Here is a 57,671-nt window from a genome sequence, read left to right on the forward strand (position 1 = left end):
AGGAGCCGTCGCTGCGCCCGTACGCGGCCACCCACCTGAGCCAGCTGCAGGTGGAGGGCGCGCCGCAGCCGACGCAGGACGACACCTACTGGCTCATCCTCGACATGTGGACGATCTCCGCCGGGCTGGGCAAGGCGGAGTTCCTGGGCAGCCTGCGCGACATCGACCCGGAGATGATGAACGGCCTGCTCGACGTGGTGTGGAAGATCCCGCACGCGCACGTCGAGGAGCTGCTCGACCGGATCTCCCAGGTCCACCCCGACAAGCAGGTGGCCAAGGCGGCCCGCCGGGCGCTGTTCCGGGCCCGTTCCGGCAAGTCGTGAGAACGGACCCGGGCGGGCGCTCGGCCCGCCCGGGTCGCTGAAGAAACGAAAAGACCCGGTCCGCAGACCGGGTCTTTTCCTCCGAGTAGTCCCGACCGGATTCGAACCGGCGTTACCGCCTTGAGAGGGCGGCGTCCTAGGCCACTAGACGACGGGACCATGTCGTTGCTTGCGTCAGTGGTAGTCCCGACCGGATTCGAACCGGCGCTACCGCCTTGAGAGGGCGGCGTCCTGGGCCACTAGACGACGGGACCCTGTGCGCAAGCAGTGTGCCGGGGGACCCCCGGCGACGGCAGTAACTCTACCGCACGCCCAGGAGCACTCCAAACCACTTCGGCCTCGCCCGCCCGGCCGCAACCCCGCCGCAGCAGGTCAATCCAGCAGATCGGGCCGGTGACGGCGCTTCCCTATCGACCCGTACTCCCAAAACGGATCTCGCTGACTCCGAGCGGGCCGTCGTCGCGTCGCAGACCGGTGCACGACTCGACCCCCACCCGAGTCAGGTGAGCGCGCCTCCAGCCGGAGATGCACGACGGCACCTCATGCTCGCCCCAGCGGACGCTCGGCACGGCTCCCGCGTGCACCCGGACGCATCCGGAACGCCTGAGACCGCGCAGGCCGATCGCAAGGCTCCTGGTGACGTCCTCTGGCCCGCTTCCGCCGGAGCCGGCGGTGGCGGGCCGACCATCAGGCACGAGATCACAGAAGAGGCGAAAGCACGGAAGGCCGGGAAGTGCGGCGAGTGCGGAAACTCTCTGGAAAAACAGAAAACGGATGTCTGTATCAGACATCCGTCACAGTGCTGGGGTACCAGGACTCGAACCTAGACTAACTGAACCAGAATCAGTCGTGCTGCCAATTACACCATACCCCACCGCCTGCGAACTCCTCCGGAGCGCGCTTGGCGACGTCCGAAAGAATAGCCCAGGCGAGGGGCTTAGGCCAAAACGAATCCGCGGCACCCCGGAGGTCATGCCAAGCTGAGGGGGACGAACCACCACGTGGAGGAGCCTCAGCGTTGGCCGAGAACCCGTTCTTCGCCCCGAGCAGCCTGCCCTACCGGCTGCCGCCGTTCGACGAGATCCGCGAGGAGCACTACCTGCCCGCGTTCGAGCGGGGGATGGCGGAGCACCTGGCCGAGGTGGAGGCGATCGCCGGCAGCGACGAGCCGCCCACCTTCGACAACACGGTCGCCGCTCTGGAGCGCTCCGGCCGGATTCTCGACCGTACGGCCGCGGTCTTCTTCAGCGTGGCCGCGTCCAACACCTCCGACGCGATCATGGAGATCGAGAAGCGCGTCTCCCCCGAGCTGACCCGGCACGCCGACGCGATCCGGCTCAACCGGGCGCTGTGGGCCCGCATCAAGCGGGTGACCACGGACGACCCGGAGGAGGCGTGGCTGCTGGAGAAGTACCGCGAGGACTTCATCCGGGCGGGCGCCGACCTGAGCGAGCCGGAGCAGGAGCGGCTGCGGCAGCTCAACGAGGAGCTGTCGCGGCTGTCGACGGAGTTCTCGCAGAACCTGCTCAAGGCCACCACCGACTCGGCGCTGGTGGTCGAGGACGCGAAGGAGCTCGACGGGCTGGACGAGGCCACGATCCGGTCGCTGGAGCAGGACGGCCGCTACGTGCTGCCGCTGCTCAACTTCACCAACCAGCCCGCGCTGGCCCAGCTCACCGACCGCGACGTGCGCAGGAGGCTGTTCGAGCTGAGCGTGGGCCGCGCCCCGGCCAACTTCGCGCTCGCCGTCCGCATGGCCACGCTCCGCGCCGAGCGCGCCGCGCTGCTCGGCTTCCCGAACCATGCCTCGTACGTGGTCGCGGACCAGACGGCGAAGACCGTGGAGGCGGTCGAGGAGATGCTGGGCCAGCTCGTGGGCCCGGCGGTGCGCAACGCCGAGGCGGAGGCGGAGGCCCTGGCCGAGCAGGCGGGGTTCCCGATCGAGCCGTGGGACTGGTCCTTCTACGCGGAGAAGGTGCGGCGGGCCCGCTACGACTTCGACGCCGACGCCATGCGCCCCTACTTCGAGCTGGACCGGGTCATCCGCGACGGGGTGTTCGAGGCGGCGACGCGGCTGTACGGGGTGACGTTCGCCGAGCGGCCCGACCTGAAGGGCTACCACGAGGACGTGCGGGTCTTCGAGGTGTTCGACGAGGACGGCTCGGCTCTCGGCCTGTTCCTGCTCGACCCGTACGCCCGGCCGAACAAGCGCGGCGGGGCGTGGATGAACAGCCTGGTCGGCCAGTCGTTCCTGTTCGGCGAGAAGCCGGTGGTGATGAACAACCTCAACATCACCAAGCCGGCCGAGGGCCCGACGCTGCTCTCGTACGACGAGGTGAACACGGCCTTCCACGAGTTCGGGCACGCGCTGCACGGGCTGTTCAGCGCGGTGCGCTTCCCCCGGGTGTCGGGCACGAAGGTGCCGCGCGACTTCGTGGAGTACCCGTCGCAGGTCAACGAGATGTGGGTGACCTGGCCGGAGATCCTGGCGAACTACGCGCGTCACCACGAGACCGGCGAGCCGATGCCGGCCGAACTGGTGGAGAAGCTGAAGGCGGCGGAGAAGTTCAACCAGGGCTTCAAGACGGTCGAGTATCTGGCGGCGACGCTGCTCGACTGGGCCTGGCACAAGCTGGAGCCGGGCCAGGAGGTGGCGGACGCCGAGGCGTTCGAGCAGGAGGCGCTGAAGGCCGCCGGGATCGCGTTCCCGCCGGTCCCGCCGCGCTACCGGACCAACTACTTCATGCACATCTTCGCGGGCGGCTACAGCGCCGGCTACTACTCCTACATCTGGAGCGAGGTGCTGGACGCCGAGAGCGTGGAGTGGTTCAAGGAGAACGGCGGGCTGACGCGGGCCAACGGCGACCACTTCCGGCGGGAGCTGCTGTCGCGGGGCGGCAGCGTGGACCCGCTGGAGTCCTTCCGCGCCTTCCGCGGCCGTGAGGCGAGCATCCGCCCGCTGCTGGAGCGGCGCGGGCTGCTCTAACAGGCTCTGGGGGCTGGTCAGAGGAACGCCTCGGCGTGCTCGGCCGCCCACTGCGCGAACGTGCGCGGCGGGCGGCCGGTGACCGCCTCGACGGTCCCGCTGACCTGGTAGGCGCCGTCGGGCACGTCGAACGCCTCGATCTGGAAGGCGATCAGCTCCTCCGGCACGCCCTGCGCGCGGTGGCGCTCGCGCATCTCGCCGGCGCTCAGTTCGGTGTACGTGAGGTCACGCCCGATGGCCTCGGCCAGGATGCGCACCTTGGCGGGCATGTCCAGCAGCTCGAGCCCGGTGAGCCCGTAGGAGTGGCCGGTGTGCCCGTCGCCGGTGAGCACGGTCGCGATGACCGCGCCGATGTCGGCTTCGTGCACCATCGCGGTCTTGGTCGCCCCGAACGGCTCCTCCACGACTCCCCTGGCCCGGACCGACGGGGCCCAGGCCAGGGCGTTGACCATGAACTCGGTGGGCTGCACGTACGTCCAGTCGAGGTCGCTCTCGGTCACCGCGGCCTCCAGGGTGCCGGTGGCCCAGCCGCTGAGCAGGGTGACCTTGCGCACGCCGGCCCGCCGGATCAGCTCCACGATCTCCCGCCCGTTCGGCAGCGGCGCGTAGCCGGGCCCGCCGACGTCGATGAGGTGCACGCCGGTCACCCCGCGCAGGGCCGGGGCCAGCGTCTCCGGCCGGGTCAGGTCGCCGCGGACGATCTGGGCGCCCTCGGGCAGGTCCGCGGCGGCGGGGTCGCGGGTGAGCGCCCGCACGGGCGCCCCCGCCCTGACCAGCTCGTCGACGACGTGGCGGCCGACGGAGCCGGTGGCTCCGGTGATGAGGAACGTCATACGGGAACCGTACGGATCATCGCGGAACGGAGAGTTCCGCGATGACCTCAGCTTCCCAGGCGGGCCAGGGCGGCGCGGAGGCGCTCCTTGGTGCGCTCGCGGCCGAGCACCTCGATCGACTCGAACAGCGGCAGGCCGACCGTCCGGCCGGTGACCGCGACCCGCACCGGGGCCTGCGCCTTGCCCAGCTTGAGCCCATGGGCCGCGCCGACCTCCTCCAGCGCCGTCTTGAGGGAGTCGGTGTCCCAGCTCACGGTGTCGAGCCGCTCCAGGTAGCCGGTGAGGATCTCCACCGGGGAGTTCTTCATCCCCTTGTCCCAGGAGGCCTGGTCGAAGACCGGCTCGTCCAGGAAGAGGAAGTCGACGTTCTGCCGGATCTCCGACAGCACCGCGACCCGGGTCTGCGCCAGCGGGGCGACCTTGCTGAACAGCTCCATGTCCCAGGACGGATCCAGGTAGGGCCGGCAGCGCTCCTCGAACGTCTCCAGCGGCAGCGCCCGGATGTACTCGCCGTTGAAGGCGCGCAGCTTCTTCTCGTCGAAGAACGCGCTGGAGGAGTTGACGTCCTCCAGCCGGAACAGCGGCACCATCTCCGACCACGGCATGATCTCGCGGTCGTCGCCGGGACCCCAGCCGAGCAGCATGAGGTAGTTGACCATCGCCTCGGGCAGGTAGCCCTCGTCGCGGTAGGCCTCCAGGGCGACCTTGTCGCGGCGCTTGGACAGCTTCTTGCGCTGCTCGTTGACGATCACCGGCAGGTGGGCCCAGACCGGCGGGGTGGCGCCCAGCGCCGGCCAGAGCAGCTCCTGCTTGGCGGCGTTGCCGAGGTGTTCCTCGCCGCGCACCACGTGGGTGATGGACTGGGTGATGTCGTCGACCGCGTTGGCCAGCACGTAGAGAGGCGAGCCGTCGGTGCGGGCGATGACGAAGTCCTCCTGCGCGTCGTTGGGGAACTCCACCTCGCCCCGGATGACGTCGCGGACCACGGTCACGCCCTCGTCGGGGGTGCGGAAGCGCACCGCGCCCGCCGTCAGGCCGCGCTCGCGGCAGTGGCCGTCGTAGCCGCGGTGCTCGGAGCCGGTACGGGCGACCAGGGCGTCACGGGTGCAGTCGCAGTAGTAGGCCTTGCCGTCGGCCAGCAGCTTCGCGACGGCCTCGCGGTGCTGCGGCTCGAACGACGACTGGAAGTAGGGGCCCTCGAACGCCGGATGGCTGCCGTTGATGCCGATCCAGTCGAGGGCGGAGATGATGCCCTCGGTCCACTCGGGCCGGTTGCGCGAGGCGTCGGTGTCTTCGATGCGCAGCACGAACCGGCCGCCGGACTGTTCGGCGAGCGCCCAGTTGAACAGGGCCGTGCGGGCGCCGCCCACGTGGAACATGCCGGTCGGGGACGGGGCGAAGCGCACCCGTAGATCAGTCACGTGCAACCACCTTGTTCGTCAGAGTGCCGATGCCTTCGATGCCGACGCTGACCTCGTCGCCGATCTCCAGCGGGCCCACGCCCGCGGGCGTGCCGGTCAGGATCACGTCGCCGGGGATCAGCGTCATGACGGCGCTGACGTAGGCGACCAGTGCGGGGATGTCGTGGACGAGCTGGCTGGTGCGGGCGCTCTGCCGGATCTCGCCGTTGACCGAGGTGGTCAGCGCCAGGTCGGCCGGGTCGAGGTCGGTCTCGATCCACGGCCCGAGCGGGCAGAAGGTGTCGAAGCCCTTGGCCCGGGTGAACTGCACGTCCTTCTTCTGCAGGTCGCGGGCGGTGACGTCGTTGGCGCAGGTGTAGCCGAAGACGACGTCCTTGACCCGTTCGACCGGCACGTCGCGGCAGAGCCTGCCGATCACCACGGCCAGTTCGCCCTCGTAGTCGACGCGGTGCGACAGCGACGTCGGGTAGGCGATCGCGTCGCGGTGGCCGATCACCGAGGTGGACGGCTTGATGAAGATCAGCGGCTCGTCGGGCACCTCGTTGCCCATCTCCCGGGCGTGGTCGGCGTAGTTGCGGCCGATCGCCACGACCTTGCTCGGCAGCATCGGGGCGAGCAGCTTCACCTGCGACAGCGGGAACCGCTCGCCGGTGAACTGGACCTGGTTGAACGGGTGACCGGCGACGGCGGAGACGACCTCTTCGCCCGGGCCGCCCTCGACCACGCCGAACGCCACACTGTCGCCTGCGGAGAACCTCGCTATACGCACCTGACTAGGCTATCGCCGACACCGGCGGGGTCTGCCCGGTGAGCGGGCCGCCGCCGTGATTTGCTTGTCGGGCAAGCGCCGGAACGTCCTGGAGGAACGCCCGTGTCCGTGGTGAAGATCAACGTGCTGACGGTCCCCGCCGAGATGCGCGAGACGCTGGAGAAGCGGTTCTCGAACCGGGCGGGGCTGGTGGAGTCGGCTGACGGATTCGAGTGGTTCGAGCTGCTCCGCCCGGTCGAGGGCACCGACCGCTACCTCGTCTACACCCGCTGGCGCAGCGAGGAGGACTTCCAGCGCTGGCAGGAGAGCCAGTCCTTCCGCCAGGGCCACGCCGAGGCGGCGGCGGAGGCCGGGCGCGGCGAGGGCCAGGGGCACGGCCACGGGCAGGGCCCGGCCGCGTCCGGCTCCGAGCTGTGGACGTTCGAGGTGGTCCAGAACGCCGCGCCGGCCTCCTGAGGTCCCGCGTTAGAGGCGGTCCAGCGGGTTGGCGGCGATCCGGTCGAGCGCGCCGGCCCGCAGGAACGCTCCGGCGGCGCTCGACGGCTTCCGCGTGCCCTGCTCGGTCATGCAGTCGGCGAACTCCTTGGGCAGTTCGAGCCGCGGGTGCCGGCGGAGCACCTCGTCGCGCACGTCCGGCGGGAGGTCGTCGACGCCCCGGCCGGTGATGTCCATCGCGGTCGACAGCTCCAGCAGGTGGCCCTCCGGGTCGCGGTCCACCGGCACCTCGTCCCGCATGTGGCGGACGATCACCTCGGCGGCGCGGGCCCGCCGCTCCTGCGGCCATCCGGCGCCCGCCGTGACCGCCCAGGCCAGATGGCCGCCCGCCTCCTCGAAGGGCACGCTGTGGCTGTCGAACTCCGGCGTCAGGCCCATGTCGTGCAGGATCGCGGCCACGTACAGCAGTTCCGCGTCGAACGCGATGCCGTTCGCCTGCCCGTGGGCGGCGGCGAACAGATACGACCTGATCGAGTGGTTCATCAGCGCGGGCGTCAGGTAGCGGGCGGCCACCTCGCGGGCGGCGTGGCAGACGGGCGTGTCAGGCAGCACGATGTCGTCATATTTCATGACCACCAGCATGTCCGGCCCTGGTAACGATCGAGCGCCCGACTTGACCGTCTGATCGGGATTCGGCCAGCATGATTGCCCCCCACACCTTTTGCCTGGACTTTGCGTTGAAAGGAACCGGCGTGCGCCGCCTCGCGATCCCCCTTGCTCTCACGCTCGCCCTCGGCGTGGCGGGGAGCCCGGCGCAGGCGGAGCCCGCCGAGCGCACCGTCAAGCGGACCGCCGAGTGCCAGGGCGACTGGCTGCCCGGCTCGCCGACCGCCGACGAGGTGATGCGCGGCGAGATCTCCCTGGTCGGCCTGCCCGCCTACAAGCTGGGCAAGAAGATCAACTGGAACGCGAGCCCGTACAAGAACAGGTCGTGGGAGTACGTCTTCCACTCGCTGCGCTGGATGGGCACGCTCGTCGTCGAGTACGAGAACACCGGCGAGCGGCGCTACCTGGACCGGGCCAAGGAGATCACCAAGGACTGGGCGGCCAGGAACAAGTACGGCGCCCGCGGCACCAAGCCCTACGTCTGGAACGACCACCCGGTCTCGCTCCGCACCCAGGCCCTGATCTGCCTGAGCAAGCACGCCAACGAGAGCTGGCTGCGGCAGAGCCTGACCACCCACGCCAAGCTGCTGTCGAACCCCCGGCTCTACAAGAAGGGCCACAACCACGGCATCGACCAGGACATCGCGCTCATGGCCATCGGCTGCCGCTACAAGCGCAAGGACTGGTCCGACCTGGCCTCCAGGCGGCTGACCGGCACCGTGAAGCTGGACGTCGACTCCCAGGGCGCGCTGATGGAGCAGGCGCCGCGCTACGCCGTCTACGTGTACGGGCGACTCCAGGTGGCGATGACCAACATGCGCGCGTGCGGCCGCAAGGTGCCCGGTGAGATCAGCCGGCGGGCCGAGGCGCTGAAGGACTTCATCGCCCACTCCACCCAGCCGAACGGCTTCATGGTGCCCATCGGCGACGGCAGCGCCGAGACCGAGCCCAAGATGGACACGGGCACGCCGAAGCAGAAGGTCCGCACGTACAAGGCCGGATACGTCTACGGCCGCACCGACTGGGACAAGCGCGACTCGGCGTACTACTCGATCCGGTACGGCCCCGGCATGAAGTTCCACGGCCACGAGGACCACCTGGGCGTCACCTACTACGCCCAGGGCCGCGACATCCTGGTCGACACCGGCTTCCACTCCTACGAGAAGAACGCCTACCGCTACTGGACGCTCTCCCCCGAGGCGCACAACGTGCCGACCGTGGTGGGCCAGCGGTTCCGGCCGCGCACCGCCAGCAGGCTGGACAAGACCCGGTACGGCAAGAACCGGCAGGCGTTCAGGCTGTCCGACAAGGCCTACGGCGTCACCCGCACCCGGTCGGTGCTGGTCAACCACGGCGACGACGTGATGGCCGTGCTCGACACCGCCTCGGGCGGGAAGAAGATCCGCAACCTGTGGCGGTTCGCCGACGACCTGAAGCTGATCTCGAACAAGGGCGGCCGGGTGGTGCTCGGCAACGGCTCGTTCAAGGTCACGCTGGTGCAGCTCTCCTCCTGCAAGCCGGTGCGCGGGCAGAAGGTGGAGCGGGGCGGCAAGCTCGGCTGGGTGTCGCCGACCTACCTGTCGAAGAAGCCCACCAACGTCGTGGTTTCGCCGGCGGCGAAGTCGCTGCTGACGATCGTGGTGCCGGGCACCGACAACCCGAAGGTGTCGTGCTCGGGCGGGAAGGTCACGGTCGACGGCGTGACCTTCCCGACCAACCTGATCTAGTCGAGCTGGTGCCCGGCGCGGAGCAGGCCGTACGTGACCGCCTGCTCCAGCGCCTGCCAGGACGCGTCGATGACGTTCTGGCCGACGCCGACCGTGGACCACTCGGCGGCCTCGTCGCTGGAGGTGATGAGCACGCGGGTGACGGCGCCGGTGCCGTGCGTGCCCTCCAGGATGCGGACCTTGTAGTCGGTCAGCTCGACCTTGGCCAGGTCGGGGTAGAGCTTCTCCAGCGCCAGCCGGACCGCCTTGTCGAGGGCGTTGACCGGGCCGTTGCCCTCGCCGGTGGCGACGATCCGCTCGCCCTTGGCGTGCAGCTTGACCGTGGCCTCGCTGACCAGCTCGCCGCCCTTGGTGTGCTCGACGATGACCCGCCAGGACTCGACCTCGAAGTGGCGCCTGCGCTCGCCGCGGACGGTGTCGCGCAGCAGCAGCTCGAACGAGGCGTCGGCGGCCTCGAAGGTGAAGCCCCGGGACTCCAGCTCCTTGACCCGGTCGACCAGGGTCTTGGTGTTGTCGCGCGTGAGCTCGTAGCCCAGCTCGCGGCCCTTCAGCTCGACCGACGCCCGCCCGGCCATGTCGGAGACCAGCATGCGCATGTCGTTGCCGACCGCGGCCGGGTCGATGTGCTGGTAGAGGTTCGGGTCGACCTTGATGGCGCTGGCGTGCAGGCCGGCCTTGTGGGCGAAGGCCGAGGCGCCGACGTACGGGGCGTGCGAGTTGGGGGTGACGTTGGTGACCTCGGTGATCGCGTGCGCGATGCGGGTCATGTCGGCCAGCGCCTCCGGCGGCACCAGGTCGTAGCCGCGCTTGAGCTGCAGGTTGGCGACCACGGTGAAGAGGTTGGCGTTGCCGGAGCGCTCGCCGTAGCCGTTGGCGCAGCCCTGCACGTGGGTGGCGCCCGCCTTGACGGCGGCCAGCGTGTTGGCGACCGCGCAGCCGGTGTCGTCGTGGCAGTGGATGCCCACCCGGGCGCTGGTCTGGACGGCCTCGTGGACGATGTCGGCCAGTTCGTCGGGGAGCATGCCGCCGTTGGTGTCGCACAGGGCGATCACGTCGGCGCCGGCTTCGGCGGCGGTCCGCACGACCTCCAGCGCGTAGTCTGGGTTGGACTTGTAGCCGTCGAAGAAGTGCTCGGCGTCGAGGAAGACACGCTGACCCTCCGCACGAAGGTGAGAGACCGTGTCGCGGATCATCGCGAGGTTCTCCTGGAGAGTCGTGCGGAGGGCCAGCTCCACGTGCCGGTCGTGACTCTTGGCGACAAGGGTCACGACCGGCGCGCCGGATTCGCGCAGTGCTGCGACCAGGGGGTCGTCGGCCGCCTTCACGCCTGCCCGGCGGGTCGCGCCGAACGCGGCGAGCTGCGCGTGCCTCAGGTCGAGCTCTGTTCGAGCGCGCCTGAAGAACTCGGTGTCCTTGGGGTTGGCTCCCGGCCAGCCTCCCTCGATGAAGCCGACGCCCAGGTCGTCCAGGTGGCGCGCGACAGCGAGCTTGTCGGCCACCGTGAGGTTGAGGCCTTCCTGCTGTGCGCCGTCACGCAGGGTCGTGTCGTAGACGTGGAACCGGTCGTCGGCCATGGTTTCTCTTTCTGAGGAGTGGCGGGAAAACAAAAAGACCCCTCACGGACGTGAGAGGTCTGCGCGCTGGCGGTGTCCCTGCGTCAGCCAGCGCGCCTGCTGATAATGAGCAGACCGTAGAACATGGTGCTACCGAGTCTGCCACATGAATTCAGTGCTCGGGACATCGGTCTCAGAGTACGGACGACTTTTGGTCAGACGGTTACCCCGTCACCGCCCGTGATCGCCTGCTCCAGCGCGACCGGGTCGAACGCCTCGTTGCCCAGCACCCGGCCGTCGAGCACCACGGTCGGGGTGCCCTCGATGGTGATGCCGGCGGTGTCGCGCAGGTGCGCCTCCGCGTACGCCTGGGAGGCGACGCACGACTCGGCGGAGGGAGCGCCGGCCTTCTTCACCGCGGCCACCAGGTCCTCCACGGCGAACCCGGTCACGCCGTGCGGCTCGGGCTGCATCGCGTACAGCTCGTCCCGGAAGGCCAGCCAGCTCGACTCGGGCACGCAGCGGGCGGCCGCGGCGGCCCGGATGGAGTTCGACCGGGACGGCTCCTGCTGGAAGATCGTGACCGGGTGGTAGACGACCTTGACCCTGCCCTCCCTGGCCAGGCGCTCGATCGTGGCGTCGACCCGGGCGTGCAGCTCCTTGCAGACGGGGCACTCGTAGTCCTCGTACAACTCCAGCACCGGCGCGCGCCCGCCCCGGTCGGCCAGCACCATGGACCCGTCGGCCTGGCGCATCAGCCGGACGCCTTCCGACGAGGGCCCCTGCTGGACCAGCGTCACGATCGCCATCACGGCCAGCGCCGCCACGGCGGCCACCACGGCCGCCACCCTCTTGTTCATCCCCGACCCGCTCTCGAACGCCGAACGCCGCGACCCTACCGGAACTAGGAACAAGGGTGTTATTCGCCTGCTCTCGGCCAGAATCGTCATATGAAGGCATTTGTTCTCGCTCCGGACGTGGCCCGGTACATCCTCGACCACTCCACCCCGCCCGACCCGCTGCTGGAGGAGCTGGCCGCGGAGACCGTGGCGGTCACCGGCGACCGGGCGGGCATGCAGATCTCCGCCGACCAGGGCACGCTGCTCACGATGATCACGCAGCTGGTGGCGCCCGACGTGGCCGTGGAGGTGGGCACCTTCACCGGGTACTCCTCGCTCTGCATCGCCCGCGGGCTGTCCGGCGGCACCCTGCACTGCTTCGACGTGAGCGAGGAGTGGACGGCCGTCGCCCGCCGGTACTGGGAGAAGGGCGGGGTCGCCGACCGGATCACGCTGACGCTCGGCCCCGCCCTGGAGTCGCTGCGCGACTTCGACGAGCCGATCGACCTGGCCTTCCTGGACGCCGACAAACCGCAGTATCCCGCGTACTACGAGCTGCTGATCGGCAAGCTGCGGCCGGGCGGCCTGCTCATGGTGGACAACACCCTGTGGAGCGGGCACGTCGCCGACCCCGCCAAGAACGACCCCGCGACGGTCAACATGCGCGAGTTCAACGACCTCGTACGGGAGGACCCGCGCGTCACCGTCGTCATGCTGCCGGTCGCGGACGGGCTGACCCTGATCCGCAAGCGGGTCCCGCAGCCCTGAGAAAGTCGTGCCGCCGTCGTGTCCATTCAGGCCGGTCCCGTTCGTGGACATGACGTGAGCACGACAGAAGGAGCGAGAACCGTGAAGTACATGCTGCTGATCAACAGTGCCGGGACCGAGGAGGCCGAGCAGGCCTGCGAGGCCTCGGCCGAGGACTGGATGGCCTACGACAAGGCCGTGCGGGAGGCCGGGATCTACGTGGACGCGCACTCCCTGGCCGACCTGACCACCGCCACGACCGTACGGGTGAACGCCGGCGGCGAGCGGGTCGTCACCGACGGGCCGTTCGCCGAGACGCGTGAGGTCCTCGGCGGCTACTACGTGATCGACGTCCCCGACCTCGACGTGGCGCTCGACTGGGCGGCCCGCTGCCCGGGCGCGACCGGCGGCGGCTCGGTGGTGGTGCGGCCGATCGCCGAGTTCGAGGTCTGACATGACCGGCGCTTCCGCCGAGGACGTGGCGGCGGTCTTCCGCGAGGAGCGCGGAAGGCTGCTCGCCGCTCTCGTGCGCCGCTTCGGCGACCTGGACCTGGCCGAGGAGGTCACCTCCGAGGCCGTCGAGGCGGCGCTGGTGCGCTGGCCCGCCGACGGCGTGCCGCCCAAGCCGGGCGCGTGGCTGATGACCACCGCCCGGCGCCGGGCGGTCGACCGGCTCCGGCGGGACAAGGCGTACGCCGCCCGGCTGGCCCTCCTGCAGGTGGAGGCCGACCGGGCGGCGCCCGCCGCCGGGGGCGGCGAGCTGCCCGACGAGCGGCTGCAGCTCTTCTTCACCTGCGCCCACCCGGCGCTGAACGCCGACGACCGGGTGGCGCTGACGCTGCGCTGCCTGGCCGGGCTGGCCACCCCGCAGGTCGCGCGCGCCTTCCTGGTGCCGGAGGCGACGATGGCCAAGCGGATCGTACGGGCGAAGAAGAAGATCCGTGAGGCCCGCGTCCCGTTCCGCGCACCGGACCCGGAGGAGCTGCCCGCACGGCTCCCCGGCGTGCTCCAGGTCATCTACTCGATCTTCACCGAGGGGTACGCGGCCAGCGCCGGGCCGGACCTGCAGCGGCCCGGCCTCGCAGAGGAGGCGATCCGGCTGGCCCGGATCCTGCGCCGGCTGCTGCCCGCCGAGCGCGAAGTGGCGGGCCTGCTCGGGCTGATGCTCCTGATCCACGCCCGGCGCGACGCCCGCACCGGGCCGGACGGCACGCCGATCCTGCTGGACGAGCAGGACCGCTCCCGCTGGGACCGCACGATGATCGAGGAGGGCCTGCGGCTGGTGCCCGTCGCGCTGACCGGCGGCCCGCCCGGCCCGTACGGCGTGCAGGCCGCGATCGCCGCGCTGCACGACGAGGCCGCCGACGTCGCCACCACCGACTGGCCGCAGATCGTCGCGCTCTACGACGTGCTGCTCGCGCTCGCGCCCTCACCGATCGTGGAGCTGAACCGCGCCGTGGCGGTGGCCCTGCGCGACGGCCCGGAGGCGGGCCTGGCGCTGCTCGACGCCCTGGCCGGCGAGCCCCGGCTGCGCGGCTACGCGCCCTACCCGGCCGCCCGGGGCGACCTGCTGCGGCGGCTCGGCAGGCTCCCCGGGGCGGCGGCCGCCTACCGCGAGGCGCTCGCCTGGGCCGGCACCGAACCGGAGCGCGCCCACCTGCGGCGACGCCTGGCCGACCTCACTTGCCCCTTCACCGTTCCGGCGCCGAGGGCTGGGGAGAACACCCTCGATCAGAAGCCGGCCGACCTCATTTGACCTGCCCTTCACCGTTTTCGCCGCCGCCGGAGGCTGGGAAGAATACCCTCGGTCAGGAGGCGATCATCCAGAGGCGAGGGCGGGACATGGTCAGGCCAGTCGAAGAGCGCTACCGCGCCGTACGCGATCTCTTCCCGGAGCTCCGCATCGAGCTGGTCAACGGCCGCATCGTGGTCAACGAACCCGGCACCTGGCAGCACAACACCATCATCGCCCAGCTGCTCGCCCAGCTCGCGCCGCTGGTCGCCGAGCGGGGCTGGGAGATCTGGCCGAACATCACCGTCCACCTGGACGAGGAGACCGACCGTTACGTGCCCGACCTGACGATCGTGCCGCGGGAGCCGGCCATGGCGACCGACCAGGCCGTCCGCGGCACCAGCACCCTCCTCCTGGTGGACGTGGTCTCGGCGGGCAACGCCTACGACGACCACGTGGTCAAGCCGATGGGGTACGCCCCGGCCGGGGTGCCGCTCTACCTGGTGGTCGACCCGTTCCAGCAGCTGCTCAAGCTCCACAGCGAGCCGGAGCCGAGCGGGTACGCGCGCGAGACGGTGGAGCCGGTGGGCGCCCCGCTCCCCCTCCCGGACCCGTGGGACTGCCTGATCGACACCAGCGGGCTGCTGAGAATCTGACCGCTCCGGGCGCCGGGGGACCGGCGCCCGCCGGCCACTAGGCGATCTTGTGGACCCAGTCGCGGGTGTCGGGGCGCGACCCGTACTGGATGCCGATGAGCTCATCGCGGACGCGCATCGTCACCGGGCCCGCGCTGCCGTCGCCGACGGTCCAGGCGCGGTCGGCGCCCTTGACCGAGCCGACCGGGGTGACCACCGCGGCCGTCCCGCAGGCGAACACCTCCGTCAGCTCGCCGGACTCGCACCCGGCCTGCCACTCGTCGACCGTGATCGACCGCTCCTCCGCCTCCAGGCCCAGGTCGGCGGCGAGGGCGAGGATGGAGTCGCGGGTGATGCCGGGCAGCAGGGTGCCGGTCAGCGCCGGGGTGACGAGCTTGTCGCCGAAGACGAAGAACAGGTTCATCCCGCCCATCTCCTCGACGTACCGGTGCTCGGCGGCGTCCAGCCAGACCACCTGGTCGCAGCCGTTCTCGACGGCCTGGCGCTGGGCGACGAACGCGGCCGCGTAGTTGCCGCCGCACTTGGCGAAGCCGGTGCCGCCGGGGGCGGCGCGGGTGTACTCGGTGGACAGCCAGACGGAGACGGGCTGGATGCCGCCGGAGAAGTAGGACGCCGCGGGCGAGGCGATCGCCAGGTAGCGGTAGGTCTTGGAGGGGTAGTTGACGCCCAGCCCGACCTGGGTGGCGATCATGAAGGGCCGCAGGTAGAGGCTGTGGCCCTCGGTGGTCGGCACCCACTCCTTGTCGGTCTGGACGAGGAGTTCGAGCGACTCGACGAACGTCTCCTCGGGGAGCGCGGGCATGGCCATCCGCTCGGCCGAGCGGTTGAACCGCGCGGCGTTGGCGTACGGCCGGAACATCACGATCGAGCCGTTGACCTGGCGGTAGGCCTTGAGGCCCTCGAAGAGCTCCTGGGCGTAGTGGAAGACGGACGTTGCCGGGTCGAGCGTGAGCGGCCCGTACGGTTCGAGCCGGGCGTCGTGCCAGCCCCTGCCCTCGGTGTAGTCGATCGAGATCATGTGGTCGGTGAAGACCTGCCCGAATCCGGGATTCGCCAGTACCTGCTCGCGCTCGGCCGCGGTGCGAGCGTGGCCGGAGAGCTGCACGTCGAAGCTGAGCTTCTGAGCGATGGTCATGACGCGGGTCCTTCTCTCTGCGATTCCGGGCGGCACTGCCGCGAAGCGGGGCAGTCCGTCCTTCCTATTGTCTCGCTATTTGGAATGGCAAGGGGTTGGCGGAAGCGGACAGGAAAAAGCGCCCGGGGTCTCCTCTGACGGGACCGCCGGGCGCTGCACGGGAGCCAGGGCGGCCCTAGCTCGATACTCGCTCGGTGATGTCGTCGCCGATCTCGCGGGTGGTGCGGCTGGTCCAGCCGGTCAGCCGCTCGACGATGTCGTCGGCGACGGCCTGCTCGACCTTGGCCGCCTCGTCGGTCAGGCCGAGGTGGTCGAGCATCATGGCGACGGACAGGATGGTCGCGGTGGGGTCGGCCTTGCCCTGCCCGGCGATGTCGGGGGCGCTGCCGTGGACCGGCTCGAACATGCTCGGCGCGGTGCCCTCGGGGTTGATGTTGCCGCTCGCGGCCAGGCCGATGCCGCCGGCGATGGCGGCGCCGAGGTCGGTGATGATGTCGCCGAAGAGGTTGTCGGTGACGACCACGTCGAACCGCTCGGGCTGGCTGACGAAGAACATCGAGGCCGCGTCGATGTGGCTGTAGTCGGTCGTGACGTCGGAGTACTCCTCCGCTACGCGGTCGACGGTGCGCTGCCACAGGTCGCCCGCGTACGTGAGCACGTTGGTCTTGTGGACCAGGGTGAGCTTCTTGCGCGGGCGCGAGCGGGCCTTCTCGAACGCGTAGCGGACCACCCGCTCGACCCCGTAGGCGGTGTTGAGCGACTCCTGGGTGGCGATCTCGTACGGGGTGCCGCGGCGCATGGCGCCACCGGTGCCGGCGTAGAGGCCCTCGGTGCCCTCGCGGACCACGACCATGTCGATGTCCTCGGCGGGGGTGTCGGCCAGCGGCGTCGCCACGCCCGGGAAGAGCTTGACCGGGCGCAGGTTCACGTAGTGGTCGAACGCGAAGCGGATCTTGAGCAGCAGGTCGCGCTCCAGCACGCCCGGCGGGACGCTCGGGTCGCCGACGGCGCCGAGCAGGATCGCGTCGTAGCCGCGCAGCTCCTCCAGCACGGAATCGGGCAGGGTCTCGCCCGTGCGGTGATAGCGGGCGGCGCCCAGGTCGTAGTGGGTGGCATCAATCTTGGTGCCGACGGCCTCGAGGACCTTCAGGCCTTCGGCCACCACCTCGGTGCCGATGCCGTCTCCAGGGATGACGGCCAGGCGGATGTTGCGCGACTCCATGGGCGTACCTTACCGGCTCGTCTCGGCTGACGAACACTTGATCTCATTAGGTGGACACAGGGGTGCTGCTCAACCCAAATCTTTCATACCTCGGGCGCCCTATGGTGCCACCCGTGCCGAGCAGGCACGTAACGGGTCTCTAGCGGCCGGAGTTCTGCGGCGCGCCGCCGTTGTCGCGGCGGTCCAGAGCGATCTGCAGGGCCTCGGCGGCCTCGTCGCGGTGGTCGTCGGCGTTCTTGCTGTGCTCGCGCATGGGAGATCTCATTTCGCGTGGACGTGTCGTGAAGGGAATCGGAACCCCGGTCGCGGACCCGACCGGGACCTGCCTCTCGCCGTTCCGGGTCACGGACGGCGACGGGACTTACCGGCCGGCGCGACGCCGCTCACCGCGGCGGGTCGCCGACCTGCCCTAACAGGCCCCGCCGCGGCAGGCGATGAGTACGAGCACCTGACGCATCACGACCAGATTACCGGAGCATCTCGTTGGATGTCCTAGCATCTCGCATGCTGAGACGACGAAACGGCCGCCGCCGGAACCCCGGCGGCGGCCGTCCCCCCCTGGTCCGCGTCAGTCCTCCAGGTCGACCGAGCGCCCGGTGACGGCGCCGATCTCCTGGCCGATCTGCTCGACCACCTCGGCCGGGATGGCCGTGTCGACGGTGAGCGCCATGAGCGCCTTGCCGCCCTTGGCGTGCCGGGAGACCTGCATCGAGGCGATGTTGATGCCCCGCTCGCCGAGGATGCGGCCGACCACGCCGACGATGCCCGGCCGGTCGGTGTAGGTGAAGAACGACAGGTGAGCGGTCGGCTCGATCTCCATCTGGTAGCCGTTCACCTCGACGATCTTGGTGATCTGCCGGGGGCCGGACAGCGTGCCGGAGACCGAGATCTGGCGGCCGTCGGCCAGCACGCCGCGCACGGTCACCACGTTGCGCCAGTCGGGGCTGTCGGAGCTGGTGACCAGGTCGACGGTGACGCCCCGGTCCTTGGCCAGCAGCGGCGCGTTCACGTACGTCACCTGCTCCTCGACCACGTCGCCGAAGACGCCCTTGAGCGCGGCCAGCTCGATGACCCGCACGTCCTGCGAGGCGATCTCGCCGCGCACCTCGATGTCGAGCTTGGTGGCCACCTCACCGGCCAGGGCGGTGAAGACCCGGCCCAGCTTCTCGGCCAGGGGCAGGCCCGGCTTGACGTCCTCGGCGACCACGCCGCCCTGGACGTTGACCGCGTCGGGCACGAACTCGCCGGCCAGCGCCAGCTTCACGCTCCTGGCGACCTGCGTGCCGGCCTTCTCCTGGGCCTCGTGGGTGGAGGCGCCCAGGTGAGGCGTGACGACGACCTGGTCGAGCTCGAAGAGCGGGCTGTCGGTGCACGGCTCCTTGGCGAACACGTCGAGGCCGGCGCCGGCGACCCGGCCCTCCTTGATCGCGGCGTAGAGCGCGGCCTCGTCGACGATGCCGCCGCGGGCCACGTTGACGATGCGGACCGAGGGCTTGACCTGGTGGAGCTCGCGGTCGCCGATGAGGCCGACGGTCTCCTTGGTCTTGGGCAGGTGGACGGTGATGAAGTCGGCCTGCTTGAGCACCTCGTCGAGGGTGAGGAGCTTCACGCCCATCTGCGCGGCGCGGGCCGGCGGCAGGTAGGGGTCGTAGGCGACCAGCTGGACGCCGAACGGCTGCAGCCGCTGCGCCACGAGCTGGCCGATCTTGCCAAGCCCAAGGATGCCGACGACCTTGCCGTCGAGCTCGACGCCGGTGTACTTGGACCGCTTCCACTCGCCGTTCTTGAGCGCGGCGTGGGCCTGCGCGGTGTTGCGTGCGGTGGCCAGGATGAGCGCGATGGTCTGCTCGGCGGCGCTGGTGATGTTGGACGTGGGCGCGTTGACCACCATGACGCCGGCCTTGGTGGCCGCCTCTACGTCGACGTTGTCGAGTCCGACACCGGCACGGGCCACCACGCGCAGCTTGCGCGCCGCGGCGATCGCCTCGGCGTCCACCTTGGTGGCGGACCGGACGATGAGCGCGTCCACGTCGGCGAGGGCGGGCAGCAGCTTGGACCGGTCGGCGCCGTCCGTGTGGCGGACCTCGAAATCGGCGCCGAGCACGGCGAGGCCGGCCTCGGACAGCTCCTCTGCGACCAGTACGACGGGCTTGTTCACGAGCGTGAGTCCTTAGTAGCGTGCGGCGGGCGTCAAGGGACACGGCTATGGGTCCCCCGGTTTCCTTGAGAGTGTATCGGGCGCTTGTGAACGCTTTCACGAGAGTTCGGCTTCTGAGACTGTGACGCCGGGTACCCCCGCGGGCGCCGGCTCATCCATACCTGAGCCATCTTTATCTTGATCGGGAGAATTATTCGGCATTAGCCTGATAAGCCGTGGCCGACTACCTATGGTTCGTCATATGAGCATCGGGAATCCTGCGCTTGCCGACGTGCTCGCCCAGCACGGTGCCCCGCACCGGTTGCTGGCGGCTCTCGCCGACGGTGGAGTCCTGGTGGCCGTGCGACCAGATCGCTCAGTCGTCCTGGGCACGACCCAGGCCGGCGACCGGGTGCTGCTCGGATACACCAGTGCGGCGACCTATGCCAGGCACCACGGCAGCCACTCGCTGTCGGCGTGCGACGCCAACACGATCCTCGACATCGAGCGCGTCACCGGCGTGCGGGAGATCGTGATCGACGCCGCGGGTCCGGCTGCGGCGGCCGTCCCCATCGACGATCTCCAGCGTTTCCTCGCCTCCACGCGGAGCGGGGCCACGCCCGTCCTGTCCGGGGCCGCTCCGGCGGCGTACGCGACGGGCGCGATGGCCACGGTGTCGCGGAGCGGCACGATAGCCCCGGCCGCGCCACACTCCCCCGAGGCGCCCGCGGTGCCGTGGATACCGGCGCCCAGGCCGCACCTGTCGGGCCCGATGCAGCAGGTGGACCCCGGCTACCGCCGGTGCAAGCACCCGATCCTGCCCGCGCTGCGCCAGGCCGTCGCCCAGTTGCTCATGGACTTCCCGCTTGTCCATCACGTGTGGATCTCCGAGGCCAGCACCGCCTCCGGCGCTCCCGGGATCATGCTGCACGTGAAGGTCCACATGTCGGCCGCCGAGGACGTGGTCCGCGACCTGCACCGGGGCGTCCGCGCCCGGCTGCCGCAGCTCGCGGCGAGCGGGGCGCCGATCCTCATGGCCCGGGTGGCGGATTCCCGCAGCGAGCAGCGCATGATCGAGATCGGCGCGCACGTCGTCTGTGCGAATGTGAACGAATAGCAACATATCCGGGGCTCCTGGGCCTACCGAACGCGCTTCGGCTCGGCTTCAATGAGTCTCGTGATCGCACCCGCCGTGGCCGCGCCCACGGTCCCCCGAGGTGTGCGGCTGGGCTACGGTGTCGGGTCGTTCTGCACCGCCACCTTCGGCTCCGTGCCCGGGCTGCTGCTGCTGTTCTACATGACCAACTTCCTCGCCGTCCCAGCCTGGCTCGCCGGCGTCGTGGTGACCGCCCCCAAGGTCTGGGACCTGGTGATCAACCCGCTGGTCGGCCGCTGGTCCGACCGGACCGTCTCGCGGCTCGGGCCGCGCCGCCCCTGGCTGCTGGCCGGCGCCTGCACGCTGCCGATCGCCTTCTTCCTGGTGTTCGCCGGCCCGCCGCTGACGGGCGTGCCCGCGGCGCTGTACGTGGGCGGCTGCTTCATGGCGGCGGCCACGGCCTACTCCCTCTTCGAGGTGCCGTACAAGACGATGCCCGCGGAGATGACCGACGACTACCACGAGCGCACGTCGCTGCTGCAGTGGCGGATGGTGTTCGTCGGCGCGGCCACCGCGATCGCCGGCGTCGCGGCCCCGGCCATCGTCAACAGCCAGGGAGAGAGCGGCACCCTGGCCAGCTACCGCCTCATGGGCGCGGTGATCGCCGTGGTGCTGCTCGCCGCCATGCTCGGCTCCTTCTTCGGTACGGCACGCGCCCCGATGACCGGCGCCCCCGAGCCCGACACCGGCAGCCTGTTCAAGCAGTTCGCGGTGGTCAGGGGCAACAAGCCGTTCATCTGGCTGACGGCGCTGAGCTGCACGCAGCAGCTCGCGGTGGCCATCATGCTGGCGGCCGCCCCGTACTTCGCCACCTACACGATCGGCGACCCCAGGGCCACCACGACGCTGTTCGCGGCGCTCGTCGTCCCGATGATGCTGACGATGCCGTTATGGACGTGGCTGTCCAAGCGTTTCGACAAGCGGAACGCGATGATCATGGCCGCTGCCGCCTTCGCCGGCGGCACCGCGCTGGCGATGGCCACCCCGATCTTCGGCGGCTGGTACGCGCACGTGATGATCCTCCTGGTCGGCACCGGGGTCGCGGGGGTGACGCTGCTGCAGTTCTCGATGCTGGCCGACGTGATCGCGGTGGACGCCCGCAGCACCGGCAAGCGGCGGGCGGGCGTGTTCACCGGGTTGTGGACGGCGATCGAGAGCGGCGTCAGCGCGTTCGGCGCGCTGATCCTGGGCGGCATCCTGTCGATCGGCGGGTTCCTGTCCTCGGTGGCGAACCAGCGGGTCGAGCAGCCGGACAGCGCGGTGACCGCGGTGCTCATCGGGCAGACCGCGGTCCCCGCGCTGATCATCCTGCTGTCGGTGGCGATGACGCTGCGCTACCAGCTCAGGGACCCTAAGCGAGCCGCCGCGGCGGCGGTCCCTGACGCGACCGCGTGACCAGCCCGGCGATCAGCGCCGCCAGCAGCGGCGCGCCGACCACGACCAGGGCGATGGCCGTCCACGGCACGGAGAGCACCACCGGCCCCAGGCTCTCCACCGGCTCGCCCCGCCTGGTCATCGGCACGGCCGCCGCCGTGCCCATCACCGCGCCGCCCACCGCGCCCACGACCGTGCCGATCCCGGCGATGAAGGCGGCCTGAGCGGCCAGGATCGCCCGGCGGGTCCTGGGCGGCGCGCCGACCGCCGAGACGATGTCCAGGTCGCGGCGGAGGTCGGCGGCGGCCAGCCCGGTGGCGGCCAGGGTGCCGCCGAGGCTGAGGAGCAGCGCCATGCCGAACGCCCACCAGAGCGTGCCCAGGGTCGAGGGCATCTCCCTGTCGAAGATCCACACGTCCGCACGCCCCGTCGGCAGGCTGAGCTGCCGCTGCAGGCGCGGGAGGTCGTCCGGCCGGTGGGTGGCGAACAGCAGGCGCTCGGCCACCGCGTACCCTTCCTTCTCCAGCGCCGCGGGCGGGATCACGGCGCCGATCCTGCGCGGGTCGTCCGGCTCCGCCGTCACCGCCGGGATCCGGACGAGCTCGGTTCCTCCCCCGTTCGCGTACAGCTGGAGGGCGAGGGTGCCGTTCTGGAGCCGTACGGGACCGAACACGACCGCCTTGCCCGCGGCCAGCGCCTCGGCCGCCCGGGGGTCGGACCGTCCCTGGGCGAAGGCCAGCAGCCGGGCGTCGCCGACAGGCGGCTCCATGATCAGGCAGTGGGATCCGCAGGCGTCGGTCTCCGAGACGATCTGCACCTCCCTGCCCTCCTTGTCGAACACCCTCCCCGCGGGCACCAGGGACACTCCCGGCAGCGCCTCGGCGGCCGCCGCCCGCAGGTCGGCCCAGCCCCGGTCGTCGACGTTCCTGGCCGCGATCCGCAGCGCGTCCGGCGGCTGCTGGGGCCGGTACCTCAGGAGGGTGGCGTCGAACGTGCTCTCCACCACGATGCCCAGCGTGACCGCGGCCATCGTGGCGGCCATCACCGCCGCCGCCGCGGACGCCGTACGGGTCCGATGGCGGGCGGCGTCACGTACGGCCAGCCGGAGCGGGAGCGGCAGCCGCCCCGCGCGCCGCCCCAGGGCGGTCACGACGCCCGGGGTGAGCCCGACCAGCCCCAGCACCACCAGCAACCCCGCCGGCAATAGCAGCGGGTCGGAGCCGACGCCCAGCAGCTTCCCGCCGCCCAGCGCGTATCCGGTGAGTGCGAGCCCGCCCACCAGCGACAGGACAGCCGGCCCGGCCACCCCCACCCGCCACCGGCGACGCCCGGGAGACGACCCCGGACGTCCGGCAGGGCGACCCCCGCTCGTGGAACCCGGACTGACAAGGGAGGAGCCGCCGGGCGCGGAAGCCCGGGCGGGAGCCGGGCTGACGAGGGAGGAGCCGCCGGGCGCGGAAGCCCGGGCGGGAGCCGGGCTGACGAGGGAGGAGCCGCCGGGCGCGGAAGACGCCTCCGGGTGTCCGGCGAGGCCGCGCGCTGAACGCGGGTCTTCCGTGCTGTCCTCGCGGCCGGTGAGGATGGGGGCCGGGTCCTGGCGGGCGGCGGAGACGGCGGGCATCAGGGCCGCGAAGAGCGCGCCCGCGACGCCGAGCGCCACCACGCCGAGTACGAGTCCCCAGGGCACGTCCGCCGGGCCGGAGGCGCCCAGCAGGTGCTTGAGCAGCGGCATGAGCGCCAGCGTGCCCCCGGTGCCGAGTACGGCGGCGAGCACCGCCGCCACCCCGCCCAGCAGCAGCCCGTCGGCCAGCACGATCGTCCGCAGATGACGGGCCGAGCCGCCCTGGGCGGCGATCAGCGCCAGTTCCCTGCGCCTGCGCCGCAGGCCGATGGCGAAGGCGGGGCCGGTCAGCAGAGCGATCTCCATCACCACCAGCGCCGCCATGGTGGCCATCGCCACCACCGCCGGCGCGCCGATCACCCGGTCGTGGGGGCCGGCGGGCACGCCGGGCACCGGTGGCCCGGTCACCACGGCCCGGGAGGTCACGAGCATGCCGATGCCGTTCAGCCGCTCCACGTCCTCCCACAGGACCGGCCGGTCGGTGTCGGCGAGCCAGCCGGCGCCGTGCCCGCCGCGCTTGTCCAGCAGGAGCGTGTCCCGGAGCCCGGACACCTCCTGGAGGTTCAGATCGTACGGGTGCTCGACGACGCCGACCACGCGGACGCGGCGCTCCAGGGCCGTCACGGTGATCGTGTCGCCGACGCGCACGCCCGTCTTCCGGGCCAGGGCGGGCGTCACGGCCACCTCTCCGGCGGCGGCGGGGAAGCGGCCTTCGGCGAGGAGGCGGATGCCCCGGGTCATCGGGTCGCGCAGGTCCAGTTCCAGCGCGCGGACCTCGTGGTAGCGCTCGCTGTCCCGGAGCTCCACCGACCCCGTGTCGTACGGGATGAGCCGGGCGTCCAGCAGCGCGGTCACCTCGTCCGCGGTCCGTTCCCCGGCTGGGGTGGAGTTCTCGGTCGCCAGTACGATGTCGCCGCCCAAGGACTGGGAGACCTCGCTGGTATAGGCCGTCGTGACGATCCGCGCGTCCGCCGCGCCCAGCACGGCCGCGGGGTCCTCGGCGAGGGTGACGTCCACGGTGGCGTAGTAGGTGAGCAGGGCGGTGATGACCAGCACGGGCAGCCCGATCATGGTCATCACGAGCGCGGTGCGGCCCTTGACGTGCCGCGTCTCCCTCCAGGACAGGCGCAGCGCCGCCCGGAACGCGCTCATCGGGCGCTCTCCAAGGGCGTGTCGGTCGCGTCGGCCACCCGTCCGTCGCGCAGGTACACCACGCGGTCGGCCCAGCCCGCGTAGCGGGGCTCGTGCGTCACCAGCAGCACGGCCGCGCCCGCGTCGCACCGCTCGCGCAGCAGCCGCAGGATGTCGTCGCCGGTCGCGGTGTCGAGCGCGCCGGTCGGCTCGTCGGCCAGGAGTAAGCGGCGCTCGCCGACCAGCGCCCTGGCGATCGCCACCCGCTGGCGCTGGCCGCCGGACAGCTCGCCCGGGAAGCGGTCCGCCGCCTCGCCGACGCCGACCTCGCACAGCACCGCCTCGGCCTCCTCGCGGGCCCGCCCGGCGCGCACCCCGTCGAGCTCGCGCGGCAGCATGACGTTCTCGGCGGCGGTCAGCGACGGGATCAGGTTCAGGTCCTGGAACACGTAGCCGATGGCGCCGCGCCGCAGCGCCGCCCGGTCGCGCACCCCGGCCAGGTCGGCGCCCTCCACGGACACGCTTCCGGAGGTGGGCAGGTCGAGCCCGCCGGCCAGGTTGAGCAGGGTGGACTTGCCGCACCCGGACGGACCCATCACCGCCACCAGCTCGCCGCGGCCCACCGCTAAGGTGACGCCGCGCAGCGCGGGCACGTCCCCGAAGGTCCGGGTGACTTCCCGCATTTCCAGCACGCTCATGCCTTCCTCTCCCTGAGTACGGCCTCGCAGTGGTCCAGCCAGCGCTGTTCCGCCTCGGCCTTGAAGATCATGGAATCCAGGACCAGCCGCTGGGCTGCCCCGTCCGCGACGTCGCGTTTGGCCCTGGTCAGCTCCTGCAACGTGCGCATGGTGGCCATGCGCTGGGCCTGGATCACCTCGGCGACGTCCACGTCGACGGCGGCGACCGCCAGGGCGACCTTGATCACCAGCTCGTCCCTCGGCCGATCGGTCTGGCCGACCGGGGTGGCGAACCACCTGGCCAGCTCTTCCCGGCCCTTCTCGGTGATCTCGTAGAGGGTGCGACCTTGCTCGTCGTCGCCGCCGGGGGTGACCAGCCCGTCGCGGTCGAGGCGCGAGAGCGTCGTGTAGACCTGGCCGATGTTCAGCGGCCAGGTCGCCCCCGTCGACGCCTCGAACTCCACCCTGAGCTGGTAGCCGTAGCGGGGCCCGCCGCTCAGGAGCGCGAGCAGTCCGTGTCTGATCGACATACATACTGAGTATGCATACTCGGTATGCCCTCGGCAACCTCAGCCGCGGACCGGCATCCGCGATCTTGCCTCGTATTTCACGTTTGTCCGGTTATGCAGAGGAAGCTGATCCAAAGCGGCGCCATTGCCCGTAATGGTTAGAACAAAGAGTGCAGCAGAGGCGGGTGGCGCACATGGTGCGAGGCTATAACAGGGGGCGCAACCCACCTCAGGATGCGACAAGAATGAACATTCTTCTATGTGCTCTTCTTGTGCCTCAAATCCGAGGTCGGGGTGGTGAAATTCTCTTCCAGGGGTAAAAGTGAAGAAATTCGAAAAGACAGCGTGGCCGATTTCCGGTCTCACTCTCGCGTGCGCGGGACTTCTGCTCGCCGGCCTGGCGAACCCGGCCACCGCCGAGCCGGCTCCGGAACCGACGACACAGCCGACCCAGCAGCCGACGCAGCAGCCGACCCAGGCGCCGACGCCGGTTCCGACTCCGGTTCCGGCGCCGCCCGGCCAGGTCAGCACCCAGCAGGGCGGGGTCACCACGGGTGACATGCCCGGCAACATCGTCCCCCTCTCCTTTTTCTCAAGCGACAAATGGGGCATTATCGGTCGCAACACCTACGGCAGCCCGCATGCCGTCCTCCGCGACGGCCCGCACGGGAGAACCGCCGCCTCCTTCCCCGCCACGCAGTCCCCGCCTCACGGTGACGGCAGCCTGGGCATCATCGTCGACGCCGGGGAGAAAATCGCCTTCGGCAACGAGACGACCTTCGCCGGACGCCGGCTCGCTTCCATCAACACGCTGCGATACTGGGTATTCGCGGGAACCGACGACATCAACTCGGTCGTGCTGCCGAATATCACCCTCGAAGTCGACCCGAATGTCGGCACCTCCGATTACACGAGCCTCGTCTACCTGCCCGACCAGTCCACCAGCCCGTCGGCTCCCATCACCCCGATGGCCAACGTCTGGCAGCGGTACGACGCGAGCACCACCGGAAGCCAGTGGTTCGCCACCGGCACCACCGGCACCACGATCGAGTGCACCCTGGCGGACCCGTGCACCTTCCAGGAGCTCAAGCAGAAGCTGCCCGACGCGGTGATCAGCTACAGCCTGGGCATCAGCAAGGGCCGGGACACCGCCTTCGTCGGAGCCGTGGACGGCCTTCGGGTGAACCGCCTGGTCTACGACTTCGAGAAGTCGGGCGTACGCACGAGAATCGCGCGCCGCTGAGCCGGGGCGCGGCCGACGAGCCGGGCGGTACTCTCAGCACCTCCGACTCCCCTGGCCCCGTCCTGACACTCTCCGAGCCCGGTGGGTCGCGACCCGCCGGGCTCTCGCTCGTATCAGCGTCCGGCGAAGACCTGGGTCCAGTGCTTGCCGTACTGGCCGACGCCGATGTGACTGAACGAGCAGCGCATGATGTTGCGCCGGTGCCCGGGGCTGGCGAGCCAGCCGCGCACCACCTCCGAGGGTGAGCGCTGGCCCATCGCGATGTTCTCGCCCCAGGACCCCGTCCGGCGGAACCCGTTGGCCCGGATACGGTCACCCCCCGAGCGGCCGTCCCTGCCGGTGTGCTCGAAGTAGCCCCTCGCCGCCATGTCCCTGGAGTGCTGCTCGGCGGCCCTGTGGAGCCTGGGGTCGTGCACGAGCGGCCGGCAGCCGTGGCGGGCGCGGGCCTGGTTGGTGAGCCTGACGACGGCGGACTCCTCGGCGGAGGCACGGTTGCCGGTCCTGGCGGGGCGCTTGCAGGCCAGCACCACGGTGCGCGAGGTGACGACCTTGCCTCCGTGGTCCTTGGCGGCGGTGTAGTAGCGGCGCGGGGTGGTGGTGCAGCGCACCCCGGTGGCGATCCGGCCGTTCGTGACCACGCGGGAGTCGCTCCTCAGGGGGCGGTCGGGGCCGGTCCGGGCGTGATAGAGCCGGATGCGGAGCTGGGTCCGGCTCCGGCAGCCGGTCCGCTGGGCCCGCGCCCTGATCGTGCCGCCGGAGTCCAGAAAGGGCCGGGCCACCATCACCCGGCATCCCGCCCGGGCTGACAGCACGGTCTGCCCGGCCTGAGCGTGGTGAGCCGCCTGCGCGGCGGCGGGCGACGCGGGGATGCTCATCGCCGCGAGACTTCCGAGGCAGGCGAGTGCCTGGAGGTGTCTGCGCATTGCTGTCCTCCGATGCGGTGAGACGCTGCGCCGAAACCGCGATCTGGGGCCCGCACACGTCTACAACTTCCCGAAAAACCCGGCTATATCGGGTGTTCCATGTGTCCCAATCGTAACAATCAGCCCGTTGACCTCGGCAAACTCAGCACCACTTTCGTCCGACATAGGCACAAAAAACCGGGTGCGCCGGAAAGCGCACCCGGTTCAGCGGGACGGCTGTGCTAGCACTCCGCGGGCTTCAGCCACGAGCACTCCAGGTCGGGCCACTCCTGCGGAGCCGACCTGAGCTCGGCCGCGGCGTCCACCGGCGCGTTCCTGGAGAACTGCGCCAGCCGGACGGCGATCTTGTCCTCGATGTCCTTCGGCGAGGACGACAGGTACTGGTTCAGCATGATCGAGAAGACCAGCGGCTCCCCGTCGGCGCTCGTCACATACCCGGACAGCGCGGTCACCCCGGTCAGCGACCCCGTCTTGGCGCGCACGTTGTCCTCCGCGGGCGTGCCCCGCATCCGGCTGCGCAGCGTGCCGCCCACGAACCGCTCGGCGTTGCCCGCGACCGGCAGCGCGTCGTACCAGGCCTGGTACCACGGCTTGTCGCGGACGGCGAGGAGCAGCTGCGCGATCGAGGAGGGGGTGATGCCGTCACGGCGCGACAGGCCGGAGCCGTCGCGCAGGTTGAGCACCTGCACGCCGTTGGCGCGGGCGAAGTCCGTGCTCACCTTGAGCCCGGCGGCCCAGGTGCCCTGATCGGCGACCTCGCGGCCCATGGCCTTGGTGAGGATCTCGGCGTGGATGTTGTTGCTCAGCTTCATGAACGGCACGAGCAGCTCGCTGAGCGGCATCGACTCCTTCTTCGCCACCTCCTTGGCGCCCGCGGGGGCCGCCCCCGTCGTGGTCTTGCCCATCACCCGCACGCCGCGCTTCTCCAGCGCGCCGCGGAACAGCGACACGGCGTAGGCGGTCGGGTCGTCCACGGCCACCCACTCGTTGTACGTGGACGCGACCGTCCCGGTGATGACCACGGTCCTCGTGCTGTGCTGACGCTCGATGAGCACGTTGGTGGACGAGCCGACGGTGGCCTTGTTCACGATCTTCAGGTAGCCGGTGTCCGGCGTGGTGGTCACCTTGACCTTGCCGCCGTCGGGCGCGACCGTGACGACGACCGAGCCGGCGTCGTAGTCGCGGTCGGGTGAGGCGGTGAGCGCGGAGATCGGGGCCGCGTAGTAGGCCGTCTCGTCGTCCCACGCCCAGTCCTGGCCGAGCCGGACGCCGTCGAACCAGGTGTCGTCGGCGATCAGCTTGCCGGTGACCAGCCTGATGCCCGACTTGGCGACCTTGGCGGCCAGCGCGTCGTAGTCCTCTTCCAGCATCGTCGGGTCGCCGGTGCCGCGCAGCACGAGGTCGCCGTTGAGCACCGGGCCCGCCTTGCGCCCGGAGGTGAGCACGCTGGTGGTGAAGCGGTAGTCGAGGCCGAGCACCTCCGCCGCCGCGGCCGAGGTGAACAGCTTGGTGTTGGACGCCGGCAGGAGCAGCTTGCCCGCGTCGGTGGAGTAGAGCTCCTCGCCGCTGGCCGCGCTCTTGACCACCACGCCGGCCTGGGCGATGTCCAGCCGGGAGTCGCCGAGGATCTGGTTGATGTCGTGGGCCAGGTCGGCCACGCCGGGCGAGGGTTCGAGGGCGACCGCCGGGGATGACGGGCCTGACGCCCACGCGAGGGCCGCGACGAGCGTGCCCGCGACGAGGGATGCTGAGGTGCGCCGCATAGGGGGTCTCCAAGGGGATGCGACAGGGTCTCGCCTGCGATCATGAGCCAGGCGGCGCACCCGTGTAATCCGCAAATATCCGTATTTTCTGGAGGGGCGTGAACCCCTCGGCATCAGGGACCCTCGGCGCTCACCAGAAACCCGCAGTCGCCGAACGACACCTCGTCCCCCGGCCTGACCCGCGCCGGGCCGACCAGCCGCCACCCGTTGAGCCGGGTGCCGTTGAGCGAGCCGAGGTCGACCAGCATCCACCCGCCCTCGTCGTCGCGGCGCAGCTCGGCGTGGACCCGCGAGACCGTCAGATCCGCCAGTACGAGGTCGCAGGCGGACCCGCGGCCGACCACGAACCGCGGCCGGTCCTCCGGCAGGGCGAGGCGGGGCAGCCGGGGCTTGCGCCAGGCCGACTGCAGGCTGGTGGTGAAGCCGGAGATCGCCGACACGACGCCGGTGACCGAGCCGGTCACCCGCTCCCGGAACGTGGGCCGCCGCGGCAGGTCGGCGACGAGTTCCTCAAGCTCCTGCTGGCTGCGGGCGCGCAACGCCTGGTCCACCCGGACCACGAAGGTGTCGTGCGAGAGCCGCCCCTCGACGGCCCGGTCCCTCAGCTCGTCTATCGCACGATCCCGCTCGCCATCAGACGCGCGGAACGGCGGATGCGTCGAGCTCATTCCCCGAGTATCGGCCGGAAGGGCGTGCGCTGTCCAGAATACGCGGATCTGGTGGCGCGGAGTCGGCTGAGCATCGGCCGGCAAGGAGCTACGAGTAACCGGGCGAAGGCCCGATCAACGATCAGGGGGCGGAAGCCAAGGGGGTCTGAAATCGGAATCGCGGGGGCGGGGAATCTGGGGGGCGCAGATGAAGTGCGGTGGGGGGGGACGCCTCGCGGGCGGTCGGTTCGTACCAGGAGTTGTGCTCTGCTGCCTCACTCGGCAAGCAGTCCACCCTGGCCGATCCGCCGCCCGCGGGTTGTGGAGCCCGACTCAGAGAGACGGGCTCCCTAGCGAGGTCAGGGCACGAGCGGAGCAGCAGCCCCGCCGCCGCCGCCCAGGACGCCGCCGATGGCTTCGATGAGCCCGGCCAGGCCGCCCGGACCGGTGTAGCCGCCCTCCTCCTCGACTTCCTGGTCCTGGCGGACGAAGACGTTCACGTCCACGTCCTGCTCCTGGTTGTTGCGCTGCTCGACCTTCTGCTCGACACGCCTGCTGTTGTCGATGTCGACGTCGTCGTCGTGGCCGGAGGCGAACACCGGCGCCGTGGTGTAGCCCTCGGCGAGCGCGGGAGCGCTGCCCAGCATGACCATCCCGCCGATCAGGCCGGCCAGGATAAGTCCCGTCTTCTTCATGAGATCTCCTCTGTTACCTCTCGACTACTCGCCGTAAGCGGCAGCGGGAGATCTCCCCGAGCGCCTGAGCCGACAAACGCCGCGATCTTAGGCTTGACCTGCACAAACGCCGACCTTGAAGGAATGCTGGGATTACTCTCGGTCATCTGGTTTCCTCTTGGACTCCGCTTCCGGCGGAGATCAGATGCTTCGCCACTGTCGTCCCAGCCGCCCCTTCGGCAACACCGTGCCCGTTCTGGAAAGGCCGCGGCCCCGGCCGGAGAGTTACCCCGGCCGGGGCCGCACAAGCGCAGCCACGGCCCGTTCAGCCGCGTGCGCGCACAGGTCTCAGCCCTTGAGCCAGCTCATCATCGGACGGAGCTTGGCGCCCGTCTTCTCGATCGGGTTGGCCGCCAGCTCCTCGCGGTGGCGCTGGAACTCCTTCTGGCCGCCGTCGAACTCCTCGACCAGCTCGCGGGCGAACCGGCCGTCCTGGATCTCGGCGAGGATCTCGCGCATCGCCCGGCGGGTCTCCTCGGTGATGATCCGGGAGCCGCGCGTGTAGCCGCCGTACTCGGCGGTGTCGGACACCGACCAGTACATCTTCGAGATGCCGCCCTCGTACATGAGGTCGACGATGAGCTTCATCTCGTGCAGGCACTCGAAGTAGGCCACCTCGGGCTGGTAGCCCGCCTCGATCAGGGTCTCGAACCCGGCCTTGATCAGCTCGGAGACGCCGCCGCAGAGCACGGCCTGCTCACCGAACAGGTCGGTCTCGGTCTCCTCGGTGAAGGTGGTCTTGAGCGCGCCGGCGCGGGTGCCGCCGATGCCCTTCGCGTACGAGAGCGCCAGGTCGAGGGCCCGGCCGGAGGCGTCCTTCTCCACGGCGACCAGGCAGGGCACGCCGCGCCCGGCCTCGAACTGACGGCGCACCAGGTGGCCGGGGCCCTTCGGGGCCACCATGCACACGTCGACGCCCTCGGGCGCCTCGATGAGGCCGTAGCGGATGTTGAGCCCGTGGCCGAAGAAGAGCGCGTCGCCCTGCTTGAGGTTGGGCGCGACGTGGTCGGCGTACAGGTGGCGCTGGATGTGGTCCGGCGCCAGGATCATGACGAGGTCGGCCTCCTTGACCGCCTCGCCCGGGGTCAGCACCCGCAGGCCGTCGCTCTCGGCCTTCTCCCGGCTCTTGGAGCCCTCGGGCAGGCCGACCCGGACGTCGACGCCGGAGTCACGCAGGGAGAGCGCGTGGGCGTGGCCCTGGCTGCCGTACCCCAGCACGGCCACACGGCGCCCCTGGATGATCGACAGGTCGGCCTGGTCGTCGTAGAAGATCTCGGTCACTTGCGAAAAACCTTTCAGGCGGTACGGTCCAGTGCCCTGAGGGACCGGTCAGTTATGGAACGGGCGCCGCGGCCGATGGCCACCATGCCCGACTGGACGAGTTCCTTGATCCCGAACGGCTCGAGCACCTTGACGAAGGCGTCGAGCTTGTCGGGAGTGCCGGTGACCTCGATGGTCACGGCGTCGGCCGCCACGTCGACGCAGCGCGCCCGGAAGAGCTGGACCAGCTCCAGCACGTGGGAGCGGCTGTCGGCGTCGGCCTTGACCTTGATCAGCGTCAGCTCGCGCTGCACGGACTGGGACGGGTCGAGCTCCACGATCTTGAGCACGTTCACCAGCTTGTTGAGCTGCTTGGTGACCTGCTCCAGCGGCAGTTTGTCGACGTTGACGACGATCGTCATGCGGGAGATGTCTTCGTGCTCGGTGGGCCCGACGGCCAGCGAGTCGATGTTGAAGCCGCGCCGGCTGAACAGCGCGGCCACCCGCGCCAGCACACCCGGCTTGTTCTCCACGAGCACCGACAGCGTGTGTCTGGTCATTCCTCGCTCTCCCACGTAGGCGCCATGTCACGGGCGTACTTGATGTCGTCGTTGCTCGTCCCGGCCGCGACCATGGGCCAGACCATGGCGTCCTGGTGGACGACGAAGTCGACCACCACCGGCACGTCGTTGATCTCCATGGCCTTCTTGATGGTCGCGTCCACGTCCTCGGGACGCTCGCACCTCAGGCCAACACAACCATAGGCCTCCGCCAGCTTGACGAAGTCGGGGATACGCCGAGTCGCCTGCAGGTCGGTGTTGGAGTATCGCTCCTCGTAGAAGAGGGTCTGCCACTGGCGGACCATGCCGAGATTACCGTTGTTGATGACGGCGATCTTGATCGGCACGCCCTCCAGGGCGCACGTCGCCAGCTCCTGGTTGGTCATCTGGAAGCAGCCGTCGCCGTCGATGGCCCAGACCACCGCGTCGGGGTCGCCCATCTTGGCGCCCATCGCGGCCGGGACCGCGAACCCCATGGTGCCGGCGCCGCCGGAGTTGATGAACGCGCCCGGCCGCTCGTGCGCGATGAACTGGGCGGCCCACATCTGGTGCTGGCCGACCCCGGCCACGTAGTAGGCGTCGGGCCCGACGATCGCGCTCAGCCGCTCCATCACGTACTGGGGGGCCAGCGACCCGTCGTCGAACTCCTCGTAGCCGAGCGGGTAGGTCTCCTTGTAGCCGTTGAGGACCTTCCACCAGTCGGCGTAGTCGCCCTTCTGGGGGGAGGCCTCGACAGCGGTGATCAGGTCGCCGATGACCTCCTTGGCGTCGCCCACGATCGGCACGTCGGCGTGGCGGTTCTTGGAGATCTCGGCGGGGTCGATGTCGGCGTGCACGACCTTGGCGTGCGGGGCGAACGTGGCGAGCTGCCCGGTGACCCGGTCGTCGAAGCGCACGCCCAGGCCGATGAGGAGGTCGGCCTGCTGCAGTGCGCCCACGGCGGCCACCGAGCCGTGCATGCCGGGCATGCCGAGGTGCTGCGGGTGGCTGTCGGGGAACGTGCCGCGGGCCATCAGCGTGGTGACCACGGGGATGCCGGTCAGCTCGGCCAGGCGGCGCAGCTCGTCGGAGGCGCGGGCCTTGTGGACGCCGCCGCCCACATACAGCACGGGCCGCCGGGACTCGGCCATCAGCTTGGCCGCCTCGCGGATCTGCTTGGAGTGCGGCCGGGTGACCGGGCGGTAGCCGGGCAGCTGCATGACCGGCGGCCAGCTGAACGTGGTCTCGGCCTGCAGCGCGTCCTTGGCGATGTCGACCAGCACGGGGCCGGGGCGGCCGGTCTGGGCGATGTGGAACGCCTCGGCGATCGTGCGGGGGATGTCGGCGGGGTCGGTGACGAGGAAGTTGTGCTTGGTGATCGGCATGGTGATGCCGGAGATGTCCGCCTCCTGGAAGGCGTCCGTGCCGATCGCCGCGCTGGCCACCTGCCCGGTGATCGCCACGATCGGCACCGAGTCCATGTAGGCGTCGGCGATCGGCGTCACCAGGTTGGTCGCCCCCGGCCCGCTCGTCGCGATGCACACCCCGACCTTGCCGGTGGCCTGCGCGTATCCCTCCGCTGCGTGGCCGGCGCCCTGCTCGTGCCGTACGAGCACGTGCCGGACCTTGGTCGAGTCGTACAGAGGATCGTAGGCGGGGAGGATGGCGCCGCCAGGGATCCCGAACACGGTGTCGACTCCCACGTGCTCCAGGGCCCTGACCAGGGCCTGTGCACCTGTCATCCGTTCGGTCATCGGCTCGTTCCTTGTGTGGTGACACGTCAGGACATAAAAAATGCCCCTTCCCACGGAACGTGGGGCGGGGCGGCGCGCAGGTCGGAGTGCTTCGCTAGCGGCCTGCGCGCCGGCGAAGTACTACGAGGATCTCACTGCGAAGCATGGCTTACACGATAGCCGCTCTGAACGGTGCGATGTCAACTTGGTGGACACAGGTCTCAAACAGTGAGACTCGTCTGGCGCAGCGAGTCGAGGCCCCGGGCCGCCATGGGCCGGGCCACGAGGAAGCCCTGGCCGCGCGTGCAGCCCATCTCGCGCAGCAGGTCGAGCTGCTCGGGCCGCTCGATGCCCTCGGCCACCACGATGAGCCCGAGGTCGTGGCCGAGCCGCACGATGGTCCGGGTGAGCAAAGTCAGCGTGTCGTCCTGGCCCAGCCCGGACACGAACGACGGGTCGATCTTGATCATGTCGACCGGGAGCTGCCGGAGGAAGGCCAGCGAGGCGTAGCCGGTGCCGAAGTCGTCGATGGCCAGCCGGACGCCCAGGGCGCGCAGCTCCGACAGCCGCTTGACGATCTCGTCGGCGTCCTCGACGAGCATCTCCTCGATCACTTCCAGGGTGAGCGCGGAGGCGGGCAGCCCGCTCTCCTCCAGCGCCTCGGCCACGGTCTGGACGAACCGGGGCGCGGTGATCTGGCGGGCGGACAGGTTGAGCGACAGCCCGATGTCCCAGGACTCGGCCCGCCAGGCGGCCACCTCGTGGCAGGCCTCGCGCAGGATCCACTCCCCCAGCGGCACGATGAGGCCGGTGTCCTCGGCCGGGCCGAGGAACTCGTCGGGCGGCACGTACACCGAGCCGCGGCACCAGCGCACCAGCGCCTCCACCGCGGTCACCCGCGAGGTGGCCAGGTCGACCACAGGCTGGTACTCGATCGCGAACTGCTGCTCGATAAGCGCCCGCTGCAGGTCGGCGGCGAGCTCCAGGCGGCGGACCACGTCGGCGTGCATCTGCGCGGCGAACACCTCGACCCGGCGCCCGCCCAGCTCTTTGGCCCGCGCCATGGCCACGTCGGCGTTGCGGATCAGGTCGCCCGCGGGCACGTCCTCCTCGGCGAAGGCGACCCCGACGCTGCCGGTGAGCGCCACGTCGCGGTCGGCCACCCGGAACGGCTCCTGCGAGACCGCCCGCAGCAGCCGCTCGGCCAGGTCGACGGCGAGCTGCGCGTCGCCGCCGGTCTCCATGAGCACCGCGAACTCGTCGCCGCCCCAGCGGGCGAGCGTGTCGTCGGGGCGTACGGCGCCGCGCAGCCGGCGGGCGGCCTGGCCGAGGAGGTAGTCGCCGCTGGCGTGGCCGACCGAGTCGTTGACGGAGGTGAACCCGTCGAGGTCGAGGAAGATGACCGCGACGTGGCCGGAGCCGCCGAGCACCTCGCGGGTGCGCTCCTCGAAGTAGGCGCGGTTGGGCAGGCCGGTGACGCCGTCGTGGAAGGTCAGGTGGGCGACCTGGTTGCGCAGGGCCTCCTCGTCGCTGACGTCGCGGGTGGTGATGAGGATCTGGTCCTCGCCGCTGGCGTGGCGGGTGGCCACGGACTCGGTGGGCCGCCAGGTGCCGTCGGCGGCGCGTACCCGGCAGGCGATGAGGCAGGCGCCGGGTTCGTCGTCGTCCTCCTCGTCCAGGCCCATCGCGTGCAGCGACGACTGGATCCGCGGCACGTCCTCGGGGTGGATGTAGTCGAGGATCGATCCGCCGACGAGCTGCTCGGGACGGTAGCCGTAGGTCTCCTCGACCCCGTCGCCGATCTCGCGCACGGTGCCGTCGTAGTCGCAGATGAGCACCACGTCGCCGGTGCTCTCGGCCAGGTCGCGCAGTTGCTTCTCGCCGCGCGAGAGCAGCGTGCGCAGCCGCAGGTTGACCCCCGACAGCACGAACAGGCGGAGCAGCAGGAGCAGCACCATCGAGGCGGCGACCACCACCACGCCGGTGACGGGCGCCTCCCGCCCGCCGCCGGTCAGGTGGACGACCAGGGTGATGGTGGCCACGGCGACCAGCCCCAGCGGCACCAGCGCGATGAGGCTGCCCAGGAACGGCCGGGCCTGCACCTCGCCGGGACCCGCCCAGGGCACGGCGGCCAGCAGCAGGAACGCGGCGGGCGCGAGCACCAGGCTCCAGCCGGGCTGCCCGCCGCCGTCGAGCCTGGCCACCGCCCCGGCCAGGCTGAAGACCGTGGTGGCGGCGAGCACGCCGAGCCCGGCCACGCCGAGCGGCAGCGCGGCGGCCCGGCCGGTGACCACGGAGGGCACCACCGCGCACGTCACCAGCAGCGCCAGCATCGGCGGCAGCATGGCGAAGGTGAACAGCGCCGGGTCCGCGGTGTTGTCGTAGAGGTGGCGCAGCGCCACCACCCAGCCGATCACGAACAGCGCGGCGGCGCACAGGTAGGAGTCGGTGACGTTGCGCAGCACGACCAGGGCGGGAGGGCGCCGCCCGCCGGCGATGAGCGCGCCGCCGCCGATCAGCACGGTGCCGAGCAGGACCAGCAGGTCGGCGAAGCTCACCATGAGGGTGGAGTTGTCGGTGAGCGGGCGCACGGCCACGCCGAACGCCCAGGCCACCGAGCCGGCGCCCATCCAGCGCATGCCCAGCGCCGTGGCGCGGCTATCAGGCGGCCGGCCGGCGGCGAGCAGCAGAGAGGCCGCGCCGAGCATGGCCGCGAGGAATCCGGCGACAACGCCGATGGAGAGGGCCGGGCCGCCCGCAAGGAGCGCAGCCGCGACCCCGGCCGCGCCGATCGCCGCTCCGGCGGTCAGCGATGCCCGTGGATCACGCCAGCGGAACACAGTCGTCGCCCATCCTGTCCTCGAACCTCGCTCCTGTGGCCGCCGAAGCCCGGCGCTTCCACACGCCAGTGTGTGCGGTCACGGGTGCGCGGGTGGTCACATCGCCGATGTCGTCACCGATCTGATAACCACACGGACCAATTGCCGCCAAGATTTCCTTGACAGGAGTCAGGAAAACTCGGTTAGAGACAACGCTACGCACCGCAGGTCACGGCCCAGCCACGTTCCGGATTCTCCTCAGTACGCGTCCGTGATGATGTTGTCGAGCGGCTCACCGCGGAGGTGACGGGAGATTTGCGCGCGGATCAGCTTCAGCATGCGCCGGACCGACGCCGGGGTGCTGCCCGCCACGTGCGGGGTGATCAGCACGCCGGGCGCGCTCCACAGGGGATGATCCTCGGGCAGCGGCTCCGGATCGGTCACGTCCAGCGCGGCGCGCAGCCGCCCGGCGTTCAGCTCGGCGACCAGCGCATCGGTGTCGACCACGGCGCCCCTGGCGGCGTTGACCAGCACCGCGCCGTCCTTCATCCGCGACAGGAACTCCGCGTCCACCATGCCCGTGGTCGCCGGGGTCGAGGGCACGAGCAGCACGACCGCGTCCGCCTCGGGCAGCAGGTCGGGCAGCTCGTCCATGCCGTGGACCGGGCCGTACTCGCTGTCGCGGGCGCTCCGCGCCACCCGGACGATCTCCACCTCGAAGCCGGCCAGGCGGCGCTCCAGAGCGCCGCCGATCGAGCCGTAGCCGACGATCAGCACGGTGGAGTCGGCCAGCGCCGGGGTGTGGCGGTAGGTCCACGCGCCGCGCCGCTGCGCGTCGGCGAACTCGGGGAACTCGCGGACGACGGCGATCAGCGCGCCGGCCGCCCACTCGGCGGTGCCGGCGTCGTGCACGCCGCGCGCGTTGCAGAGCACCACGCCCTCCGGCAGGTGGGGCCGGTACGCGTCGACGCCCGCGGTGACGGTCTGGAGCAGGCGCAGCGAGCGCATACGGGCCAGGATTCCGGGCACGTCGGGGACGAGCACCAGGGGCGGGACCCAGACCTCGACGTCCTCGATCCCCGGCGGTTCGGGCACGTCGCGATGGAACACCGCGCACTCCACTCCGGGCAGGTCGGACAGAGCGTCGGCGACGGCGTCAGAGGGCACCCAGATCTTCATGCCGGAAACCTTAAGGGGCGCGAGCGAGTATGGAACACATGAGGCGCATCTGGTTGATCATGTTGGCGGCGGCGCTGACCGCCTGTTCCGGCGCGAACGGCGTGTCGAGCACGCCCACGGCCACCGCCGTCCCCGAGGACACCGTCTCCGAGGGCAGCACGGAGGAGGCCGCCCCCAAGGGCACCCCGGAGAACCCCGTCACGGTGGCGGAGAACCTGGCGGTGCCGTGGTCGATCGCGTTCCTGCCCGGCGGGGACGCGCTGGTGACCGAGCGCGACACCGCCCGGCTGGTCCGGGTGGGCGCGTCCGGCCAGGTCACCGAGGTGGCCACGATCGAGGGCGTGGTCCCCGACGGCGAGGGCGGGCTGATGGGCGTGGCGGTCAAGGACGATCGGCTCTTCGTCCACTACACGGCCGCCGAGGACAACCGGATCGTCCGCTACCGGTTCGACGGCGAGAGGCTGTCGGACCCGCGAGTGATCGTCCAGGGCATCCCGAAGGGGGCCATCCACAACGGCGGCGGGCTGGCGTTCGGTCCCGACGGCTTCCTGTACGCGAGCACCGGCGAGACTGGCGACCGGCAGCTCTCGCAGGAGCGCGACTCGCTGGCGGGCAAGATCCTGCGGATGACCCCGGACGGCGAGCCCGCGCCGGGCAACCCGTTCGGCACGCTCGTCTACAGCCTCGGCCACCGCAACGTGCAGGGGCTCGCCTGGGACGAGCAGGGGCGGATGTACGCCTCCGAGTTCGGCGCCAACTCCTTCGACGAGATCAACCTGATCGAGCCGGGCCGCAACTACGGCTGGCCCGAGGTCGAGGGCCGCGGCGACGATCCCGCGTACACGAACCCGATCGTCACCTGGCCCACCTCGGAGGCGTCGCCCTCGGGGCTGGCCTACGCCGGCGGGTCCCTGTGGATGGGCGCGCTGCGCGGACAGCGCCTGTGGGAGATCCCGCTGGCCGGCGACGGCTCCCCCGGCACGCCGGTCGCCCGCTTCACCGACGAGTACGGCAGGCTGCGCGCGGTCGCCCGGGAGCCCGGCGGCGGGCTCTGGGTGGGCACCAGCAACAAGGACGGCCGGGGCGACGTGCGTCAGGGCGACGACCGGATCATCGCCGTCGTGCCCTGACCGGTCACCCGGCGGAGGTGCAGACGACCTCGGCCCGCGGGCGGTAGGTGGTGGTCAGCTTCTCGTCGCGCTTGACCACCTTGCCGCCGTCGTGGAAGACGCGGGTGACGTCGATCGTGAAGCCCTGCCGGCCGGTGACGGGCAGGCAGTCGGCGGCGTCGCTGGTCTCGCGGCGGAACGGGGTGAAGTCCCGCCTCTCCGACTCGACGGCCTCGACCCTCTCGTACCGCTTGGTGCTGTAGAGGGTGACGGTGACCGACGTGGCGGTGGAGGCCGTCTTGATCAGCACGCCGTGGTCGGAGTCGTTGCGCCACTTCAGGTCGAGGTCGGGGTAGAGCAGCGCGGCGTCGCGCCCGGCCGGGTAGTTGGCCGAGTGGTGCTCCATCGGGGTGTGCGAGACGTCCTCGAAGCCGCCGAAGAAGACCGCGTTGTAGAGCGTGGTGGCGAACTGCGAGGCGCCGCCGCCGACGACGGTGCGCAGCCTGCCGTCGACGAACTGCGGCGCCGCCACGTAGCCGCCCTCGGCGGTGGGCTCGCCGAGCACCTCGTTGAGCGAGAACGTCTGGCCGGGCTTGACCAGGTGACCGTCCAGGTCGGCGGCCATCTGCCTGATGTTGGTGACCCGGGCCTGGCAGCACTCGAAGGTGGAGGTGAACGAGCCGACCTCCTCCTTGATGCCGAACCCGCTGACCTCCTCGGTGGTGACCTCCGGCGGCGCCGCGGCCAGCCTGACCGGGACGACGCGCTCGCCGCCGCGCCGCACCAGCGTGGTCACGTCGCGGGCGAGGCGCTCCTCGTCGACGCCGCGTCCCTCCCGTGAGGTGACGAGCCGGGGCCTGCCGTCGACGATCTCGTACGTGGCGTCGCGGGGAGCCTGGGCCGCGTCCACCAGGCTGCTCTCCAGCGACCGGAGAGCCTTCGCGGCGTCGAACCGGGGCTTCAGCGCCCCCTCGCCGTCGGCCACGAAGGTCAGGTTGGCCGCGATGAGGGCGGGGGTGAGCTGGGCCTGCCTGCCGTCGAGGGTGAGCGTGATCGGCCCCTCGACGGCCCGCCTGGCCTGGGCCCTGGCCCGGTTCACGGCGGCCTTGGTGGTGGCGGGCGCGGCGGGCTTGAGCGACAGCGACGCGGTGCCGCCGCCGGCGAGGAAGGCGTCGCCGATCGTCTTGATCGCTCCGGTGCGGTCGAGCAGCACGCCGTCGCGCGGCTGGGTGACGACGGGCCGCAGGTCCCGGAAGGCGACCTTGCCCTCCACCGGGGGCCGGTCGACGGTCTCGGCCAGCCCGTCGACGGTCCTGGCGAGCTGGGAGGCGTCAACGGTGATCTTGGGCTCCAGCTCGGTGGTGCCGGTCAGCGCCCGCCACACCTCGGCGGGGCTGGGGAAGCCGCTGGGCACCTGGTTGATGGTGCTGACCACGTCCAGCTCCAGCCCGGCCTGCTCGGGCCGGATGGTCTCCTCGTGCTCGCCCACCTGCACCACCACGGGCTTGCCGAGCCGGGGCGCCAGCTCGGCGCGGAGCTTCTCGGCCGCCTGTGTGACCGTGAGGCCGCCTATGTCGACGCCGGACACGCGGGTGCCGCGCAGCACCGAGCCGGACATGAGCACGGCCGGCACCAGGTACGTCATGATCGCGGCGAGGAGCACGAGCACGGTGACGGCGGGCAGCAGGCGGCGCCGCCGGGACGGCTCGGCGTCGGGCAGGGCGGGCGGGGGCCCGGCCGGGGCCGGCGGCGGCGTGACGTTGACGGGCCACGGCTGCGACTGGGGGGCTGCGGGCGGCAGCTTGCCGCCCGGAGGTGAGGCCTGCGGGTTGTCCGGCCGGGAGTCCGGCTGTCCGCTCTGGGCTCCGAAGATGTCCCTGGTGACGCCGGGCGGCAGGCCTTCCACCTTCGGTTTCCTCGAGGTGCGGCGCGAGGGCAACGGCACCGAGGCGAACGGGTCGGTCGGCGATTCGATCGGTCCGGCGTTACGCACGCCTCAATCTCCTCCCCCTCCGCAGCCACTTCTCAGGAAACAGTAAGGCACGCCGGTCCTGATATGTCACGGGAAAAGGCTACGGAAGTGTGTCAGCCGGTCCAGCGGTACCGGTGTTCGGGCCTTCCCGCCGTCCCGTACCGGGGCCTCAGCTCGGCCCGGCCGGTTTCGCACAGGTACTCCAGATAACGGCGGGCGCTCACCCGCGACAGCCCCGCCAGGGAGGCCGTCTCCGCGGCCGACAGGTCGCGGCCGGCCTCCCGCAGCGTCTGCGCGACCAGCTCGCAGGTCGCCTGCGACAGGCCCTTGGGCAGCGCCGGAGCGGCGCCGGCGAGGCCGAAGAGCCGGTCCACGTCGTCCTGGCGGGCCTCCGGCCCGAGGGCGCTGAGCTGCTTGCGGGTCCGGGCGTACTGCTGGAGCCGCTCGGTGAGCGCGGCGGCGGCGAACGGCTTGATCAGGTAGTTGACCGCCCCGCCGCGCATGGCCTCCCGGACCGTCGGCACGTCGCGGGCGGCGCTGATGACGAGCACGTCCACGCCGCTGATCGCCTTGAGCACCGCCAGGCCCGACATGTCGGGCAGGTAGATGTCGAGCAGGACCAGATCCGGCCGGGACTCGGCCACGGCCTCGATCGCGGCGGCCCCGCTGTGGGCGGTCGCCACCACCTCGAAACCCGGCACCCTGGACACGTAGCCGGAGTGGATGCGGGCCACCATGAAGTCGTCGTCGACGACCAGCACCCGGATGTCGCTCACGTCTTCGCCTCCGCGGGCAGCAGGGCGGTGAACACCGCACCGCCGGAGTTGCGTACCTTCACCCAGCCGCCGCGGCGCAGGCAGGCCTGCCGGGTGAGCGCCAGCCCCAGCCCGCGCGGCCCCGAGCGGGCGGCCTTGGTGGTGAACCCCTCACGGAAGACCTCCTCCGCCAGTTCGGGCGTGATGCCCGGCCCGGAGTCGCGCACCCGCACGCGCAGGCCGTCGTCCCCCGCCACGAGCGAGACCTCGATCGTCCCCGGCCGCCCGTCGAGCGCGTCCAGGGCGTTGGCCAGCAGGTTCCCGACCACCAGGACCGCGTCCTGCGGGTCGCCGAGCGCCCCCTCGGGCACCGCGGAGTCCTCCGACAGCACCAGGCGGGCGCCGCGCTCGGCCGCCTCGGCCGACTTGGCCAGCAGCAGCGCGGCCAGCGTCGGGTCGTTGACCCGCTCGCGCAGCTCGCCCGCCCGCAGGCCGGGAGTCGTGCTGGTGATGAACTCGATGGCCGCGTCGTACTCGCCCAGCTCCAGCAGCCCGACCACGGTGTGCATACGGTTGGCGAACTCGTGCGCCTGGGCCCGCAGCGCCTCCGTGGCGCTGCTGGTCGACTCCAACTCGCGGGACAGCCGGACCAGCTCCGTGCGGTCGCGCAGGGTTATCACCCAGCCGCTCTGTCTCCCTCGTACGGACACGGGGGTGCGGTTGAGCACCAGCACCCGGTCGCCATGCAGGACCACCCGGTCCTCGCCGGGGTCGGCGCCGCTCAGCACGTCGCGCATGCGGTCGGAGACCGGCATCCGGGTCAGGTCGTCGCCGACCTCGCCCAGCAGCTCGCGGGCGGCGTCGTTGACCAGCGTCACCCGGCCGTCGAGGTCGAGCGCGAGCACGCCCTCCTTGACGCCGTGCAGCACGCCCTCGCGCTGCTCCAGCAGGGCGGCGATCTCGCGCGGCTCCAGCCCGAAGGTCTGCCTGCGCACCCGCGCGGTGATCAGGGCGACCGCGGCCAGCGCGGCGAGGAGCACCGCCAGCGCGGTCCACACCAGCGGCGGCAGGGCCTGGGCCACCTCGCCGATGACCGTGGTCTCCAGCACGCCGACCGAGACCAGGCCGATGACCTCGCCGTACTCGTCCCGTACCGGGGTCTTGCCGCGGACGGTGGTGCCGATCGTGCCCTTCTGGGTGCCCACCCAGTCGTGGCCGGTGGTCAGCACGTAGCTGCCGTCGGTGGACAGCCGCTGACGGATGAGCGAGGCGTTGGGGTGGGCGTAACGGACCTGGTCGGCGTTGGCGATGACCACGTAGTCGGCGCCGGTGGTCTCCTGCACGCTCAGCGCGAGCGGCTGCAGCACGCTCTCCGGCCGGGGCAGCTTGAACGCCTCGCGGACCTGGGGCAGGGCGGCGACCGACTGCGCGATGGCCAGCGCCCGCTGCTCGTAACGCGAGTCGTACTGGTTGCGGGTGTGCTGCGCCCACACGGCGGCGGTGCTCCCGACGGCGAGCAGCACGATCGCCATCTGGAGCGCGAACAGCTGGGTGCCGAGTCTCACCCGGCTCATGCAAACAGCACCAGGTCACAGGCCGGTTGCGACCAATACGACCATTACGACCGCTACCTGCAAAGTCTCGACGCGGCGGTGCCGGGCCCCCACGATCCAGGGATCAAGAACGTGAAAGAACCCCCTGGAGTGATCATGCGTCTGCGCATCTTCGCCGCGCTCGCGGCGCTCTCCGTCGCCGCGCTCACCGGCTGCGGCAACGGCGGCGCCGGCGGCGGCACCAGCACCCTGCGCATCATGGCCCCCGCCTCGCCCGGAGGCGGCTGGGACCAGACCTCACGCACCGCCGAGCAGGCGCTGAAGTCCGTCGACCCCGGCCGGAGCGTCGAGGTCTACAACGTGCCCGGAGCCGGCGGCACGATCGGGCTGGCCCAGCTCGCCGGCGAGAAGGGCAACGGCGACCTGCTGATGACGATGGGCCTGGTCATGGTCGGCGCCATCGAGCAGAACCAGTCCGACGTCACGCTGGCCGAGACGACGCCGATCGCCAAGCTGACCGAGGAGTACGAGATCGTCGTGGTCCCGGCGGAGTCCCCGCTCCAGTCGCTGCAGGACCTGGTGGACGCCTGGAAGGCCGACCCGGCCAAGGTGTCCGTCGCGGGCGGGTCGGCCGGCGGCACCGACCACATCGTGGCCGGGCTCATGGCAAAGGCCGCGGGAATCGACCCCAAGCAGGTCAACTACATCGCGCACTCCGGCGGCGGCGAGGCGCTCAACGCGCTGCTCGGCAACAAGGTCACGATCGGCGTCTCGGGCGTCAGCGAGTTCGCCGAGCACATCAAGTCCGGCAAGCTGCGCGCGCTCGGCGTCACCTCCGGCGAGCGGCTGCCCGACGTGGACGCGCCCACCCTCAAGGAGGGCGGCCTGGACGTGGAGCTGGCCAACTGGCGCGGCTTCGTGGCCCCCGCCGGCCTGTCCGACGAGGACGTCACGGCACTCACCGACCTGGTGACCAAGATGCACGACTCGCAGACCTGGAAGGACGCGGTGGCCAAGAACGGCTGGATCGACGCGTTCATGACCGGCCAGGAGTTCACCGACTACCTGCGCTCCGAGGAGACCCGGGTCAAGGGCATCATCGCCGAGATGGGGCTCGTGTCCTGATGTCCTCTTCCCAGGAGGCGAAGAAGCGCCCCCGGTGGCGGCCCGAACTGGGGCTGGCGCTGGTGGTGCTCGGCCTCGGCGGGTTCGTCGTCGTGGGGACGCTCGACGTGTCGGCCGCGGCCTCCCAGCTCGGGCTGGGGCCGCGGTTCTTCCCCATGCTGGTCGGCGGCGCGATGATCCTGATCGGCCTGTTCTACGTGGCCGACGTGCTGCGCGGCGGGCGGGCCGACCCCGAGGAGAGCGAGGACGTGGACGCCGACGCGCCCGCCGACTGGCGCTCCGTCGGCCTGGTGAGCGGCATCTTCCTCGCCTTCACCGCGCTGCTGGACCCGCTCGGCTGGGTCATCGCGGCGAGCCTGCTGTTCTTCGGGCTGTCGGTGGCGCTCGGCGCCCGGCAGAAGGTCCGCGCGGCCGTGATCGCCGTGGTGGTCGCGGTCAGCACGTACCTGCTGTTCGTCCAGGGGCTGGGCGTCAGGCTGCCCGCCGGGCCGCTGGCGGGGGTGATCTGAGTGGAGTCGCTGGGGCTGCTGCTCGACGGGTTCGCCGCCGCGATGACTCCTGTCAACCTGCTGTACGCGCTCGTCGGCGTCACACTCGGCACCCTGGTCGGCGTGCTGCCCGGCATCGGGCCCGCGATGACGGTGGCGCTGCTGCTCCCGATCACCTTCACGGTGCCGCCGGCCAGCGCGTTCATCATGTTCGCCGGGATCTACTACGGCGGCATGTACGGCGGCTCGACCACGTCCATCCTGCTCAACACGCCCGGCGAGTCGTCCTCCATGATCACCGCGCTGGAGGGCAACAAGATGGCCAAGCGCGGCCGGGCCTCCCAGGCGCTGGCCACCGCGGCCATCGGCTCGTTCATCGCGGGCACGATCGCCACCGCGCTGCTCGTGGTCGCCGCGCCGGCCGTGGTGAGCTTCGCGATCTCGTTCGGCCCGGAGGACTACTTCGCGCTGGCCATCCTGGCCTTCACCGCGGTGTCGTCGGTGCTGTCCCGGTCGGTGGTGCGCGGGCTGGCCTCGCTCGGGCTCGGCCTGGTGGTCGGGCTGATCGGCATCGACCAGCAGACCGGGCAGGCGCGGCTCACGCTCGGCATCCCGCAGCTCCTCGACGGCATCGACGTGGTGATCGTCGCCGTCGGGCTGTTCGCGCTGGGCGAGGCGCTGTACGTGGCCTCGCGGCTGCGGCACGCGCCGCCGGACGTGGTGCCAGTCGGGCGGGCCTGGATGGGCCGCTCCGACTGGTCCCGGTCGTGGCGGCCGTGGCTGCGCGGCACCGCGCTGGGCTTCCCGTTCGGCGCGCTGCCGGGCGGCGGGGCCGAGATCCCCACGTTCCTGTCGTACGCGGCGGAACGGAAGCTGGCCCGCGGCGTGGCCAAGGAGGAGTACGGCAAGGGCGCGATCGAGGGCGTGGCCGGGCCGGAGGCGGCCAACAACGCCTCGGCGGCGGGCACGCTCGTGCCGCTGCTCACGCTGGGGCTGCCCACCTCGGCCACGGCGGCGATCATGCTGGCGGCCTTCCAGCAGTACGGGCTGCAGCCCGGCCCGCAGCTGTTCGACCACAACCCGGCGCTGGTGTGGGCCCTGATCGCGTCGCTGTTCATCGGCAACACGATGCTGCTCGTGCTCAACCTGCCGCTGGCGCCGATCTGGGCCAAGCTGCTGCGGATCCCTCGCCCGTACCTCTACAGCGGGATCATCACCTTCGCCGCGCTCGGCACCTACGCGCTGAACGCCAGCGCGGTGGACCTCGTGGTGCTGTTCATTCTCGGGCTGCTGGGGTTCGCCATGCGGCGGTTCGGGCTGCCGGTCGCCCCCGCGGTGATCGGCATGATCCTCGGGCCGATGGCGGAGATCCAGCTCCGCCGGGCGCTGGCGATCGGCGCCGGGGACGTGACCGTGCTGGTGCGCAGCCCGGTCGCGGTGGCGCTGCTCCTGCTGTCGCTGCTGGCCCTGCTGACGCCGCTGCTGCGGCACTTCATGGCCCGGCGGCGGATGACGCCGCTGCCGGTCTCGCAGGAGGACTGAGCGGGGAGGCGCGGCCACGGGGGCCGCGCCTCCCCTCCCCTCCTCAAAACCGTTCCGTACGTGGCCGCTCGTACGGAGAACTCCTCAAAACCGCTCCGTACGTGGCCGCCGCTCGTACGGAGAACTTTTTATGCCGTCGGATTCATGCCGTCGGGGCGGCCTCGCGCACCTCGGTCCCGGCCGGGACGGGGGCGCGGCCGGTGCGGGGCACCAGCAGGAGCCCCGCCGTCGACAGGGCCAGGGCGGTGGCGAACACCGTCCAATAGGCCGAGCCCGCCGCGTTGAACAGCGCGGCGGTGACGGCGACGGCCACCACCGAGAACACCGACTCGCCCAGCTGCAGCGCCCCGCTGTTCTCGCCCGTCTCGCCGGGCGCCGACAGCTCCAGCGTGAGCACCGACAGCGTCGGATAGATCAGCCCCATGCCGAACCCGGCCGCGACCCACGCCGGGTAGGCCATCAGCACCGGCACCGCGGGGAACGTCAGCGCCCCCATTGCCACGATGCCCGCCGACAGCGCCACCGAGCCCAGCCAGAGGTTCGTACTCCGGCCGAACACCTCACGCCCCTGCAGCCAGGAGGCGAACGCCCAGGTCACCGCGCCACCGCTGATCGCGAGCCCGGCGGTGAACGGCGACATGCCGCGCTCCTCGACCAGCATGAGCGGCACCATCACCTCGGCCGCGAGGAACGCCCCGCAGGCCAGCCCGCGCAGGCCGACCACGGCCGGCAGCCCCCTGGCCGCCCTCAGCGTCCCGGCCGGCAGCAGCCTGGGCAGCGCCACGGCCAGCACCACCAGCCCGATCGCCAGCAGCGGGAACCGGCCGTCGCTCCCGTACTGCATGAGACCCGCGGCCACGGCCGTCACCGCCGCCCACGCGACCTTGCCCGCCAGCCCGGGCGCGTCGGAACGCTGACCGCCTTGGACCGGCTGACCGGCCAGCCCGCGCGCCAGCACCGCCCCGGCCGCCACGGTCAGGAACGGCACCAGCAGGAACACGTAGCGCCAGCCGATCGTCTCCGTGATCGCGCCGACCACCCCCGGGCCCGCCATCGACGGCACCACCCACGCGGTCGCGAACAGCGAGAACACCCGGGGATGCTGTTCCTCGGGATAGACCCGGGCCACCACCACGTACAGCGCCACGTTCACCAGCGCGCCGCCGAAGCCCTGGATCAGCCGCCCGGCGATCAGCACCTCCATGGCCTGCGCCAGGCCCGCCATCACCAATCCGGCGATGAACGCGGCCGCGCCCGTCCACAGCGGCGCGAGCGGCCCGCGCAGGTCGGCCCACCGGCCGCCGAGCACCGTGCCGACCACCCCGGCGGCCAGCGCGCTGCTGAACGCCAGCCCGTACAGCTCCTTGCCGCCCAGCTCGGCGGCGACCACGGGCATGGCGACCGCGACCGCCACGTACTCGAAGGCCACGAGCGCGACCATCGCCACGAGGCCGGTCGTCAGTGCAGAAGTCTTCTTCACAGCGCCGAGGCTAGACGCGCCCCGCCCCCGTGACCTCCGGCCACGGTCCTAGGACGGGGTGCGCAGATCGTCCTAGGCCCCGCCCCCGGGCGGGGGCGGGGCCGAGAACCTACTCGGAAACGCCCGGCATCTCCAACTACTCGGAGACGCCCGGCTTCTCCAGCTACCCGGAGTCTCCAGTTACTCGGAGACGCCCAGCTTCTCCAGGATGAGCTGGCGGGCGCGGGCGGCGTCGGCCTTGCCGCGGCTGGCCTTCATCACCCCGCCGACCAGCGCGCCGACCGCGGCGATCTTGCCGGAGCGCACCTTGTCGGCGGCGTCGGCGTTCTTCGCCAGCACCTCGTCGATCATCGCCGCCAGCTCGCCGTCGTCGCTGACGATCTTCAGGCCGCGCTTGTCGACGACCTCGTCCGGCGTGCCCTCGCCGGCGAGCACGCCTTCCAGCACCTCGCGGGCCAGCTTGTCGTTGAGCTCGCCGGAGGCGACCAGCTCGGTCACCCGGGCCACCTGGCGCGGCGTGATCGGCAGGTCGGCCAGCGCCCGGCCGGACTCGTTGGCGCGGCGGGCCAGCTCGCCCATCCACCACTTGCGCGCGTCGGCCGGGGGCGCGCCCGCGGTGACCGTGGCCTCCACCAGGTCGATGGCGTCGGCGTTGTGCATGGCCTGCATGTCGAGGTCGGACAGCCCCCACTCGGCCTGCAGGCGCTTGCGCTTGACCGACGGCAGCTCGGGCAGCGTGGCCTTCAGCTCCTCCACCCAGGCCGGGTCCGGCGCTATCGGCACCAGGTCGGGCTCGGGGAAGTAGCGGTAGTCCTGCGCCTCCTCCTTGGACCTGCCGGACGTGGTGGTGCCGGTGTCCTCGTGGAAGTGGCGGGTCTCCTGGACGATCCGGCCGCCGGCGGCGAGGATCGCGGCCTGCCGTTCGATCTCGCCGCGCACCGCGCGCTCGACGCTGCGCAGCGAGTTGACGTTCTTGGTCTCGGTGCGGGTGCCCCACTCGGAGCCGCCGCGGGGCATGAGCGAGACGTTGACGTCGCAGCGCAGCGAGCCCTCTTCCATGCGCACGTCGGAGACGCCCAGCGTGCGCATGATCTCGCGCAGTTCGGTGACGTAGGCCTTGGCCACCTCGGGCGCGAGCTTCCCGGTGCCGGGGATCGGCTTGGTGACGATCTCGACCAGCGGGATGCCGGCCCGGTTGTAGTCGACGATCGAGTAGTCGGCGCCGTGGATGCGGCCGGCGGAGCCGCCCATGTGGGTGGACTTGCCGGTGTCCTCCTCCAGGTGGACGCGCTCGATCTCGATGCGCACGGTCTCGCCGTCGATCTCCAGGTCGAGGTAGCCGTCGAAGCAGAGCGGCTCGTCGTACTGGGAGATCTGGTAGTTCTTCGGCATGTCCGGATAGAAGTAGTTCTTCCGGGCGAAGCGGCACCATTCGGCGATGGAGCAGTTCAGCGCCAGGCCGATCCTGATCGTCGACTCGATCGCCTTGGCGTTGGCCACGGGCAGCGACCCCGGCAGCGCCAGGCAGGTCGGGCAGACCTGCGAGTTGGGCGGCGCCCCGAACGTGGTCTTGCAGCCGCAGAACATCTTCGACTCGGTGCCCAGCTCGACGTGGGTCTCAAGCCCGAGCACCGGCTCGAAGCGCTCGATCGCCTCGTCGTACGGCATGGCCGTCTCGACAGTCATGATGAGGTCCTCAGTTCAGATCGCATTCGAACCAGCTCCTAGAGCGCCGGGGCCTTGGCCAGCAGGCTGCCGCCCCAGCGGCTCTCCAGCGCCCGCTCCACGGCGGCGCCGACCCGGTAGCAGCGGTCGTCGCCCAGGACCGGGGCCATGATCTGCAGGCCGACCGGCATGCCGTCCTCGTCGGCCAGGCCGCACGGCACCGAGATGGCCGCGTTGCCCGTCATGTTGGCCGGGACCGTGTAGAGGTCGGCGAGGTACATCGCCATCGGGTCGTCGACGCGCTCGCCGATCGGGAACGCCGTCGTCGGCGTCGTCGGCGAGACGAGCACGTCGACCTGGTGGAAGGCGGCCTCGAACTCGCGGGCGATCACCGTGCGGACCTTCTGCGCCTGCCCGTAGTAGGCGTCGTAGTAGCCGCTGGACAGCGCGTACGTGCCGAGCATGATGCGCCGCTTGACCTCCGGCCCGAACCCGGCGGCCCGGGTCAGCGCCATGACCTCCTCGGCGCTGCGGGTGCCGTCGTCGCCGACACGCAGGCCGTAGCGCATGGCGTCGAAGCGGGCCAGGTTGGAGGAGCACTCCGACGGCGCGATCAGGTAGTAGGCCGGCAGGGCGGTCTCGAACGACGGGCACGACACCTCGACGACCTTGGCGCCGAGCGACTCCAGCAGCTGGACGGTCTCGTTGAACCGGGCCAGCACGCCGGGCTGGGCGCCCTCGCCGGCGGAGAACTCCTTGATGACGCCGATCCGCATGCCCGCGACGTCGCCGTTGCGGGCGGCCTCGACGACGGACGGCACCGGGGCGTCGATCGACGTCGAGTCCATCGGGTCGTGGCCGGAGAACGCCTCGTGGAGCAGTGCGGCGTCGAGCACGTTGCGGGCGAACGGGCCCGGCGTGTCGAGCGAGCTGGCGAACGCGATCACGCCGTAGCGGGACGAGCCGCCGTAGGTGGGCTTCACGCCGACGATGCCGGTGACAGCGGCGGGCTGGCGGATCGAGCCGCCGGTGTCGGTGCCGGTCGCCAGCGGCGCCTCGTAGGCGGCCACGGAGGCGCTGGAGCCGCCCGACGAGCCGCCGGGCACCCGGGTCAGGTCCCACGGGTTGCGGGTGACGTGGTAGGCCGAGTTCTCCGTGGAGGAGCCCATCGCGAACTCGTCCATGTTGGTCTTGCCCAGGATGACCAGCCCGGCCTCGCGCAGCCGCCGGGTGACGGTCGCGTCGTAGGGCGGGCGCCAGCCTTCGAGCATCTTGGACGCGGCCGTGGTCGGCATGTCGCGGGTGGTGAAGAGGTCCTTGTGCGCGACGGGCACCCCGGCCAGCGGCCCGAGCTGCTCGCCAGCGCGCAGCCGGGCGTCGACGGCGGCCGCCTGCTCCAGCGTGGTCTCGCGGTCGACGTGCAGGAACGCCTGGACCTGGGGCTCTACCTCGGCCATCCGGTCCAGGTGCGCCTCGGCCACCTCGGTGGCGGACACCTCACGGGCGGCGATCATCGCGCCGAGCTCGGCGGCGGTCTTGCGGATCAGGCTCATTCCTCCTCCCCGAGGATGCGCGGCACCCGGAAGCGGTCGTCCTCGACGGCGGGCGCCCCGGAAAGCGCCTGCTCGGGCGTCAGAGACTGTCGCACCTCGTCGGGACGGAAGACATTGGTCAGAGGCAGAGCGTGCGACGATGGCGGCACGTCCTCGGCGGCGACCTCGGCCACCTTCGCGACCGACTCGATGATGTCACCGAGCTGCGTGGCGTAGTGGTCGAGCTCTTCGTCGGTGAGCGCCAGCCTGGACAACCGGGCCAGATGCGCGACCTCGTCGCGGGTTATGGCGGACATGAGTCGTTGAACCCGTTTCGTGGATGGAGTTTGGACACTCACATCCTAGGGGCCTTGACGGACGGCCTCAGAACCGTTAACACCCTGGACACATTCGCGGTCTCAGGCGCGCTGCGTCACCTCGGGCTGCAGACCGTACCCGAGCTCCTGTACGGCCGAGAAACGCTCTCTCAGCCAGGCGGTGGCGTCGGCGGCCGGCATCGGCTCGCAGAACAGCCATCCCTGCCCCAGATCGCACCCGATCTCGGCGAGCCGCAGCGCCGCCGCCTCGGACTCGACGCCCTCCGCCACCGACCGCAGGCCCAGCGAGCGGACCAGGTCGACGATGGAGCGGACGATCCGCTCGTCGTCGGCGGACTCGGCCATCCGGCTCACGAAGGACGAGTCGATCTTCACCTCGGAGATCGCCAGCCGCTGCAGCCGGATGAGCGACGAGTAGCCCGTGCCGAAGTCGTCGAGCGCGAGCGGGACGCCGAGCACGGCCAGGGCCTTGATGGTCTCCTGGGTGTAGGCCTGCTCGCCGGTCAGGATGCGCTCGGTGACCTCCAGTTGGATGGCGGCGGGCGGCAGCCGGAGCCGGGTCAGGCCCGCTTCGAGCTGCTCGGGCAGGGCCGAGTCGAGCAGGTCGCGGGCGGAGATGTTGACCGAGATCTGCACCCGCAGGCCGGTGTGCCACCAGCGGGCGGCCTGCTCCAGGGCCTCGTCGATGACGTAGGCGGTGAGCTGGCGCATCAGGTAGGACTGCTCGGCCAGCGGGATGAAGTCGGACGGCGCGATGGGCCCGTGGACCGGGTGGTGCCAGCGCAGCAGCGCCTCGACCCCGGAGACGGCCCCGCCGACCAGGGCGACCTTGGGCTGGTAGTGCAGGCACAGCTCGCCGCCGTCGATGGCGCGGCGCAGGTCGCCCAGCAGGCTGAGCCGTTCGGGCGAGTTGCGGTCCTTCTCCGGCTGGTAGATCTCGACCCCGCTGCGGCCCTCCTTGGCCAGGTACATCGCCACGTCGGCGCGCTGGAGCAGCAGCTCGAAGTCGGGCGCGTGGTCGGGGTAGAGAGCGATGCCGACGGAGCCGTCGAGGTCGAACGACATGCCTTCGAGCCGGACCGGCTCGGTGAGCGCGGCCCGCAGCCGGGCGGCCACCTCGCGGGCGGCGTGCGCGTCCCTGATGGACGGCAGCAGCACGGCGAACTCGTCGCCGCCGAGCCGCGCCACCACGTCGCCGGGCCGCACCGAGTGGGTGAGCCGGTGGGCGACGAGCTGCAGCAGCCGGTCGCCGACCGGGTGGCCCATGGTGTCGTTGACCTCTTTGAACCGGTCGAGGTCGAGCAGGAGCAGGCCGACCCGCTCGTCGTGGCGGGCCTCGGCCAGCGCCTCCTCGGTGCTGACGACGAGGAGCTTGCGGTTGGGCAGCCCGGTCAGCTCGTCGTGGAGCGCCTGGTGGTCGCGGCGCATGGAGAGCGTGGCGGTGAAGTAGACGGCCGCGAGCGGCGCCACGAAGAGCGGCACCAGCCCGGGCGAGTGGTTCATCACGACGACGACCAGGGGCGCCAGCCCGAGCAGCCCGGCGTACACCAGGGCCTGCGGCCCGACCGAGGCGCGCAGCACGCGCAGGATCGAGCGGCGCTCGTGCAGGGCGACGGCGCCGCAGACGAGGACGGCCCTGGTGGTGAAGTAGGCGAGCCCGGACAGCCCGATGGCGAGCAGGTCGGACCCGTCCGGCACCCACGGCGCGGCGGGGCTGGGCGCGTGGCCGAACGCGCCGATCACGACGGCGGCGGCGGTGAGCGCGAGCGCCGACTGGGCGATGTTGAACATCACCCGGTGCCAGGCCTTGCGGGTGGCGATGCCGTTGACGGCGACGGCCGCGGCCTGCATGAGCACGGCCACGGGCAGCCCGAAGTGGAGCAGCGCGGCGAAGGTGAACATGGCCGAGGGGTACGTGCCGCCCACCGCCGTCGCCGAGGACACCATGACCGGCCGCAGCTCGCCCAGCACGACCAGCACGGCGAGCACCCAGAACAGCGGGGTGCGGACGAGTTCGGTCAGCGGGCCGGGGTCCAGCCGCAGCACGGCGACGACGAGCGCGGTGAAGCCGATCAGAGTGACGCCCGCGAGGAAGGCCCACAGGGGCGTCCCGGCGCGTGGCCCGGTGTCGCGAGTGTCGGTCGGGTCAGTCATCGTTAACGGAACCCCCATGAGGTCACTATGGGAGGGTACGACCATAACCCACTTCTCGAAGCCAAGTGCGTACGTTCCGTCACATCTCCTCCCGGCCGCGCACGCACCCTCTGTAGTTACCTGGTCAACGCCGTGTATCCGCAGAAACTTCCCAAGGATTACTCTTCGGGCGTGACGGCCAGCTCCGCCGCCGCCTCCGGCCCGCGTTCGAGCAGGACCGCGAAGCCCTCGGCGGTCAGGATCGGGATCTTGAGGCTCACGGCCTTGTCGTACTTCGACCCGGCGTTCTCACCCGCGATGAGGAACGAGGTCTTCTTCGACACCGAGCCGGTCACCTTGCCGCCCCTGGCGGTCAGCTCGGCGCCCGCCTCCTCGCGGGTGTGGTCGGGGAGCGTGCCGGTGACCACGAACGTCAGCCCCTCCAGCGTCTGGGGCAGCGCCGACTCGGCCGGCGCCTCCTCCTCCATGCGGACGCCCGCGCGCCGCCACCGCTCGACGATCTCGCGGTGCCAGTCGACCTGGAACCACTCCTTGATGGTGGCCGCCATCCGGGGGCCGATGTCCTCGACCGCGGCCAGCTCCTCCTCGGTCGCGTTCATGATCGCGTCGATGGACCGCATCTCGGCGGCCAGCTTCTGCGCGGTGGGCGGGCCGACGTGGCGGATGGAGAGCGCGACCAGCACCCGCCAGAGCGGCGCCTCCCGCTTGACCCGGTCGAGCTCGGCGATGAGCTGGTGGGCCGCCTGGCTGGGGTTGCCGTCCTGGTTGGAGAAGAGCGAGACGACCTTCTCCTCGCCGGTCTTGGGGTCGATCTTGGGCAGCCCCGAGTCCTGGTCGCGGACGACGGACCTGATCGGCACCAGCTTGTCGAGGGTGAGGTCGAACAGGTCGGCCTCGGTGCGCACCGCCGGCTCCTGCGGCGGCACCGGCTGGGTGAGCGCGGTCGCGGCGACGTAGCCCAAGCCCCGGATGTCGAGCGCGTTGCGGTGGGCGGCGAAGTAGAGGCGCTCGCGGATCTGCGCGGGGCAGCCGCGCGCGTTCGGGCAGCGCAGGTCGGCGTCGCCCTCCTGCTCGTAGGCCAGCTCGGTGCCGCACTCCGGGCAGTGGGTGGGCATGGTGAAGGCCCGCTCGGTGCCGTCGCGCAGCGCGATCACCGGGCCGATGATCTCGGGGATGACGTCACCGGCCTTGCGCAGGATCACCGTGTCGCCGATGAGCACGCCCTTCTTCTCCACGATCGCGGCGTTGTGGAGGGTGGCCCGCGTCACCGTCGAGCCCGACACCACGACCGGCTCCATCACGCCGAACGGCGTCACCCGGCCGGTGCGGCCCACGCCGACCTGGATGTCGAGCAGCTTGGTGTTGACCTCCTGGGGCGGGTACTTGTAGGCGATCGCCCAGCGCGGCGCCCGCGAGGTCGAGCCCAGCTCGCGCTGGATGCGGAACCGGTCGACCTTCACGACCACGCCGTCGATCTCGTAGGCGGGGTCGTGACGGTGCTCGCGGTAGTACTCGATGTACGCGTTGATCTCGTCGAGGCCGCCGACCACCTTGTAGAGGTCGCTCACGGGCAGCCCGAAACCGCGCAGCCGCTCGTACACCTCCGACTGCGACGTCGGCTCGGCCGCCCCCTCCCAGACGCCCACGCCGTGCACCAGCATGTGGAGCGGCCGGCTGGCGGTCACGCGCGGGTCCTTCTGCCGGAGCGTGCCCGCGGCGGAGTTGCGCGGGTTGGCGAACGGCGGCTTGCCCTCCTCGACCAGCTGCTCGTTGAGCCGCTTGAAGTCGTCGACCGGGATGTAGACCTCGCCGCGCACCTCGACCAGGCTGGGCACGTCGTCGCCGGTGAGCCGGTGCGGGATGTCGCGGATCGTGCGGACGTTGGCGGTGACGTCGTCGCCGATGCGGCCGTCGCCGCGGGTGGCGGCGCGCTCCAGCCTGCCGTCGCGGTAGACCAGCGCGATGGCCAGCCCGTCGATCTTCAGCTCGCAGAGGTACGGGCCCGGGTCGCCTTCGGCCAGCCGCTCCGCCCTGGTCAGCCAGCTCGTCAGGCCCTCGGCGTCGAAGACGTTGTCGAGGCTCTCCATCCGGGCCAGGTGGCTCACCTTGGCGAACTCGCCCGAGACCGGCGCGCCGACCTTCTGCGTCGGCGAGTCGGGCGTCTGCAGCTCAGGATGGGCCTTCTCCAGCTCCAGCAGCTCCTGGAACCAGGCGTCGAACTGCGCGTCGCTGACCGTCGGCGCGTCTTCGACGTAGTAGCGGTAACGCGCCTCCTCGACCAGCTCGCTCAGCTCTGCATGCCGCTGACGCGCCGGCACGTCCCCCTGCTCGGTCACGGCGTCTCCTTCCCGTTGCGAACCCCGGGCCGTCGCTACCAGCCCTCGCGGAACGGTATCGCGCGGCACCGTCAATTCTGCAGGTCGCGCGCGGGATCGTCCGCGACGACCTGAGCGGCCTTCCGGCAGGCGGCCAGCGCCGCCCTGGCGTAGGCGGGCGAGGCCCCGGCCAGACCGCAGGCGGGCGTGAGCACGACCTTGCCGGACAGCTCCTCCGGCCCGAACCCGAGCCGCTTCCACAGCTCCAGAGCGGGCGCGGCGACCGCCGACGACGCGCCCAGCCGCGCGTCGGTCGCGGGCACCACCCCCAGCAGCAGCCCGACGCCTGCCTCGGCCAGCTCGCCGATCTCCTCCTCGTCCCGCCGCGCGATCAGCGCCGCGTCCACCGACACGGCCCGCACGCCCGCCCTGCGCAGCAGCGCGTACGGGACGGAACGGGCACAGCAGTGGACCACCGCGCCGGGGAAGGCCAGCAGCGACTCCTCCACCGGCCACTCCTCCACGGCTGGCAGCCGCCCGAACCCGGACGCGGTCGGGACCGTGCCCGCCAGCACCCCGGGCAGCCCCGGCTCGTCGAGCTGGAGCACCAGGTCGGTGACGCCGGGCAGCCGCCGCCGCACCTCGGCGCAGTGGTCGGCGACGCCCTGCGCCAGCGAGGCGGCCAGGTCGCGCACCGCGCCCGCGTCGGACAGCACCTTGTCGCCGTGGCGCAGCTCGATCGCGCCCGCCAGCGTCCACGGCCCGCAGACCTGCACCTTCAGCGGCCCCTCGTAGCCGTGGGCGATCTCCTCCAGCCCGTCGAGGTCGCGCCGCAGGTGGTCGACCGCGCGCTGGTGGTCGCGGCCCGGCCGCCCGACCAGCCGCCAGCCCGACGGCCGCACCTCCACCGGCAGGTCGACCAGGAGCCCGGCCGTCCGCCCCACCAGGTCGGCGCCGACCCCGCGCGCCGGCAGCTCCGGCAGGTACGGCAGCCCCGGCACCTCCCCGAACACGACCCGCAGCGCCTCAAGATGATCGTCGCCGGGATGCGACCCGACCCCGGTGGCTCCCCACGTCAGCATGGGCACCAGCGTAGGGTGTGCCACGCCTGCCCCCGTCCGGCTGGGGCAGGGGTCCGGTTCCTCCCCCGTCCG

The 57,671-nt window shown here is 71.3% G+C and carries 46 protein-coding genes and 3 tRNA genes (1 of these 49 cut by a window edge); 15 read left to right on the top strand and 34 right to left on the bottom strand.

All coding sequences use genetic code 11. The features are described 5' to 3' along the window. A protein-coding gene (locus AB0J42_RS02160; protein WP_364287551.1) for a hypothetical protein crosses the window boundary here: on the top strand, positions 1-323 show its end. 1,393 nt of this gene lie to the left of the window's left edge; the window shows 323 of its 1,716 coding nt (coding positions 1,394-1,716); its start codon lies off the left edge, out of view; its stop codon occupies positions 321-323. An 86-nt stretch (positions 324-409) separates the two neighbouring features. On the opposite strand, the gene AB0J42_RS02165 is transcribed toward AB0J42_RS02160, so the two are convergent. The 3 genes from AB0J42_RS02165 to AB0J42_RS02175 form a co-directional block, all read right to left on the bottom strand. Then, positions 410-482 (bottom strand) — tRNA-Glu (locus tag AB0J42_RS02165). A gap of 19 nt (positions 483-501) precedes the next feature. Continuing rightward, a tRNA-Glu gene (locus AB0J42_RS02170) sits at positions 502-577 on the bottom strand. A gap of 548 nt (positions 578-1,125) precedes the next feature. Next, positions 1,126-1,197 (bottom strand) — tRNA-Gln (locus AB0J42_RS02175). A gap of 144 nt (positions 1,198-1,341) precedes the next feature. Between AB0J42_RS02175 and AB0J42_RS02180 the strand changes: the two genes are divergently transcribed. Further along, on the top strand, positions 1,342-3,309 hold the full coding sequence (locus AB0J42_RS02180; protein WP_364287554.1) for a M3 family metallopeptidase: 1,968 nt from the start codon (positions 1,342-1,344) through the stop codon (positions 3,307-3,309). Between the two features lie 17 nt (positions 3,310-3,326). On the opposite strand, the gene AB0J42_RS02185 is transcribed toward AB0J42_RS02180, so the two are convergent. From AB0J42_RS02185 to AB0J42_RS02195, 3 genes are read right to left on the bottom strand one after another with little or no spacing between them, the layout of a single operon-like run. Next, positions 3,327-4,142, bottom strand: coding sequence for an NAD(P)H-binding protein (locus AB0J42_RS02185; protein ID WP_364287557.1), 816 nt, complete (start codon positions 4,140-4,142; stop codon positions 3,327-3,329). Between the two features lie 47 nt (positions 4,143-4,189). Further along, positions 4,190-5,563 carry a glutamate--tRNA ligase gene (gltX, locus tag AB0J42_RS02190; RefSeq protein WP_364287560.1) on the bottom strand — a complete coding sequence of 458 codons (1,374 nt, stop codon included), beginning with the start codon at positions 5,561-5,563 and terminating at the stop codon, positions 4,190-4,192. Further along, the gene (locus AB0J42_RS02195; protein ID WP_364287563.1) at positions 5,556-6,332 is read right to left on the bottom strand and encodes a fumarylacetoacetate hydrolase family protein; all 777 of its coding nucleotides are present in this window, start codon (positions 6,330-6,332) and stop codon (positions 5,556-5,558) included. The genes gltX and AB0J42_RS02195 overlap by 8 nt, the downstream gene beginning before the upstream one ends. A 102-nt stretch (positions 6,333-6,434) precedes the next feature. Between AB0J42_RS02195 and AB0J42_RS02200 the strand changes: the two genes are divergently transcribed. Further along, positions 6,435-6,788 carry an antibiotic biosynthesis monooxygenase gene (locus AB0J42_RS02200; protein WP_364287566.1) on the top strand — a complete coding sequence of 118 codons (354 nt, stop codon included), beginning with the start codon at positions 6,435-6,437 and terminating at the stop codon, positions 6,786-6,788. A 9-nt stretch (positions 6,789-6,797) separates the two neighbouring features. Here AB0J42_RS02200 and AB0J42_RS02205 read toward each other — a convergent pair whose 3' ends face one another. Further along, complete coding sequence (locus AB0J42_RS02205) at positions 6,798-7,397, bottom strand: HD domain-containing protein (protein ID WP_364287569.1); 600 nt, start codon at positions 7,395-7,397, stop codon at positions 6,798-6,800. A gap of 122 nt (positions 7,398-7,519) precedes the next feature. Between AB0J42_RS02205 and AB0J42_RS02210 the strand changes: the two genes are divergently transcribed. After that, entirely contained in the window at positions 7,520-9,160 is a 1,641-nt protein-coding gene (locus AB0J42_RS02210) for a heparinase II/III family protein (RefSeq protein WP_364287572.1), read from the top strand. Here the strand turns inward: AB0J42_RS02210 and cimA are convergent. Both cimA and AB0J42_RS02220 read right to left on the bottom strand, forming a co-directional pair. Then, positions 9,157-10,734, bottom strand: a complete 1,578-nt coding sequence (gene cimA, locus AB0J42_RS02215) for a citramalate synthase (RefSeq protein ID WP_364287575.1) — start codon at positions 10,732-10,734, stop codon at positions 9,157-9,159. The genes AB0J42_RS02210 and cimA overlap by 4 nt on opposite strands. 194 nt (positions 10,735-10,928) lie before the next feature. Next, complete coding sequence (locus AB0J42_RS02220) at positions 10,929-11,573, bottom strand: thioredoxin domain-containing protein (RefSeq protein ID WP_364287578.1); 645 nt, start codon at positions 11,571-11,573, stop codon at positions 10,929-10,931. A 90-nt stretch (positions 11,574-11,663) separates the two neighbouring features. Here AB0J42_RS02220 and AB0J42_RS02225 point away from each other — a divergent pair, with 90 nt between their 5' ends. The 4 genes from AB0J42_RS02225 to AB0J42_RS02240 all read left to right on the top strand — a co-directional run bounded on the left by AB0J42_RS02225 (position 11,664) and on the right by AB0J42_RS02240 (position 14,687). After that, a complete protein-coding gene (locus tag AB0J42_RS02225) occupies positions 11,664-12,320 on the top strand; it encodes an O-methyltransferase (protein WP_364287581.1) in 657 nt (218 codons plus the stop codon). A 90-nt stretch (positions 12,321-12,410) separates the two neighbouring features. Beyond that, positions 12,411-12,752, top strand: coding sequence for a YciI family protein (locus tag AB0J42_RS02230; RefSeq protein WP_364288186.1), 342 nt, complete (start codon positions 12,411-12,413; stop codon positions 12,750-12,752). Between the two features lies 1 nt (position 12,753). Further along, on the top strand, positions 12,754-14,055 hold the full coding sequence (locus AB0J42_RS02235) for a DUF6596 domain-containing protein (RefSeq protein WP_364287584.1): 1,302 nt from the start codon (positions 12,754-12,756) through the stop codon (positions 14,053-14,055). A gap of 86 nt (positions 14,056-14,141) precedes the next feature. After that, the gene (locus AB0J42_RS02240) at positions 14,142-14,687 is read left to right on the top strand and encodes a Uma2 family endonuclease (RefSeq protein ID WP_364287587.1); all 546 of its coding nucleotides are present in this window, start codon (positions 14,142-14,144) and stop codon (positions 14,685-14,687) included. A 37-nt stretch (positions 14,688-14,724) separates the two neighbouring features. On the opposite strand, the gene AB0J42_RS02245 is transcribed toward AB0J42_RS02240, so the two are convergent. The 3 genes from AB0J42_RS02245 to serA form a co-directional block, all read right to left on the bottom strand. Next, the gene (locus tag AB0J42_RS02245) at positions 14,725-15,822 is read right to left on the bottom strand and encodes a branched-chain amino acid aminotransferase (RefSeq protein WP_364287590.1); all 1,098 of its coding nucleotides are present in this window, start codon (positions 15,820-15,822) and stop codon (positions 14,725-14,727) included. Between the two features lie 175 nt (positions 15,823-15,997). Further along, positions 15,998-17,044 carry a 3-isopropylmalate dehydrogenase gene (locus AB0J42_RS02250; protein ID WP_364287593.1) on the bottom strand — a complete coding sequence of 349 codons (1,047 nt, stop codon included), beginning with the start codon at positions 17,042-17,044 and terminating at the stop codon, positions 15,998-16,000. A gap of 568 nt (positions 17,045-17,612) precedes the next feature. Next, positions 17,613-19,202 (bottom strand): phosphoglycerate dehydrogenase, encoded by a 1,590-nt coding sequence (serA, locus tag AB0J42_RS02255; RefSeq protein ID WP_364287596.1) that lies wholly within the window; start codon positions 19,200-19,202, stop codon positions 17,613-17,615. A gap of 241 nt (positions 19,203-19,443) precedes the next feature. Between serA and AB0J42_RS02260 the strand changes: the two genes are divergently transcribed. Continuing rightward, positions 19,444-20,298: a hypothetical protein gene (locus AB0J42_RS02260; RefSeq protein WP_364287599.1), complete on the top strand. Its 855-nt coding sequence runs from the start codon at positions 19,444-19,446 to the stop codon at positions 20,296-20,298. Between the two features lie 51 nt (positions 20,299-20,349). After that, positions 20,350-21,732 (top strand): MFS transporter, encoded by a 1,383-nt coding sequence (locus tag AB0J42_RS02265; protein WP_364287602.1) that lies wholly within the window; start codon positions 20,350-20,352, stop codon positions 21,730-21,732. Here AB0J42_RS02265 and AB0J42_RS02270 read toward each other — a convergent pair. From AB0J42_RS02270 to AB0J42_RS02280, 3 genes are read right to left on the bottom strand one after another with little or no spacing between them, the layout of a single operon-like run. Continuing rightward, positions 21,689-24,484 (bottom strand): FtsX-like permease family protein, encoded by a 2,796-nt coding sequence (locus AB0J42_RS02270; RefSeq protein WP_364287605.1) that lies wholly within the window; start codon positions 24,482-24,484, stop codon positions 21,689-21,691. The two genes, AB0J42_RS02265 and AB0J42_RS02270, sit on opposite strands and share 44 nt — an antisense overlap. Continuing rightward, on the bottom strand, positions 24,481-25,161 hold the full coding sequence (locus AB0J42_RS02275; protein WP_364287608.1) for an ABC transporter ATP-binding protein: 681 nt from the start codon (positions 25,159-25,161) through the stop codon (positions 24,481-24,483). The genes AB0J42_RS02270 and AB0J42_RS02275 overlap by 4 nt, the downstream gene beginning before the upstream one ends. Then, the gene (locus AB0J42_RS02280) at positions 25,158-25,670 is read right to left on the bottom strand and encodes a helix-turn-helix transcriptional regulator (RefSeq protein WP_364287611.1); all 513 of its coding nucleotides are present in this window, start codon (positions 25,668-25,670) and stop codon (positions 25,158-25,160) included. Before AB0J42_RS02280 ends, AB0J42_RS02275 begins: the two co-directional genes overlap by 4 nt. A 301-nt stretch (positions 25,671-25,971) precedes the next feature. On the opposite strand from AB0J42_RS02280, the gene AB0J42_RS02285 reads away from it, so the two are divergent. After that, entirely contained in the window at positions 25,972-26,892 is a 921-nt protein-coding gene (locus AB0J42_RS02285) for a hypothetical protein (RefSeq protein ID WP_364287614.1), read from the top strand. 113 nt (positions 26,893-27,005) lie between these two features. On the opposite strand, the gene AB0J42_RS02290 is transcribed toward AB0J42_RS02285, so the two are convergent. The 9 genes from AB0J42_RS02290 to AB0J42_RS02330 all read right to left on the bottom strand — a co-directional run bounded on the left by AB0J42_RS02290 (position 27,006) and on the right by AB0J42_RS02330 (position 38,489). Then, positions 27,006-27,767 carry a CAP domain-containing protein gene (locus AB0J42_RS02290; RefSeq protein WP_364287617.1) on the bottom strand — a complete coding sequence of 254 codons (762 nt, stop codon included), beginning with the start codon at positions 27,765-27,767 and terminating at the stop codon, positions 27,006-27,008. A gap of 269 nt (positions 27,768-28,036) precedes the next feature. Beyond that, positions 28,037-29,578 carry a D-alanyl-D-alanine carboxypeptidase/D-alanyl-D-alanine-endopeptidase gene (gene dacB / locus AB0J42_RS02295; RefSeq protein WP_364287620.1) on the bottom strand — a complete coding sequence of 514 codons (1,542 nt, stop codon included), beginning with the start codon at positions 29,576-29,578 and terminating at the stop codon, positions 28,037-28,039. Positions 29,579-29,691: 113 nt separating this feature from the next. Then, complete coding sequence (locus tag AB0J42_RS02300) at positions 29,692-30,246, bottom strand: DUF1707 and FHA domain-containing protein (RefSeq protein WP_364287623.1); 555 nt, start codon at positions 30,244-30,246, stop codon at positions 29,692-29,694. A gap of 338 nt (positions 30,247-30,584) precedes the next feature. Beyond that, positions 30,585-30,920 (bottom strand): hypothetical protein, encoded by a 336-nt coding sequence (locus AB0J42_RS02305; RefSeq protein WP_364287626.1) that lies wholly within the window; start codon positions 30,918-30,920, stop codon positions 30,585-30,587. Between the two features lie 327 nt (positions 30,921-31,247). Continuing rightward, on the bottom strand, positions 31,248-32,231 hold the full coding sequence (gene ilvC / locus AB0J42_RS02310; RefSeq protein ID WP_364288189.1) for a ketol-acid reductoisomerase: 984 nt from the start codon (positions 32,229-32,231) through the stop codon (positions 31,248-31,250). Positions 32,232-32,254: 23 nt separating this feature from the next. Next, positions 32,255-32,779 (bottom strand): acetolactate synthase small subunit, encoded by a 525-nt coding sequence (gene ilvN, locus AB0J42_RS02315; RefSeq protein ID WP_364287629.1) that lies wholly within the window; start codon positions 32,777-32,779, stop codon positions 32,255-32,257. Continuing rightward, a complete protein-coding gene (locus AB0J42_RS02320) occupies positions 32,776-34,512 on the bottom strand; it encodes an acetolactate synthase large subunit (protein WP_364287632.1) in 1,737 nt (578 codons plus the stop codon). Before AB0J42_RS02320 ends, ilvN begins: the two co-directional genes overlap by 4 nt. 200 nt (positions 34,513-34,712) lie before the next feature. Further along, positions 34,713-37,331, bottom strand: a complete 2,619-nt coding sequence (locus AB0J42_RS02325; protein ID WP_364287635.1) for an EAL domain-containing protein — start codon at positions 37,329-37,331, stop codon at positions 34,713-34,715. A 237-nt stretch (positions 37,332-37,568) separates the two neighbouring features. Continuing rightward, positions 37,569-38,489, bottom strand: a complete 921-nt coding sequence (locus AB0J42_RS02330) for a 2-hydroxyacid dehydrogenase (RefSeq protein ID WP_364287638.1) — start codon at positions 38,487-38,489, stop codon at positions 37,569-37,571. A gap of 38 nt (positions 38,490-38,527) precedes the next feature. Here AB0J42_RS02330 and AB0J42_RS02335 point away from each other — a divergent pair, with 38 nt between their 5' ends. Next, positions 38,528-39,619, top strand: coding sequence for a PQQ-dependent sugar dehydrogenase (locus AB0J42_RS02335; RefSeq protein ID WP_364287641.1), 1,092 nt, complete (start codon positions 38,528-38,530; stop codon positions 39,617-39,619). 4 nt (positions 39,620-39,623) lie between these two features. Here AB0J42_RS02335 and AB0J42_RS02340 read toward each other — a convergent pair whose 3' ends face one another. From AB0J42_RS02340 to AB0J42_RS02350, 3 genes are all read right to left on the bottom strand, one after another. After that, complete coding sequence (locus tag AB0J42_RS02340; RefSeq protein ID WP_364287644.1) at positions 39,624-41,591, bottom strand: VanW family protein; 1,968 nt, start codon at positions 41,589-41,591, stop codon at positions 39,624-39,626. A gap of 92 nt (positions 41,592-41,683) precedes the next feature. Next, positions 41,684-42,346: a response regulator gene (locus AB0J42_RS02345; RefSeq protein ID WP_364287647.1), complete on the bottom strand. Its 663-nt coding sequence runs from the start codon at positions 42,344-42,346 to the stop codon at positions 41,684-41,686. Continuing rightward, a complete protein-coding gene (locus AB0J42_RS02350; protein ID WP_364287650.1) occupies positions 42,343-43,899 on the bottom strand; it encodes a sensor histidine kinase in 1,557 nt (518 codons plus the stop codon). Before AB0J42_RS02350 ends, AB0J42_RS02345 begins: the two co-directional genes overlap by 4 nt. 135 nt (positions 43,900-44,034) lie before the next feature. Here AB0J42_RS02350 and AB0J42_RS02355 point away from each other — a divergent pair, with 135 nt between their 5' ends. The 3 genes from AB0J42_RS02355 to AB0J42_RS02365 are packed head-to-tail and all read left to right on the top strand — an operon-like array spanning position 44,035 to position 47,033. Further along, entirely contained in the window at positions 44,035-45,003 is a 969-nt protein-coding gene (locus AB0J42_RS02355) for a tripartite tricarboxylate transporter substrate-binding protein (protein ID WP_364287653.1), read from the top strand. Beyond that, positions 45,003-45,512 (top strand): tripartite tricarboxylate transporter TctB family protein, encoded by a 510-nt coding sequence (locus AB0J42_RS02360; protein WP_364287656.1) that lies wholly within the window; start codon positions 45,003-45,005, stop codon positions 45,510-45,512. The genes AB0J42_RS02355 and AB0J42_RS02360 overlap by 1 nt, the downstream gene beginning before the upstream one ends. Further along, on the top strand, positions 45,513-47,033 hold the full coding sequence (locus tag AB0J42_RS02365; protein WP_364287659.1) for a tripartite tricarboxylate transporter permease: 1,521 nt from the start codon (positions 45,513-45,515) through the stop codon (positions 47,031-47,033). A 142-nt stretch (positions 47,034-47,175) separates the two neighbouring features. Here AB0J42_RS02365 and AB0J42_RS02370 read toward each other — a convergent pair whose 3' ends face one another. The 7 genes from AB0J42_RS02370 to AB0J42_RS02400 all read right to left on the bottom strand — a co-directional run bounded on the left by AB0J42_RS02370 (position 47,176) and on the right by AB0J42_RS02400 (position 57,599). Further along, complete coding sequence (locus AB0J42_RS02370; RefSeq protein ID WP_364287662.1) at positions 47,176-48,513, bottom strand: MFS transporter; 1,338 nt, start codon at positions 48,511-48,513, stop codon at positions 47,176-47,178. Positions 48,514-48,693: 180 nt separating this feature from the next. Continuing rightward, positions 48,694-50,199 (bottom strand): Asp-tRNA(Asn)/Glu-tRNA(Gln) amidotransferase subunit GatB, encoded by a 1,506-nt coding sequence (gatB, locus tag AB0J42_RS02375; protein ID WP_364287665.1) that lies wholly within the window; start codon positions 50,197-50,199, stop codon positions 48,694-48,696. Positions 50,200-50,237: 38 nt separating this feature from the next. Next, the gene (gene gatA / locus AB0J42_RS02380; RefSeq protein WP_364287668.1) at positions 50,238-51,731 is read right to left on the bottom strand and encodes an Asp-tRNA(Asn)/Glu-tRNA(Gln) amidotransferase subunit GatA; all 1,494 of its coding nucleotides are present in this window, start codon (positions 51,729-51,731) and stop codon (positions 50,238-50,240) included. Next, entirely contained in the window at positions 51,728-52,027 is a 300-nt protein-coding gene (gene gatC, locus AB0J42_RS02385; RefSeq protein ID WP_364287671.1) for an Asp-tRNA(Asn)/Glu-tRNA(Gln) amidotransferase subunit GatC, read from the bottom strand. The genes gatA and gatC overlap by 4 nt, the downstream gene beginning before the upstream one ends. Before the next feature lie 102 nt (positions 52,028-52,129). Then, a complete protein-coding gene (locus tag AB0J42_RS02390; RefSeq protein ID WP_364287674.1) occupies positions 52,130-54,202 on the bottom strand; it encodes an EAL domain-containing protein in 2,073 nt (690 codons plus the stop codon). Between the two features lie 158 nt (positions 54,203-54,360). Beyond that, positions 54,361-56,538 (bottom strand): NAD-dependent DNA ligase LigA, encoded by a 2,178-nt coding sequence (gene ligA, locus AB0J42_RS02395; protein WP_364287677.1) that lies wholly within the window; start codon positions 56,536-56,538, stop codon positions 54,361-54,363. Positions 56,539-56,609: 71 nt separating this feature from the next. After that, positions 56,610-57,599, bottom strand: coding sequence for a methionine synthase (locus AB0J42_RS02400; protein ID WP_364287680.1), 990 nt, complete (start codon positions 57,597-57,599; stop codon positions 56,610-56,612). Positions 57,600-57,671 lie beyond the last annotated feature (72 nt).

Origin of the sequence: Nonomuraea sp. NPDC049649 (assembly GCF_040675175.1) — a bacterium.
GTDB lineage: Bacteria > Actinomycetota > Actinomycetes > Streptosporangiales > Streptosporangiaceae > Nonomuraea.

Bases quoted from the DNA above. Each gene is read 5' to 3' on its own strand.
- gatC (WP_364287671.1), bottom strand. From the start codon at position 52,027: ATGTCCGCCATAACCCGCGACGAGGTCGCGCATCTGGCCCGGTTGTCC.
- AB0J42_RS02290 (WP_364287617.1), bottom strand. From the start codon at position 27,767: ATGAGCATCCCCGCGTCGCCCGCCGCCGCGCAGGCGGCTCACCACGCT.
- ilvN (WP_364287629.1), bottom strand. From the start codon at position 32,779: ATGACCAGACACACGCTGTCGGTGCTCGTGGAGAACAAGCCGGGTGTG.
- AB0J42_RS02270 (WP_364287605.1), bottom strand. From the start codon at position 24,484: ATGAGCGCGTTCCGGGCGGCGCTGCGCCTGTCCTGGAGGGAGACGCGG.
- AB0J42_RS02230 (WP_364288186.1), top strand. From the start codon at position 12,411: ATGCTGCTGATCAACAGTGCCGGGACCGAGGAGGCCGAGCAGGCCTGC.
- AB0J42_RS02300 (WP_364287623.1), bottom strand. From the start codon at position 30,246: ATGAGCTCGACGCATCCGCCGTTCCGCGCGTCTGATGGCGAGCGGGAT.
- AB0J42_RS02205 (WP_364287569.1), bottom strand. From the start codon at position 7,397: ATGAAATATGACGACATCGTGCTGCCTGACACGCCCGTCTGCCACGCC.
- AB0J42_RS02280 (WP_364287611.1), bottom strand. From the start codon at position 25,670: ATGTCGATCAGACACGGACTGCTCGCGCTCCTGAGCGGCGGGCCCCGC.
- gatB (WP_364287665.1), bottom strand. From the start codon at position 50,199: ATGACTGTCGAGACGGCCATGCCGTACGACGAGGCGATCGAGCGCTTC.
- AB0J42_RS02355 (WP_364287653.1), top strand. From the start codon at position 44,035: ATGCGTCTGCGCATCTTCGCCGCGCTCGCGGCGCTCTCCGTCGCCGCG.
- AB0J42_RS02265 (WP_364287602.1), top strand. From the start codon at position 20,350: ATGAGTCTCGTGATCGCACCCGCCGTGGCCGCGCCCACGGTCCCCCGA.
- AB0J42_RS02185 (WP_364287557.1), bottom strand. From the start codon at position 4,142: ATGACGTTCCTCATCACCGGAGCCACCGGCTCCGTCGGCCGCCACGTC.
- gatA (WP_364287668.1), bottom strand. From the start codon at position 51,731: ATGAGCCTGATCCGCAAGACCGCCGCCGAGCTCGGCGCGATGATCGCC.
- AB0J42_RS02275 (WP_364287608.1), bottom strand. From the start codon at position 25,161: ATGAGCGTGCTGGAAATGCGGGAAGTCACCCGGACCTTCGGGGACGTG.
- AB0J42_RS02350 (WP_364287650.1), bottom strand. From the start codon at position 43,899: ATGAGCCGGGTGAGACTCGGCACCCAGCTGTTCGCGCTCCAGATGGCG.
- AB0J42_RS02335 (WP_364287641.1), top strand. From the start codon at position 38,528: ATGAGGCGCATCTGGTTGATCATGTTGGCGGCGGCGCTGACCGCCTGT.
- AB0J42_RS02220 (WP_364287578.1), bottom strand. From the start codon at position 11,573: ATGAACAAGAGGGTGGCGGCCGTGGTGGCCGCCGTGGCGGCGCTGGCC.
- AB0J42_RS02245 (WP_364287590.1), bottom strand. From the start codon at position 15,822: ATGACCATCGCTCAGAAGCTCAGCTTCGACGTGCAGCTCTCCGGCCAC.
- AB0J42_RS02330 (WP_364287638.1), bottom strand. From the start codon at position 38,489: ATGAAGATCTGGGTGCCCTCTGACGCCGTCGCCGACGCTCTGTCCGAC.
- AB0J42_RS02225 (WP_364287581.1), top strand. From the start codon at position 11,664: ATGAAGGCATTTGTTCTCGCTCCGGACGTGGCCCGGTACATCCTCGAC.
- dacB (WP_364287620.1), bottom strand. From the start codon at position 29,578: ATGCGGCGCACCTCAGCATCCCTCGTCGCGGGCACGCTCGTCGCGGCC.
- AB0J42_RS02305 (WP_364287626.1), bottom strand. From the start codon at position 30,920: ATGAAGAAGACGGGACTTATCCTGGCCGGCCTGATCGGCGGGATGGTC.
- AB0J42_RS02400 (WP_364287680.1), bottom strand. From the start codon at position 57,599: ATGCTGACGTGGGGAGCCACCGGGGTCGGGTCGCATCCCGGCGACGAT.
- cimA (WP_364287575.1), bottom strand. From the start codon at position 10,734: ATGGCCGACGACCGGTTCCACGTCTACGACACGACCCTGCGTGACGGC.
- AB0J42_RS02320 (WP_364287632.1), bottom strand. From the start codon at position 34,512: ATGACCGAACGGATGACAGGTGCACAGGCCCTGGTCAGGGCCCTGGAG.
- AB0J42_RS02250 (WP_364287593.1), bottom strand. From the start codon at position 17,044: ATGGAGTCGCGCAACATCCGCCTGGCCGTCATCCCTGGAGACGGCATC.
- AB0J42_RS02235 (WP_364287584.1), top strand. From the start codon at position 12,754: ATGACCGGCGCTTCCGCCGAGGACGTGGCGGCGGTCTTCCGCGAGGAG.
- AB0J42_RS02260 (WP_364287599.1), top strand. From the start codon at position 19,444: ATGAGCATCGGGAATCCTGCGCTTGCCGACGTGCTCGCCCAGCACGGT.
- AB0J42_RS02390 (WP_364287674.1), bottom strand. From the start codon at position 54,202: ATGACTGACCCGACCGACACTCGCGACACCGGGCCACGCGCCGGGACG.
- AB0J42_RS02240 (WP_364287587.1), top strand. From the start codon at position 14,142: ATGGTCAGGCCAGTCGAAGAGCGCTACCGCGCCGTACGCGATCTCTTC.
- AB0J42_RS02360 (WP_364287656.1), top strand. From the start codon at position 45,003: ATGTCCTCTTCCCAGGAGGCGAAGAAGCGCCCCCGGTGGCGGCCCGAA.